At 36.9% G+C, this 57671-nt stretch carries 58 protein-coding genes (1 of these 58 running past the window's edge); 27 read left to right on the top strand and 31 right to left on the bottom strand.

Features of this window, described 5'->3' with window-relative positions:
- Positions 1-509: 2-oxoglutarate dehydrogenase E1 subunit family protein (locus ACJAT0_RS01220; RefSeq protein ID WP_415180186.1), on the bottom strand; the 509-nt coding region annotated here is incomplete at its 3' end.
- A 115-nt stretch (positions 510-624) separates the two neighbouring features.
- Here ACJAT0_RS01220 and ACJAT0_RS01225 point away from each other — a divergent pair.
- A complete protein-coding gene (locus tag ACJAT0_RS01225) occupies positions 625-1152 on the top strand; it encodes an alpha-ketoglutarate decarboxylase (RefSeq protein WP_374003321.1) in 528 nt (175 codons plus the stop codon).
- A gap of 64 nt (positions 1153-1216) precedes the next feature.
- Here ACJAT0_RS01225 and ACJAT0_RS01230 read toward each other — a convergent pair whose 3' ends face one another.
- Entirely contained in the window at positions 1217-1522 is a 306-nt protein-coding gene (locus ACJAT0_RS01230) for a hypothetical protein (RefSeq protein ID WP_415180187.1), read from the bottom strand.
- A 352-nt stretch (positions 1523-1874) separates the two neighbouring features.
- On the opposite strand from ACJAT0_RS01230, the gene ACJAT0_RS01235 reads away from it, so the two are divergent.
- The 3 genes from ACJAT0_RS01235 to ACJAT0_RS01245 are packed head-to-tail and all read left to right on the top strand — an operon-like array spanning position 1875 to position 6689.
- The gene (locus ACJAT0_RS01235) at positions 1875-2630 is read left to right on the top strand and encodes a class I SAM-dependent methyltransferase (RefSeq protein WP_415180188.1); all 756 of its coding nucleotides are present in this window, start codon (positions 1875-1877) and stop codon (positions 2628-2630) included.
- 10 nt (positions 2631-2640) lie between these two features.
- Positions 2641-5097: a ligase-associated DNA damage response DEXH box helicase gene (locus ACJAT0_RS01240; RefSeq protein WP_415180189.1), complete on the top strand. Its 2457-nt coding sequence runs from the start codon at positions 2641-2643 to the stop codon at positions 5095-5097.
- A 50-nt stretch (positions 5098-5147) separates the two neighbouring features.
- The gene (locus ACJAT0_RS01245; protein WP_415180190.1) at positions 5148-6689 is read left to right on the top strand and encodes a T9SS type A sorting domain-containing protein; all 1542 of its coding nucleotides are present in this window, start codon (positions 5148-5150) and stop codon (positions 6687-6689) included.
- A gap of 378 nt (positions 6690-7067) precedes the next feature.
- Here ACJAT0_RS01245 and hflX read toward each other — a convergent pair whose 3' ends face one another.
- Together hflX and ACJAT0_RS01255 are read right to left on the bottom strand one after the other, a co-directional pair.
- On the bottom strand, positions 7068-8282 hold the full coding sequence (hflX, locus tag ACJAT0_RS01250; RefSeq protein ID WP_415180191.1) for a GTPase HflX: 1215 nt from the start codon (positions 8280-8282) through the stop codon (positions 7068-7070).
- Positions 8283-8572: 290 nt separating this feature from the next.
- A complete protein-coding gene (locus ACJAT0_RS01255) occupies positions 8573-9034 on the bottom strand; it encodes a hypothetical protein (protein ID WP_415180192.1) in 462 nt (153 codons plus the stop codon).
- 150 nt (positions 9035-9184) lie between these two features.
- On the opposite strand from ACJAT0_RS01255, the gene ACJAT0_RS01260 reads away from it, so the two are divergent.
- Positions 9185-10108 (top strand): histone deacetylase, encoded by a 924-nt coding sequence (locus ACJAT0_RS01260; protein WP_415180193.1) that lies wholly within the window; start codon positions 9185-9187, stop codon positions 10106-10108.
- Between the two features lie 49 nt (positions 10109-10157).
- Here the strand turns inward: ACJAT0_RS01260 and ACJAT0_RS01265 are convergent, their stop codons facing one another.
- Positions 10158-10589: a hypothetical protein gene (locus ACJAT0_RS01265; protein WP_415180194.1), complete on the bottom strand. Its 432-nt coding sequence runs from the start codon at positions 10587-10589 to the stop codon at positions 10158-10160.
- Between the two features lie 195 nt (positions 10590-10784).
- On the opposite strand from ACJAT0_RS01265, the gene ACJAT0_RS01270 reads away from it, so the two are divergent.
- From ACJAT0_RS01270 to ACJAT0_RS01285, 4 genes are all read left to right on the top strand, one after another.
- Positions 10785-12056: a cystathionine gamma-synthase family protein gene (locus tag ACJAT0_RS01270; RefSeq protein ID WP_415180195.1), complete on the top strand. Its 1272-nt coding sequence runs from the start codon at positions 10785-10787 to the stop codon at positions 12054-12056.
- A 291-nt stretch (positions 12057-12347) separates the two neighbouring features.
- Positions 12348-12899 (top strand): hypothetical protein, encoded by a 552-nt coding sequence (locus ACJAT0_RS01275; RefSeq protein WP_415180196.1) that lies wholly within the window; start codon positions 12348-12350, stop codon positions 12897-12899.
- 159 nt (positions 12900-13058) lie between these two features.
- Positions 13059-13280: a hypothetical protein gene (locus ACJAT0_RS01280; RefSeq protein ID WP_415180197.1), complete on the top strand. Its 222-nt coding sequence runs from the start codon at positions 13059-13061 to the stop codon at positions 13278-13280.
- Entirely contained in the window at positions 13273-13935 is a 663-nt protein-coding gene (locus tag ACJAT0_RS01285) for an ATP-binding cassette domain-containing protein (RefSeq protein WP_374003333.1), read from the top strand. The genes ACJAT0_RS01280 and ACJAT0_RS01285 overlap by 8 nt, the downstream gene beginning before the upstream one ends.
- A 270-nt stretch (positions 13936-14205) precedes the next feature.
- On the opposite strand, the gene ACJAT0_RS01290 is transcribed toward ACJAT0_RS01285, so the two are convergent.
- The 3 genes from ACJAT0_RS01290 to ACJAT0_RS01300 all read right to left on the bottom strand — a co-directional run bounded on the left by ACJAT0_RS01290 (position 14206) and on the right by ACJAT0_RS01300 (position 17673).
- A complete protein-coding gene (locus tag ACJAT0_RS01290) occupies positions 14206-14946 on the bottom strand; it encodes a hypothetical protein (protein ID WP_415180198.1) in 741 nt (246 codons plus the stop codon).
- A 29-nt stretch (positions 14947-14975) separates the two neighbouring features.
- Complete coding sequence (locus ACJAT0_RS01295) at positions 14976-16046, bottom strand: CNNM domain-containing protein (RefSeq protein WP_415180199.1); 1071 nt, start codon at positions 16044-16046, stop codon at positions 14976-14978.
- Positions 16047-16722: 676 nt separating this feature from the next.
- Complete coding sequence (locus ACJAT0_RS01300; protein WP_374003336.1) at positions 16723-17673, bottom strand: SPOR domain-containing protein; 951 nt, start codon at positions 17671-17673, stop codon at positions 16723-16725.
- Positions 17674-17978: 305 nt separating this feature from the next.
- Between ACJAT0_RS01300 and pheS the strand changes: the two genes are divergently transcribed.
- The 4 genes from pheS (at position 17979) to ACJAT0_RS01320 (ending at position 20588) form a co-directional block, all read left to right on the top strand.
- A complete protein-coding gene (gene pheS / locus ACJAT0_RS01305; RefSeq protein ID WP_374003337.1) occupies positions 17979-18998 on the top strand; it encodes a phenylalanine--tRNA ligase subunit alpha in 1020 nt (339 codons plus the stop codon).
- Positions 18999-19001: 3 nt separating this feature from the next.
- Positions 19002-19421, top strand: a complete 420-nt coding sequence (locus tag ACJAT0_RS01310; RefSeq protein ID WP_374003338.1) for a GTPase — start codon at positions 19002-19004, stop codon at positions 19419-19421.
- The gene (locus ACJAT0_RS01315; RefSeq protein WP_374003339.1) at positions 19418-19816 is read left to right on the top strand and encodes a hypothetical protein; all 399 of its coding nucleotides are present in this window, start codon (positions 19418-19420) and stop codon (positions 19814-19816) included. Before ACJAT0_RS01310 ends, ACJAT0_RS01315 begins: the two co-directional genes overlap by 4 nt.
- 247 nt (positions 19817-20063) lie before the next feature.
- Positions 20064-20588 carry a fasciclin domain-containing protein gene (locus ACJAT0_RS01320; RefSeq protein WP_374003340.1) on the top strand — a complete coding sequence of 175 codons (525 nt, stop codon included), beginning with the start codon at positions 20064-20066 and terminating at the stop codon, positions 20586-20588.
- A 67-nt stretch (positions 20589-20655) separates the two neighbouring features.
- Here ACJAT0_RS01320 and ACJAT0_RS01325 read toward each other — a convergent pair whose 3' ends face one another.
- The 3 genes from ACJAT0_RS01325 to hemA form a co-directional block, all read right to left on the bottom strand.
- Positions 20656-21189 carry a 3-hydroxyanthranilate 3,4-dioxygenase gene (locus ACJAT0_RS01325; RefSeq protein WP_415180200.1) on the bottom strand — a complete coding sequence of 178 codons (534 nt, stop codon included), beginning with the start codon at positions 21187-21189 and terminating at the stop codon, positions 20656-20658.
- Between the two features lie 85 nt (positions 21190-21274).
- On the bottom strand, positions 21275-22228 hold the full coding sequence (hemC, locus tag ACJAT0_RS01330) for a hydroxymethylbilane synthase (RefSeq protein WP_415180201.1): 954 nt from the start codon (positions 22226-22228) through the stop codon (positions 21275-21277).
- A 61-nt stretch (positions 22229-22289) separates the two neighbouring features.
- The gene (gene hemA, locus ACJAT0_RS01335) at positions 22290-23543 is read right to left on the bottom strand and encodes a glutamyl-tRNA reductase (RefSeq protein WP_415180202.1); all 1254 of its coding nucleotides are present in this window, start codon (positions 23541-23543) and stop codon (positions 22290-22292) included.
- A gap of 191 nt (positions 23544-23734) precedes the next feature.
- Between hemA and ACJAT0_RS01340 the strand changes: the two genes are divergently transcribed.
- A complete protein-coding gene (locus tag ACJAT0_RS01340) occupies positions 23735-24610 on the top strand; it encodes a helix-turn-helix transcriptional regulator (RefSeq protein ID WP_415180203.1) in 876 nt (291 codons plus the stop codon).
- 980 nt (positions 24611-25590) lie between these two features.
- On the opposite strand, the gene ACJAT0_RS01345 is transcribed toward ACJAT0_RS01340, so the two are convergent.
- On the bottom strand, positions 25591-26172 hold the full coding sequence (locus tag ACJAT0_RS01345) for a CvpA family protein (protein WP_415180204.1): 582 nt from the start codon (positions 26170-26172) through the stop codon (positions 25591-25593).
- 181 nt (positions 26173-26353) lie between these two features.
- On the opposite strand from ACJAT0_RS01345, the gene ACJAT0_RS01350 reads away from it, so the two are divergent.
- A complete protein-coding gene (locus tag ACJAT0_RS01350) occupies positions 26354-26794 on the top strand; it encodes a hypothetical protein (RefSeq protein ID WP_415180205.1) in 441 nt (146 codons plus the stop codon).
- A gap of 412 nt (positions 26795-27206) precedes the next feature.
- On the opposite strand, the gene ACJAT0_RS01355 is transcribed toward ACJAT0_RS01350, so the two are convergent.
- The 4 genes from ACJAT0_RS01355 to ACJAT0_RS01370 form a co-directional block, all read right to left on the bottom strand.
- The gene (locus tag ACJAT0_RS01355; protein WP_374003347.1) at positions 27207-28754 is read right to left on the bottom strand and encodes a glycine--tRNA ligase; all 1548 of its coding nucleotides are present in this window, start codon (positions 28752-28754) and stop codon (positions 27207-27209) included.
- Between the two features lie 193 nt (positions 28755-28947).
- Positions 28948-30375 carry a hypothetical protein gene (locus ACJAT0_RS01360; RefSeq protein ID WP_415180206.1) on the bottom strand — a complete coding sequence of 476 codons (1428 nt, stop codon included), beginning with the start codon at positions 30373-30375 and terminating at the stop codon, positions 28948-28950.
- 9 nt (positions 30376-30384) lie between these two features.
- Positions 30385-31125: a glycosyltransferase family 2 protein gene (locus ACJAT0_RS01365; RefSeq protein ID WP_415180207.1), complete on the bottom strand. Its 741-nt coding sequence runs from the start codon at positions 31123-31125 to the stop codon at positions 30385-30387.
- A gap of 227 nt (positions 31126-31352) precedes the next feature.
- Positions 31353-32234, bottom strand: a complete 882-nt coding sequence (locus tag ACJAT0_RS01370; protein WP_415180208.1) for a hypothetical protein — start codon at positions 32232-32234, stop codon at positions 31353-31355.
- 165 nt (positions 32235-32399) lie between these two features.
- Between ACJAT0_RS01370 and ACJAT0_RS01375 the strand changes: the two genes are divergently transcribed.
- Positions 32400-32966 (top strand): ComF family protein, encoded by a 567-nt coding sequence (locus ACJAT0_RS01375; RefSeq protein WP_415180209.1) that lies wholly within the window; start codon positions 32400-32402, stop codon positions 32964-32966.
- A 276-nt stretch (positions 32967-33242) separates the two neighbouring features.
- Positions 33243-34010, top strand: coding sequence for an enoyl-CoA hydratase/isomerase family protein (locus ACJAT0_RS01380; RefSeq protein WP_415180210.1), 768 nt, complete (start codon positions 33243-33245; stop codon positions 34008-34010).
- 85 nt (positions 34011-34095) lie between these two features.
- Here the strand turns inward: ACJAT0_RS01380 and ACJAT0_RS01385 are convergent, their stop codons facing one another.
- The 11 genes from ACJAT0_RS01385 to ACJAT0_RS01435 form a co-directional block, all read right to left on the bottom strand.
- Positions 34096-35253, bottom strand: coding sequence for a metal ABC transporter permease (locus ACJAT0_RS01385; protein ID WP_415180211.1), 1158 nt, complete (start codon positions 35251-35253; stop codon positions 34096-34098).
- Complete coding sequence (locus ACJAT0_RS01390; protein ID WP_415180212.1) at positions 35250-36362, bottom strand: metal ABC transporter permease; 1113 nt, start codon at positions 36360-36362, stop codon at positions 35250-35252. The genes ACJAT0_RS01385 and ACJAT0_RS01390 overlap by 4 nt, the downstream gene beginning before the upstream one ends.
- 139 nt (positions 36363-36501) lie before the next feature.
- Positions 36502-37239: a metal ABC transporter ATP-binding protein gene (locus ACJAT0_RS01395; protein ID WP_374004263.1), complete on the bottom strand. Its 738-nt coding sequence runs from the start codon at positions 37237-37239 to the stop codon at positions 36502-36504.
- Complete coding sequence (locus tag ACJAT0_RS01400; protein WP_415180213.1) at positions 37239-38147, bottom strand: metal ABC transporter solute-binding protein, Zn/Mn family; 909 nt, start codon at positions 38145-38147, stop codon at positions 37239-37241. The genes ACJAT0_RS01395 and ACJAT0_RS01400 overlap by 1 nt, the downstream gene beginning before the upstream one ends.
- Before the next feature lie 97 nt (positions 38148-38244).
- Positions 38245-38718, bottom strand: coding sequence for a thioredoxin family protein (locus ACJAT0_RS01405; RefSeq protein ID WP_415180214.1), 474 nt, complete (start codon positions 38716-38718; stop codon positions 38245-38247).
- 10 nt (positions 38719-38728) lie between these two features.
- Positions 38729-41041 carry a TonB-dependent receptor gene (locus ACJAT0_RS01410; RefSeq protein WP_415180215.1) on the bottom strand — a complete coding sequence of 771 codons (2313 nt, stop codon included), beginning with the start codon at positions 41039-41041 and terminating at the stop codon, positions 38729-38731.
- A complete protein-coding gene (locus ACJAT0_RS01415) occupies positions 41041-41694 on the bottom strand; it encodes a metal-dependent transcriptional regulator (RefSeq protein ID WP_415180216.1) in 654 nt (217 codons plus the stop codon). Before ACJAT0_RS01415 ends, ACJAT0_RS01410 begins: the two co-directional genes overlap by 1 nt.
- Before the next feature lie 97 nt (positions 41695-41791).
- Positions 41792-42382 carry a nicotinate (nicotinamide) nucleotide adenylyltransferase gene (gene nadD / locus ACJAT0_RS01420; protein WP_374004258.1) on the bottom strand — a complete coding sequence of 197 codons (591 nt, stop codon included), beginning with the start codon at positions 42380-42382 and terminating at the stop codon, positions 41792-41794.
- Positions 42366-42965 (bottom strand): guanylate kinase, encoded by a 600-nt coding sequence (gene gmk, locus ACJAT0_RS01425; protein WP_415180217.1) that lies wholly within the window; start codon positions 42963-42965, stop codon positions 42366-42368. Before gmk ends, nadD begins: the two co-directional genes overlap by 17 nt.
- Complete coding sequence (locus tag ACJAT0_RS01430) at positions 42965-43840, bottom strand: YicC family protein (RefSeq protein WP_374004255.1); 876 nt, start codon at positions 43838-43840, stop codon at positions 42965-42967. Before ACJAT0_RS01430 ends, gmk begins: the two co-directional genes overlap by 1 nt.
- Positions 43841-43891: 51 nt before the next feature.
- A complete protein-coding gene (locus tag ACJAT0_RS01435) occupies positions 43892-44482 on the bottom strand; it encodes a Crp/Fnr family transcriptional regulator (RefSeq protein WP_415180218.1) in 591 nt (196 codons plus the stop codon).
- 347 nt (positions 44483-44829) lie between these two features.
- Between ACJAT0_RS01435 and ACJAT0_RS01440 the strand changes: the two genes are divergently transcribed.
- The 4 genes from ACJAT0_RS01440 to hemF all read left to right on the top strand — a co-directional run bounded on the left by ACJAT0_RS01440 (position 44830) and on the right by hemF (position 48470).
- Positions 44830-45516 carry a uroporphyrinogen-III synthase gene (locus ACJAT0_RS01440; protein ID WP_415180219.1) on the top strand — a complete coding sequence of 229 codons (687 nt, stop codon included), beginning with the start codon at positions 44830-44832 and terminating at the stop codon, positions 45514-45516.
- The gene (hemE, locus tag ACJAT0_RS01445; RefSeq protein ID WP_374004252.1) at positions 45509-46534 is read left to right on the top strand and encodes a uroporphyrinogen decarboxylase; all 1026 of its coding nucleotides are present in this window, start codon (positions 45509-45511) and stop codon (positions 46532-46534) included. Before ACJAT0_RS01440 ends, hemE begins: the two co-directional genes overlap by 8 nt.
- Before the next feature lie 227 nt (positions 46535-46761).
- A complete protein-coding gene (locus tag ACJAT0_RS01450) occupies positions 46762-47535 on the top strand; it encodes an EI24 domain-containing protein (RefSeq protein WP_415180220.1) in 774 nt (257 codons plus the stop codon).
- A gap of 29 nt (positions 47536-47564) precedes the next feature.
- The gene (gene hemF, locus ACJAT0_RS01455; protein ID WP_415180242.1) at positions 47565-48470 is read left to right on the top strand and encodes an oxygen-dependent coproporphyrinogen oxidase; all 906 of its coding nucleotides are present in this window, start codon (positions 47565-47567) and stop codon (positions 48468-48470) included.
- Between the two features lie 280 nt (positions 48471-48750).
- On the opposite strand, the gene ACJAT0_RS01460 is transcribed toward hemF, so the two are convergent.
- On the bottom strand, positions 48751-48990 hold the full coding sequence (locus ACJAT0_RS01460; protein ID WP_415180221.1) for a hypothetical protein: 240 nt from the start codon (positions 48988-48990) through the stop codon (positions 48751-48753).
- A gap of 750 nt (positions 48991-49740) precedes the next feature.
- On the opposite strand from ACJAT0_RS01460, the gene ACJAT0_RS01465 reads away from it, so the two are divergent.
- Complete coding sequence (locus ACJAT0_RS01465) at positions 49741-50241, top strand: hypothetical protein (RefSeq protein WP_415180222.1); 501 nt, start codon at positions 49741-49743, stop codon at positions 50239-50241.
- A 306-nt stretch (positions 50242-50547) separates the two neighbouring features.
- Here ACJAT0_RS01465 and ACJAT0_RS01470 read toward each other — a convergent pair whose 3' ends face one another.
- Positions 50548-51291, bottom strand: a complete 744-nt coding sequence (locus ACJAT0_RS01470) for a metallophosphoesterase (RefSeq protein WP_415180223.1) — start codon at positions 51289-51291, stop codon at positions 50548-50550.
- 3 nt (positions 51292-51294) lie between these two features.
- A complete protein-coding gene (locus tag ACJAT0_RS01475) occupies positions 51295-52431 on the bottom strand; it encodes an ATP-binding protein (protein ID WP_415180224.1) in 1137 nt (378 codons plus the stop codon).
- Positions 52432-53022: 591 nt separating this feature from the next.
- Between ACJAT0_RS01475 and ACJAT0_RS01480 the strand changes: the two genes are divergently transcribed.
- Both ACJAT0_RS01480 and ACJAT0_RS01485 read left to right on the top strand, forming a co-directional pair.
- The gene (locus tag ACJAT0_RS01480; protein WP_415180225.1) at positions 53023-53775 is read left to right on the top strand and encodes a UDP-2,3-diacylglucosamine diphosphatase; all 753 of its coding nucleotides are present in this window, start codon (positions 53023-53025) and stop codon (positions 53773-53775) included.
- A 464-nt stretch (positions 53776-54239) separates the two neighbouring features.
- Positions 54240-54599, top strand: coding sequence for a hypothetical protein (locus ACJAT0_RS01485; protein ID WP_415180226.1), 360 nt, complete (start codon positions 54240-54242; stop codon positions 54597-54599).
- Here ACJAT0_RS01485 and recJ read toward each other — a convergent pair.
- Positions 54596-56293: a single-stranded-DNA-specific exonuclease RecJ gene (gene recJ / locus ACJAT0_RS01490; RefSeq protein WP_415180227.1), complete on the bottom strand. Its 1698-nt coding sequence runs from the start codon at positions 56291-56293 to the stop codon at positions 54596-54598. The genes ACJAT0_RS01485 and recJ overlap by 4 nt on opposite strands.
- Positions 56294-56441: 148 nt before the next feature.
- Here recJ and ACJAT0_RS01495 point away from each other — a divergent pair, with 148 nt between their 5' ends.
- The 3 genes from ACJAT0_RS01495 to ACJAT0_RS01505 form a co-directional block, all read left to right on the top strand.
- A complete protein-coding gene (locus ACJAT0_RS01495; protein WP_415180228.1) occupies positions 56442-57032 on the top strand; it encodes a carboxymuconolactone decarboxylase family protein in 591 nt (196 codons plus the stop codon).
- Positions 57033-57190: 158 nt separating this feature from the next.
- Positions 57191-57343: a hypothetical protein gene (locus tag ACJAT0_RS01500; RefSeq protein ID WP_415180229.1), complete on the top strand. Its 153-nt coding sequence runs from the start codon at positions 57191-57193 to the stop codon at positions 57341-57343.
- Positions 57330-57671 carry the 5' portion of a hypothetical protein gene (locus ACJAT0_RS01505; RefSeq protein ID WP_415180230.1) on the top strand. Its footprint extends 279 nt past the window's final position, so only the first 342 of its 621 coding nucleotides appear in the window; it begins with the start codon at positions 57330-57332; its stop codon lies beyond the right edge, outside the window. Before ACJAT0_RS01500 ends, ACJAT0_RS01505 begins: the two co-directional genes overlap by 14 nt.

A 57671-nucleotide genomic window follows, 5' to 3' on the forward strand; every position in this document is an offset into this window, starting at 1 on the left:
TTGGTATGCAACCAGTTTTGAATCCATTTGATCTCATTTGGCTTGCGTATGTACATGTACTCCACACCTATACTCTCACAATAAACCTTATTAAGGTGAGCTACAATTTTCCTAAGACTAGTTTTCCCTAAACTTATAAGTCCTCCAGAATCAAAGGAAGTATCTAAATCTGAGTCAGAAAGACCAAAATTAACTAAGTCCAACTTAGGCTCATAATTACGACGTTCCCTTACTGGATTTGTTTTAGTGAACAAATGACCTCTTGATCTATAGGCGTCAATTAATTTTACAACTTGAAATTCTTTTTGTAAATTTTCTGAAACAACAACAGGAGCTCCTGCATGCTCCACAACGAGATCACCCTCGTGAGCGCTCTCCATTCCAAAGTCAAATCCCTGAAAAAAGGCACGCCAGGAAGGCTCTACCTGATCTGGATTAATTAAATATTCATCGTAAAGTTGTGCGAAGTGGGCAGTGTGTGCTGCATTTAGAAATGAAAACTTGTCCATATACGGAAGGAAATTTATCCTTTTTAACAATTGTAATAGCAAAAATAAAGAAATGCGCGGTCATGACACAAGGTTTTGTATATTTATATCGGTATAAATTGTTATCCCATCCATTATGAAAACTTATTCTTTAAACCATATAGTTCTTTTATTTTTATGCGTTTTCTTCTGTTTTCTATCTTATGGTCAGCAAAAAGAGTCTGGTTTTTGGGATCGGATGAGATACGGTGGCAACTTAGGAGGTAACTTTAGCACTAATTTCTCTTCCGTTCTTGTTGCCCCACAAGCTATTTATCAAGTGAATGATTTGGTAGGTATAGGAGCTGGATTAAATTACAGCTACTCAGAAAGAGACCTCAATAGATCTGATGACTTTAAATCCACGATTGCTGGCAGCAGTTTGATCGCTATTGCACAACCTTTAGACTTCCTTCAAATAAGTGCTGATTTTGAGTACCTCCATGTAAACAGAAACTTTGCCGACTCTAGTTTAGACAATACCTATTGGGTACCGGCTTTGTTCCTAGGGGCAGGTTATGGACAAGGAAATTTTGTAATAGGCGCCAGATATGATGTGCTCTTTAGTGAAAGACGCAGTGTTTATCAAAACGGGATACAACCGTTTATCAGGGTGTTGTTTTAGATGCTTGTTCTATGTCGCTTTCGCGAAAGCGACATACAGCACAGCATAGAAATCACATGGTAGATTACTGCCGCAACCTAAATTGAATTTTTGCCCATTCTCTCATGACAAAAGCGAGTATGATTCCTTGCTCTAATTTTTTTTCTGACACATCTGCCAGATAATAAAGTTGCTGTAATCTAGGATCGCTATGTTCTATCGCCTCGTTTAATATAGAAAACAGTGCTGCTATAAACTCTTGCGGATTGTTCTCATCAACAGACTCAAAACCTGATCGCAACAAATCTTTGTTGACTTGGCTTTTGTACACCATAAAAACATGATGCTTTGCTTCTAGCTTGTCTTGTAATACCGTAAGTTTTTCTGACATTTGTGCAATTAAGTTTTCAAATTTAAAAGTTTGCTAACATAAGTCTATGGTTTTATTTACTAATCTTGATTTTAAATAGGCTTCCACTTTCGCGAAAGCGTGATTAATTGACACATCATTTAATACTAAAAGTATTTGCACATCAACATATCTCGATAACTGAGTAGTAAAACACATCACTTTTGCAATTGAAGATTTTTATAAACAAATATTCGGATTTAAAGGGAACTAAAAAAGAAAACTACAATTCTTTTCTAGAATTTTACACCCGCTTGAAAGAGAACCCTTGATGCCGAGGATAAAATAATTAGAAGATAACTAAGTGGTTCCTTTTAAACAAATAAGAAAGAATATGAAAACATTTAAAAATACAATTTACTTACTGTTAATTTCCTTAATACTATCCATTACTGCCGGTTGCAAAGGACATCAACAATCATCTCCAACTATTCAAAAAAATGGAAATAGTGACCGCCTTTATACATTTAAATCAGGGAGTTATAATGGCATAGGAAAATGGTATTTAGGTCGAGAGATTGCACATGTAATGGGTTTTCAAGGAATGGAATGGCTGGAACGTCCCGAGCGTGAAAAAGAAGAAAACACAGCGGCACTTCTTAAAAATATGAATATTAAACCAGACGATGTTATCGCTGATATCGGTGCTGGGTCTGGATATCACGTATTTAAAATAGCCGCACAAATTCAAGAAGGAAAAGTCTATGCTGTTGACATACAACCTGAAATGCTTGACGCTATAAAAATTAAAAAAGAAAAACTAGGGATTGAAAACATGGAACTTATTAAAGGGCAAGAGCAGTCTGCTAATTTACCTGAAAATATCATTGATAAAATTCTAATGGTAGACGTGTATCACGAATTTAAATATCCAGTATCAATGATAAGATCCATGTCTATGGCTTTGAAAAAAAATGGGGAAATATATCTTCTCGAGTACCGACTAGAAGACCCCAAAATCCCTATAAAGACCATCCATAAAATGAACGAATCGCAAGCGGTTAAGGAGTTTGAAGCAAACGGTTTTAAACTCAAACAAAATATCGATAATTTACCGTGGCAGCATTGTATGGTATTTGTAAAACAGTAATAATTTATAATTGAATAAAAATCAACTATTCCATATCGCCGAAGATTATTTTCACCAACAGGGTTGGACGGCTTTTCCATTCCAGAAACAGACTTGGGATGCTTTTATTTCAGGTAAAAATGGTTTGCTTAACGCGCCTACAGGAAGTGGGAAAACTTACGCACTTTGGGTGGCGATAGTTCTTATGTACATCAAGTCAAATCCCGATTATAAAACCAAAAATAAAAAAGGCCTAAAAGCCATCTGGATCACACCTTTGCGATCACTTTCTCAAGAAATCGCACAGACTTCGCAAAAGTTTGTAGACGGAATAGGGTTGCCATTTACCGTAGGAATACGCTCTGGAGACACCACCACAAAAGAAAGAGCCGCGCAAAAAAAATCCATGCCCGATCTTTTGATCACCACTCCAGAGAGTTTGCATTTGTTGCTCGCCACAAAAGATCATGTAAAATTATTTCAAGATTGCAACGCCATTATAATTGATGAATGGCACGAGCTTTTAGGTACAAAACGAGGCGTTCAAATGGAACTGGGACTTTCCCGACTGGCTGGAATTAATAAGAACTTGCGCATTTGGGGAATCAGCGCGACTATAGGGAATCTCGAGCAAGCCAGACAAGTATTATTAGGGGTAGATTCTCCTCGCTTTTGCGAAAGCGTGCTCATCAAAGCAAATCTAAAAAAGGAAATAGAAGTGCGATCTATCATACCAGAAAGCATGGATAAATTTCCATGGCGGGGACATTTGGGATTGCACCTGTTAGACGATGTTGTGAAAATCATAAATGACAGCAGGTCCACATTGATTTTTACCAATACAAGAGCACAATGTGAATTGTGGTTTCAAGCGCTGATGCACAAACATCCAGAATTTGCTGGTGAAGTCGCGATGCATCATGGTTCCATTAATAAAGAAACACGTATTTGGGTAGAGAATGCGATTAGAAGCGAGTCGTTAAGAGCTTGCGTTTGCACCTCGTCACTTGATCTAGGAGTAGATTTTGCTCCTGTAGAAACCATTATTCAAATAGGCAGTCCCAAAGGTGTTGCCAGATTTTTACAGCGTGCAGGAAGGTCTGGTCACCAACCTGGGGAGACTTCTGTTATTTACTTTTTGCCTACTCACGCACTAGAATTAATTGAAGCCAGCGCTTTACAAAAAGCAGTGGCTACTCAAGCGGTAGAAGATCGTTTGCCGTATTTAAATTGTTATGACGTACTTATTCAGTACTTGTGTACGCTAGCGGTTTCTGGCGGTTTTTATCCCAAAGAAATTTATCCCGAGGTAAAAGCTACTTTTTGCTATCAAGAATTAACCTATGAAGAATTTGAATGGTGCTTGAAATTCATCGTTTATGGCAGTTCTTCCTTAACTTCTTATGACGAGTATAAAAAGGTTTCTATAGATGAAAATGGCCGGTATTTTATAGAGGACCGCGGTATTGCGATGCGACACCGTTTGCAAATGGGAACCATAGTTACGGGTACTGATATCACTGTAAAATATGTCACTGGCGGTTACATAGGTTCTATTGAAGAGTATTTCATCAGCCAGCTGTCGCGGGGCGATGTGTTTGTTTTTGCAGGAAGGACTTTAGAATTTGTACGTCTTAAAGGAATGATTGCGCAGGTGCGCAACTCTTCCAGAAAAAAAGGCAAGGTAACCAGCTGGATGGGAAGCCGCATGCCGCTTACCTCTCAATTAGGTGAGTTGCTGCGTGAAGAAATGCAAAACTTCCAGTCTGGCAAAAAACGAACGCCTGAAGTAAAAGCTTTAAAAGACATTATCGCGAGACAACAGCAAGAAAGTATCGTGCCTCAAAATCATGAGTTTTTAATAGAGACGTTCAAAACCAGAGAAGGCTACCATGCGGTATTTTATCCGTTTGAAGGAAGGTTGGTGCACATGGCTATGGCTGGACTGATCGCTTACCGCATTAGTTTATTGCAGCCTATAAGTTTCTCACTGGCCTATAACGATTATGGTTTTGAGATTTTAAGCGATCAAGAATTTGACATGCAAAATGTGCTGGACAACAACCTCATCACTGCAGACATGATTCTGGAAGATCTAGAAGCTAGTGTCAATGCCACAGAGCTCGCCAAAAGAAAATTTAGAGATATTGCCGTCATCGCAGGACTTGTTTTTACTGGTTATCCTAATAAAGCTATAAAAGTGAAACACCTTCAAAGCAGCAGTCAGTTATTATTTGAGGTCTTTAGAGATAATGAACCGGACAACCTGCTTTTTAGACAGGCCTATACAGAAACCTACGAACAAGAAATAGAAGAATACCGATTGCGAGAGGCTTTTGAACGTATTGAAAATCAAACTATCGTCTGGAAGTCTTGTAAACAACCTACACCTTTCTCATTTCCTATCATCACCGACCGCTTGCGTGAAAAATTAAGCAGTGAAAAGCTTGCCGATCGCATCAAAAGGATGCAATTGATGTGGGAATAATAGATACTGCCATAATTTAGATTCCGTAGATTTGTAAAAAAAAATACGTCATGCTTATACATTATAATATCATGAAGTTGCTATTTACCTTATTATTTGCGGCGGTTGCAACTGCTCAGAATTATGATACAGTAAACTTCCAAAACACCACAGGACGACAAAATATTGATTATAATAATGAGATGCAAAAAGGAATGCGTGTTTTAAAAAGAACTGACGGATCCCTTATTGTAGCCGGTCGTACCGGATCCAGCTCAAATATTATGAATGACTTTTTGCTTATTTGTGTCCATCAAGATGGTACGAGATGTTCTGATTTTGGAATGAACGGTGTTCAAGATGATTCCGGTTTTTTCACTTCTGCTATATATGACTATGCGATCCAAAATGACGACAAAATTATTATATCGTCTAATTTTAATAGTGATTTAAATGTGATACGTTTGAATAGTGATGGCAGCAGGGATGTTACCTACGGCAACAATGGAATAGTAACGATACCAGCTCCTTCAGACGCGATGGGTTCTGCTGGAAATGGAAAAATTTTTACTTTAAATAATGATAAAGTTATCGCAGTGTGGAACTACAGCTTTTCAACTTCTCCCTATCGATACAAAACTGCCGTCTATAAAATAGACACGGCAGGTGTTCTAGATAACTCCTTTGGTACATCTGGCATGCTCAGTTTAAATTACGGTGGCTTCTCCAGCTTTTGCAATGATCTATTTCAATCAGGAACATCTCTACATTTACTTTCGGGAGGTATTCCTAGCGCTGGAACAGGTAGAGTAACACATTTACAAAAAATAGACTTAAACGGAATACCTGATAGCACTTTTGGTGGGAATAGTATTCTTGAAATCTCAAATGTTAATTTGAGTGCTGCAATCGATATCAAAGGCTCGACCATCGCTCTTTGTGGTTTAGGTTTAACTGTGGGACTGTTCGATAGTACAGGCAGCCCTATTTCATCATTTGGTACCACAGGAATCCAATTTTTTGATATCACAAACGCGCAAGATTCTGGGCGAGATATAATCATACAGCCTGATGGTAAATTATTAGTTTTATTTAAAGGAAGAATAGGAACCGTAGGAGAAGATGGGTTATTAATGCGTTTACTTGCTGATGGCACTTTAGACACTAATTTTAATGATGCTACTAGTAGCACTCCACCCGGAGTTTTCTCAATGAGAATAGGAGGGAATAACACACAAGATGACATGTTATTAACAGCCGACGGAACGTTATTTGTTACAGGATATGCTAACTTTTTTAACCCTACTGGGTTTGATATAATGATTAGTAAATTACTAGTTCTAGATGCTGCTTTGAGCACAACGGACGTATTAAGAAATAAAATTAGGATCTATCCCAATCCCGTAAATGACCTATTACATTATGAAAGTATGGAGGACATTAGTAAAATCAACGTGTTCGACTTGACCGGTAGAAAATTACTTACTTCTATTCCTAATCAACAACAATTTATAGATCTAACTTCCTTAGACCTTAAAAATGGTTTATTTATAGTCCAATTCGAAACCTTAAATGGCCTTACTGCTATGAGGTTTTTAAAATCTAATTTATAAGTTTGCTATCTCTGTATGGAGGTAGACAGCCATTTTGGTAACGTCTCCTTTATCTTCTGATGCCTCATATTGATCAAATGCTAAAATAACAACGGGCGAATGGAGAGGTTATCGATAATGCCATGCCTCTAACGGCATCCAATAGCCTTTTTTTAAGCATTATGGTTCATGATACGATAATAAATTTATCGAAATACTTATTGCCGCGTTGCCACTCGAACAGACATAAAAGGCACCGACATTCTGTACTGATAAATAAGTATCTTTACCTTAATAGCCAAATTTCCTGGTCTTCTAGAACGACAAAATCGTTTCCCTTAGGGCAGACGCAAGTCTTGCCTTGAGGGAAACGATAGGAATCGTGTATTAAACTGAAATTTACTCTTCTTCCTCCACATACTCTGGATACAGAAACGAATTATAAGGAAAACGCTTTACATGAATATCGCGTACTTTATCATACACTTTCTTACGGAAGTCCTCCATATTTTCTTTCTCTGTAGCAGAGATAAAAATAACGTTTTCTCCCATTTTGGACATCCAAGTCTCTCGCCATTCTTCTAAGGAATAGTGAGCAGAAGTACGCTCTTCAATTAAGTCAGTTTCATCATAATCTTGCGCTTGATACGCATCTATTTTATTAAAAACCATGATCATGGGCTTATCTGTCGCATCGATCTCTCCTAAAATCCTATTGACAGAAGCAATATGATCTTCAAAAGACTCATGAGATATATCTACCACGTGAAGCAACAAGTCAGACTCGCGTACTTCATCCAGTGTAGATTTAAAGGACTCAATGAGTTGAGTAGGTAACTTTCTAATGAATCCTACCGTATCGGTCAGTAAGAAAGGCATATTGCGTATCACCACTTTGCGCACGGTAGTATCTAGTGTTGCAAATAATTTATTCTCTGCAAATACCTCACTTTTTGCAACTACATTCATCAAAGTACTTTTACCAACATTCGTATAGCCAACTAATGCTACACGAACTAATGCACCACGATTGCCGCGTTGTGTAGACATTTGTTTATCGATAGTAAGCAACTTTTTCCTTAGCAAATTAATGCGATCACGCACGATACGCCTGTCCGTCTCGATTTCTGTTTCTCCAGGACCACGCATTCCTATACCCCCTTTTTGTCGTTCCAAGTGTGTCCATAATCCTACTAATCGAGGTAATAAATACTCATATTGAGCAAGTTCTACTTGAGTTCGTGCATAACTAGTTTGTGCCCGTTGTGCAAAAATATCAAGAATCAGATAAGTTCTATCTATGATTTTTGCCTCGAGTATCTTTTCAATATTTTTTTGCTGTGAAGGAGAAAGTTCATCATCAAAAATGATGGTTCCTATATCATGTGATTGAACATATGCAGCAATTTCTTCCATCTTTCCTTTTCCTACAAATGTCTTAGGATTGGGTTTCTGCATTTTTTGATGGAACCTTTTACTAATGGTGGCGCCTGCGGTATAAGCTAGAAACTCCAACTCATCCATATATTCATTAAGCTTCTCTTCGTTTTGTTGTTGGGTGATAACACCGACGAGAATTGCCTTTTCGTATTCGTGATTTTCTATTTCTAACATAAAAGTTTTTAGAGACTGTCTATAGTAACAAAGATACTTTTTTCCCTTTAAGCACCGTATTAATTAGTAAGAGCTTGTGAAAAGGCAAAATTAGTTGCCAGTCACAAATTCAGCGTTTATTTTTAGTCCGTGTATAAGCTCAAGGAATTAAAATCGCGAGACGAATTGTAATTCCCCGAAGGCGATCATGTGGATTGCTTTGCGCTCCACATTGCTGACAAAAAACCCTAAACGAAAAATCAACTCGCAAAAAAAATACGACGCGATTTTTATACGACACTACTAACTATTTATTTTCTCAAAAGCTCCTGTGCCATCTCAATAGCCTTTAATGTTTGTTCTTTAAGATCCTTAATTTCTTTTACTTCTTGTTCTAAAAGAGGTAGTTTCTTATCCATAGCTTCTTTAGTTTCTGGAGTAGGGTCGCCATAAGGAAATTTCTCAGAATAGTCTTGCATCCAAGACATCATAGCGTCGTGTGATGCCTTAAGGTATTCGGCGGCTGTACTTATTTCTTTTATATACGCTTCTTTAGATATGAATTCTGGTTCATTAGCGGTTAATTCACCTCTCAATTCCATCAATTCACCCATTTTAGGCATGATCTCATCGTGCACTTGCATAGCTTCAGTTTTTAAAGTGGTGTACGTTTCTATTTGAAAAGTTAATGCTACTTCTGCTGCTGTAGGCTGGTTTTTACAAGCGGCTAAAGCGATGAGCGCTATTGCTGCGATGCACAAATTCTTTTTCATGATTCCAATTTACATACAAAGATAAACGACAGAAAGAAATGCCGATTCATTAATCAGAGATAAGTTTCTTTATATTGTAATTAGAAGAGTCCTTCTAAGACTTATTTTTGGATGTCTATTGTCATCTGTATTTTTAAAATCTAAATTATAGTGCTCCCCATTGCCTTCCATCCTATTTATCAGCATCCATTGCCTGAAGGACATCGTTTCCCGATGCTCAAATATGAATTGCTACCACAACAATTACTGCATGAAGGGACCGCAGTCCATTCTGACTTTTTTGAACCCAGCAAACTATGTGATGATCGGGATATTTTAAGAGTCCATACTTATCAATATTTTCAAGAATTAAAAGATCTTTCTCTAGATAAAAGAGCAGCAAGAAAACTTGGCTTTCCGCTTAGTGAACAGTTGGTAAAGAGAGAATTACGCATCGCTCAAGGAACCATTGAAGCTTGTTTAAAAGCCTTTGATCACAGGATTGCCATGAACATTGCTGGCGGCACACATCATGCTTACACCGATCATGGAGAAGCATTTTGTTTGCTCAATGATCAGGCTATAGCAGCGAGATATCTACAACATCATGGTCTTGCTGAAAAGATTTTGATTGTTGATCTAGATGTACATCAGGGAAATGGAACAGCTGAAATTTTCCAAAATAACGACAGTGTTTTCACCTTTTCTATGCACGGGGCTGGAAATTATCCATTTAAAAAGGAGCAGTCTGATCTGGACATCGCAGTTCCTGACGGCTCTGGAGATGAGTACTACTTGAGCACACTCAGAAATACCTTGCCTGATTTAATAGCTCAGGAAAAGCCTGATTTTATTTTCTATTTGTGTGGAGTAGACGTTCTGGAGAGTGACAAACTAGGGAAACTCAGTATGACTCTTAATGGCTGTAGAGAACGAGATCGTTATGCCTTGTCCGCTTTTGCGAAAGCGAAATCAAAAAACAACTCTTTCTTACCTATCCAATGCAGCATGGGTGGCGGGTATTCTCCAGAAATTAAAACAATTATAGAGGCGCATGCCAATACGTTTAGAATGGCGCGATCTATTTTTGACTAAAAAACTATACTGCTAAAAGATACAGCTAGTGTTTATTATCTATTCCATTTTACCTCAACCAACGCTTTTGTTGCACACTGCGTGCAAATAACCACAAAAGAACGGAGCAAATAGGAACCGCAATCATAAAGAAATGATCTAAGCCACCGGTCATGCTCCAAGCATCCACAGTTACTTCATAAACACGGCATACAATAACTGCGATTAGCGAGAGTAAAGCCAGCAAAACAGCTTGTCTTTTTTTTAATAGTAAAGCGATACAGGAAAAAAGACCTGCAAACACAGCTACACCAGACGCCCAAGAATACCAGCTGGGAAAACTACTATAGAATGCAACCTGTGCTGCGGTGTACCCTTCTAAAAGCGCTTCACTGCTTGCTATCATTTCTGTAGACCAAAATCCTACTCCGATGAGATTCCAAAAGATAAAAAATAGTGCAACGATCCAAAACCAAACTTTAGGTTGAGTAGAATAAGGCATATTGTTTTTTGTTTAACTGTTCGGCTCGGAAGTTACTAAAAAGTTAATTAATACTAGTAAAGGTCAGGCAAAAGCAAAACTGCCACCCGTCTAATGGTGGAAAAGCGACCGATTGCAGTGTTGATAAGATTAGCTTTCGAAATCGATTGAATCCTCAAAAAAAATTAAATTGCAACATACTAAACAGCTGTAATTATGAGCAACCGATCTATGAAACCAGAAAGCCTGATGATGTCTTATGGGTATCAACCAGAATTGTCTGAAGGATCTATCAAATGTCCTATATTTTTAACTTCGACCTTCGTTTTTAAAAATGCCGAAGAAGGGAAAGCCTTTTTTGAGCTGGCCTATGGAAAAAGAGAGCCACTTCCCGAAGAAGAAATGGGACTGATCTACAGTCGCATCAACAATCCAAATCTGGAGATTCTTGAAAAGAGGTTGCGACTTTGGGATCATGCAGATGATTGTGCCGTATTTGAAAGCGGTATGAGTGCGATTTCTACCGTGCTTTTAGAGTTTTTAAAACCCGGAGATTTATTGTTATATAGTTCCCCTACCTATGGTGGAACAGATCACTTTATCAACCATTTTCTTCCTAAAATAGGAGTTCATACGGTAGGTTTTACCTCAGAAATGGCAGAAGAAGAAGTTTACAATGTCGTACAGAATTCTGGACATGCCGGCAGACTTACACATGCACATATTGAAACACCAGCAAACCCTACCAATGCACTTATCGATATACAAATGGTGCGGCGTGTAGTAGATCGTTTTCAAACAGAAGAGAAAGTAACGGTTGCAGTAGATAATACCTACATGGGACCTTTATGGCAGCATCCTTTAAAACATGGTGCTGATTTAGTCCTGTACAGTGCTACAAAATATATAGGTGGACACAGTGATCTAATAGCTGGAGCTGTTCTTGGAAATACAGAATTGATGGTGCGTGTAAAAACCTTGCGTACCTTTTTAGGTAACATGGCTTCTCCCCATACGGGCTGGATGCTGCTGCGTAGTCTTGAAACCTTGAAAATAAGAATGGAAGCCATGCAAGCCAACGCCATGCAAGTTGCTAATTTCTTAAAAGATCACGATAAAGTAGCTCAAATAAAATACCTAGGACTTATTCAAGAAGGAACCCGCAATTATGAGATTTATAAACAACAATGTTCTGGTCCTGGAGCAATGGTTAGTTTTTGTATTAAAGGTGGCGAAAAAGAAGCTTTTAAGTTTTTGAATTCGCTTCAATTAATAAAACTCGCTGTAAGCTTAGGTGGCACTGAAAGTCTTGCAGAGCACCCTAAGAGCATGACGCATGCTGGTGTAGACGAACACCACCTAGAAAACATAGGTGTGACTGACGCTTTAGTGCGTCTTTCTATAGGAGTAGAAAATTATGAAGATTTGATATGGGACGTTTCACAAGCGCTAGATCAAGTTGCTGTTATTCAGAAAGAATTAGTTTAGTTCCTTTAAACTTTTAGAATAAAGAAAGTTAGAAGATCAAATTATCTTCTAGCTTTCTTTATCGTCGGTCTTTGTTCCTTTCCTTGCCACCTATTTAATCAATTTCAAAATGATTGATCATAAACATGAATTATATTTTCTTTAGATCAAATAGAAAATTTAAGCATAGCGAGATCTATAGTTCTATTTTACATTAAAATAAAAAGGGAATAGCATCTAATTTATTTAGTTGTTTTGAGATTCATTAAGTATAATTTATGCGAACTTTGCAAAAGCATTGTTACACCCATTATGAACACAAGATTCCCTTTTATTTTATTATTTCTATGTGTTGCTTTTTTAAGTAATGCACAAGAACAACTCGTTACCGCAGAACTTGCTTTAACTGATCCTTGTAAGCTTCTAATAAGTAAAAAATTGGATTTTTTAATCGACGGAAGTTTTCAAGATGAGGCTTCTTTAAGAAAAGAAATCGCTAGATTGAAAGAGTGTGGTCTAGATGATTTTGATGTGCAATTTTTTGGCCGCATGGAGTCCATGTCTGCTATATTGCGTAAGATGACCAAAGAAAAGCAACTAGAGCAAATGACTTTTGAACATCTATTTGTAGAAATAAAGAAAATGAAAGCAACCAGTAGTTTTACAGAAGTTAAAAAGATCACATTGCTATCAGAAACGCTTGCTACTCGCAAAGGGAATTTAAAAAAATGGAATCGAGATGTTACTATTTTTCAAGAATTAGGCGCTTCCAGAAATGTCATCGCACAAGTATTTGAATATTTAGAATCCCATCCAGAAAACACTAAAACATATCAAGAGATTCTAGAGTCTTTGAAGAAATAGAACTGTTGAAAATAATAGATCATTGGTTTTTGCGTTAGTTACTGGAACTAACTTTAAAAGAACCGATAACTGCACATGTGGTACTATAAGATAAATCTCTGGTTGACATCGCGTATCTTTTTCTATAATTGCTGTTTTTCATTTTTAAGTCTTGCCAGAGTGTCAGAAACGAGCGATCTATATTCTACCGTGGCTATATTTCTAACAGCTGGCTTTATAATTGGAACAATAGCGCAAAGACTTCTCCACAAACCAGAAGAATATGCTTTTCAAAACTTAGGAATTTCTAAGCTACAACAGTATTCGTTTGCTTATGTACTACATATTGCGATGGCGCTTATAGCCTCTTTCTTCATCTGGATCATAGTAAAGTATGTCTAGACTTCATATCCATATCCATACGTATCAAGTAGGTCACTTCAAAAAAATGACTTTACTGGATAACATTGACCTAAGTATTGAGGAAGGGGAAATCATCGGTATAATGGGTAGAAATGGATGCGGAAAATCTTCCTTGATGAATGTGATCTTCGGAAAGTTCAAAGCAAATGCTATCGCTCACTTTGACGGAAAAGCTATACAATTGCGAGATCATTTAAAACACCAGCTTGTTACTTATTTACCTCAAGATCCTTTTATGATCGATTCGGGAACCGTGGTAGATGCGGTGCAAATGTGGTATCCAGATCCTGAAGATCAAGATAAAATTTTATACGAACCGCTTATCCACAAAGTGCATGACGTAAAGGTAAGAGCTCTATCTATGGGTGAACGCAGGTTTTTAGAATTCCTGCTCGTTATTCATTCCGCCAGACCATTTATTTTACTAGATGAGCCTTTTTCTATGCTGGCACCTTTACAAATAGAACGTGTAAAAGAAATTATTACTACTGTAAAACCATACAAAGGAATTATAATGAGTGATCATTACTATGAAAACGTACTCCACATGGCCGATTCTTGTTTTGTTTTAAAAGATTCTATTTTGATTGCTATAAACGATTATGAAGATTTAAGAGCAAATCTTTATATGTGATATGAATTGAAACAATTTGTTCATCACCTTTTAGTTCTAACAAAGAACTTAATAATTATAAGCACCTCGATGCTAGATGATCATCCATGTAATACAGGCCTACACTTTTACCTGAGAAGAGACAAGTTAAAAAAATGATTGCCAAAATGCCAACAAGCGTTTGAACTTATTCCCGTGTTTGATCAAGACATATACAACGATCATTATTAGTAAGACTGCTGATATATTAACTGTCAAACTGATTCCTTCTTAAAACGTAAAATTTCATCTCTAGCTGTTATTCAAGGTAATAGTATCACTCAGTTTTTTCACTTCTGTAAAAGTAGTTCTATGAAGTTTTATGTTAGGCTTACTCATATAATTGAACTCTGAGAGAAGTTCACTCACGAGCTCTTTTGCTTCTTCTCGTTTTTCACGTTCTAAAAGAAATTGAGCTAGAACCAACCGTTCTTGGTAATTAGAATATCTTACATCTAAAGCTCGTAGGTTTTTCTCCGCATTATTAAGTTTACCTAATGCTTTGTAAGACAAGCCAAGGTAAAACACAACTTTTGAAGCCCTTAACTCTGAATTTGCTTTCAGGGCGTTTGCCACCTCAACAACTTTTTCATAGTTTTTCATTTGGTAATAAGTAATTACCATCTGTTCTTGAACATACGCATCATTCTTATGTGCGCCATCTAAAACAGTTTGATAGTTATCTAATGCATTTTGATACTCCTCTTTATTAAAATACGCGTCTGCTAGTGCTACGCGATTTGAAAAAGTATCAGCAAATTTTACTTTTTCATTTAAGTCATTTATTCTTTTAGAGGGATTCATTGCTGTAGTGATTTCTTCACCTATAACTAAGGCCTCTTTATTATTAAAGACTTTCATAAATAGATAGATCAAAGAACCTAATACTGGAAGAAGAAATATAATGGCGTACCAATAGATTTCACTTCTATTCTTGTAGGCATGATAGCAGCAAAAAACTTGCAATACGACAGTAAGGTAATAATAGAGCATAGGTAATTCTAATATTTATTGGTCATTAATTACTTAAAGCGCTGGCTGCGTTTTTCCCAGTTCTTTCGAGCAAGCAGTTGCATATCTTCCACCTTATCGCTCTCATCCATAATTTCTAGGCCTAACATGGTTTCAATAACATCCTCCATGGTAGCGACTCCTTGCACACTTCCATAATCATCAACAACCAGCGCCATGTGTTCTTTAGTAGCGATCATCGTTTGAAACAATTGAGGTATGGGTAAAGTTACGGGAACCATCGTTATTTCCCTTCTTAAATCTTCAAGTGTGTCTGCTGGTTTATCATAAATAATATCAGCAAGTATATGATCCTTTAAGACATACCCTTTTACATCATCCCGGTTTTCTCCAAAAACGGGGATGCGAGAGAACCTTAGATCTTGATTCTGTTCAAAAAAATCTTTTATCTTCATGGTTTGTGGTGCCATGAACATCACTGACCTAGGTGTCATGATGTCCTTTACCTCAATACTATTGAAATTCATTAGACTTTTTATGTAGTTACCTTCGGCAGGTTCAAAAATCCCTTCTTCCTCTGCTGTTTCTGTTATTGCTACAAAGTCTTCTCTTGTCATGGTATTCATGTGAGCACTTTTACCTATTGCTTTGGTTGTAAGTTGTAACAGCCATAAAATACCTGTCCATTTTAAAGGAAAAATCATCATATTTAAGGCATGTGTCGTAAAGCCCGCAAGTGCTTTCCAATAAGTCGCACCTATAGTTTTGGGAATGATCTCAGAAACCACTAAAATAAGCGTAGTCATTATTCCAGAAACTATTCCCACAAACGGAATTCCAAGATAACTACTGTTATAACCGCTGCCACTCACCATGTTTTCAGCCTGCACACCTACAAGAATTGCCCCTACGGTGTGCGCTAGTGTGTTTAAAGTTAATATGGCAATCAATGGTTTGTCTACATCGGCTTTTAAAGCCTTAAGAGATACTGCATAGGATTTACCTTCCTGCTCACTGACTTTTATAAAAGTACTCGTCACACTAAGAAGAACTGCTTCTAGAATCGAACATACGAAAGAAAAGAATATCGAAACGACTGCATAGATAATAAGTAATCCCATAGTAGGTTTATTTGTCGTCGTAAAAATAGACAATTCTTTTTCCTAGATTACTAATTTGATGCTAATCCCAAATAAAGCTTCTTTCTCAACTCCTATCCTACAGGACGGTGCAGCTCTTAAAATAGAATACACTAGAAATGGCTTTAGATTTGGATCGTCTTGACACTTTACTTTCGGTGTTATGCGATAGTGTTGCGCCACATTTATAAAGTCTATATATTCTTTATGAATGACAGAATCCAGACTGTTTCCAAAAGGCTTATCATGTTCTCTTTCAAAAGAACTATCTTCAGTCTTACCTCAGCTTCTTTTACATTTCCTTACTTACAGAATTCTAGTACTATAAAGCAGCCACCTTTAGTTTTTTGGACCATTTATCTCATTAATAAGCAATCTTGACTTACCCACAAAGTTTTGAGATGTTACCCGAATCACAAACCTCATACCACTGTCACAGTTCTAAAACCTCCAAAAAGCTCTTCCAACCGTTTGTAGTACTTTTGCTCTATTCTCCATCCAACTTCTATCTCTAGAAAACTAGCGGTGTCTTTTTCTCGAAAAACAACAGGCTACGTGATGAATTCTTCTTTATCTAGAAGTCTAAATGTTGTTAGTAAGGTAGGTTCTTCTAAAAGAAGGTGGTTCACAAAAGTAACTTTACAAAGGAATGATTTTCTTATTTTGGGAGGCTTCCTGCAAATAACCAGGCTTGCTCAAATCCAATAGATCTCAACTTATTAAGCTCATTGATGGCATCATTGCGCTCTATAAAGCTAGAAAAGGCCACATTATGCAATCCGTATTTATTAACACCTATACGTTTTGCATCATATCCTTTGAGCTGTAATTGAGCAACACGCTTATCAGCATTTGCTGGTTCCCGGAAAGCACCGGCAACTATGTGAAAGTTTTTCTCTAAAGGGGCTACGTCTATTGTAATACTGGGTAAAGGTTCCCTAATAAGAAAACTAGCACTTTCTATTTTTGCGTTGACAATTTCTCGTGACATTTGCTCTACGGCAAGAGCATCATCATTTATTTGATTTTCATAGCCTTTTAAACCAACAAAAATTGACCCAAAAATAACAGCACCCATTGCAGCATAACGTACCCAAGAGCTAGAATTAGTTTTTATAGTTTCTAAAGCTATTACAGGGGTTTCATCTTCAAATTCTTTACCTATTTCTACTTTTGGAGCAACTGAAACGCGATCAACAGCGTAGGTTTCATGAGAAGAAAGACCAAATGCTTCTGGCAAATAATTCACCAAATACATAGGAGTAAACTGCAGCGCTTTTTCTTTATTACGAGAAAAACGCCCTACTTTATGGATAGTTATAGAACCACTATCCTCTATTTCTTGATCCAGAAAACGCACATAATCTCGGATTTTTTGAACGGACTCTTCGTAAGATACATTTGCCGCGCTAGAGATGTAATTTGCTAACAAACCATCGTTCTGTTTGATTTGAGCGTTAAAACTCAGACCCTTTTTTGGAGGATAAATGGTATGACTACTTGCAAAATGCTGCGCAGGAACACGACGCGAAATAAACGCGCCAAAGTCTGGCACGACCACACACTCATGGCGGTACAATAAATCTGATATGTAAATTGCTATTTGCATTTAACAAAAATAAAAATTTAAACTAAACGATCAAGCACTTTACCCAAGTAGTTATTAAGAATTTGGAATGCCTGTATGTAATAGATTGGTTTTTACAGAGATTCTATTTTCTGTTTTCTGGATAAAATAGAAGTTTTACTACATTCTGTTCTATTGGGTAATGTACAATCTTCTTCTTCCTTGATTCCTTAACCTATCCACTCAAATTTCTGAAGTTCCTTTATAATAGACCACCACAATTCTGAGCGCCGTATAACTAGAAAACATCTTAAAATGATTAAATTTGCAAGTTATAAAGGGAGCAAATGCTGGATAAAGTAAAAGAACACATTGAGAAAGTACAAGTCTTCAAAGCCGACTCGAAAGAGGCGATTGAAGCTTTTAGAATAGAATACTTAGGCAGTAAAGGACTGCTCAAGGACTTGTTTGCAAAATTTAAGGAAGTTCCTAATGAGCAAAAGAAAGCTTTCGGTCAAGCGATCAATGAACTGAAGCAAAAAGCAACTGATAAAGTAGCTTTACTTAAGGATAATGTAGAGTCCAAACAAGAAGAGGCAGGAATCTATGGCGATCTGACTCGTACTGGATATCCCATGGAAATAGGTGCCAGACATCCGATTTCTATTGTGAAAAACCAAATCATTGATGTATTCTCCCGCATAGGTTTCAACGTAAGTGAAGGTCCAGAAATCGAAGACGACTGGCACAATTTTACTGCCTTAAACCTGCCGGCGCATCATCCAGCAAGAGACATGCAAGACACGTTTTTTATTCAGACAGATCCAGATGTACTGTTACGAACCCATACTTCTAGCGTACAAGTGCGTTATATGGAAGATAATAAGCCGCCTATAAGAACTATTTCTCCAGGTCGTGTTTTTCGTAATGAAGCTATAAGTGCTCGTGCACACTGTATTTTTCATCAAGTAGAAGGATTGTATATCGATAAAGATGTAAGCTTTGCAGACATGAAACAGACTTTATTGCATTTCACACAAGAGATGTTTGGTAAGTCTCAAATACGTTTGCGACCTTCCTATTTTCCTTTTACAGAACCTAGTGCAGAAATTGATATTTATTGGGGTCTAGAAACAGAAACTGATTATCGAATCACCAAAGGAACCGGCTGGCTAGAAATAGGAGGTTGTGGTATGGTAGATCCTGCCGTATTGACTAACTGCGGTATCGATCCTGAGGAATACAGCGGTTTTGCATTCGGTATGGGCGTAGAACGTATCGCGATGTTGTTATATCAAATAAGTGACATACGTATGTTTTTTGAAAACGATGTGCGTTTTTTAAAACAATTTTCTAACGCCTTGTAACAGATGGTTTCTAAACTCATTTTTGTCTATAACGCCACCTCTGGAAAGCTGAATTCGCTTTTGGATAGTGCGCATAAAATCGCAAGTCCCGGCACATATGAGTGTAGGCTTTGCCATCTTACCTTTGGTGTTTTTAAAGAAAATGAATTGTGGGCTCGCTTTCGCGAAAGCCTAACAAACACCAACTCTTCTCTACAATTAGAATTTCTTCATAAAGATGAATTTGAAAAGCAATATTGGTCCAAGTGGTTGCCTAAATACAGCTATCCTATTATTTTGAGTTTAACCGATGACGTGCAAGACTACAATGACGGTTTTGGCACTAATTCTGGAATGGATATATTTTTAAATACCAAAGAACTGAATCAGATCACAGAGACAGAAATCCTCATGGAAACAATTCACAAAAAAATAAAAGCGTGAAAAAAGATATTGCAATACCTGTGGTGAAAAACGTTTATATCGCTGTTGTTAAGGAATGGAATGAAGATTTCACTTCTCATGACTGGATGGTTTATATCATTAATGATAGTGACCAACTATTAGAATCTGTAATGATTAGGAGCCGAGGGGTGCATACGGACGGTCGTAAAACTTCTACCTTTAGACATGCCTTCAAACAGGTAGAAGCAAAAAAAGCTCTAAAAGTAGAACTGATTATGGAAGAGGTTTTTGCTTTTGAAAATGAATTTGTGCTCACCTACTTTATAGGTCCGCTTTTATATGATAAGGTCTATACGGCAGCTCCATTTTCGATCTCTGAAGAATTCATTAAAAAATTACCCATAATAGATCAAGAAGGTGTTTTGCTGATCTAGTATATTCCCAGAAAACACCTGTTTCTTTTTCTATTATACTGTCAGCTATTATATTTTATTCATTTTTACTGATGCTGTACAATCGCCTTTTCAACTTAAAAATGATTGAATCGAAATAATATTCACAATTTTTCACAAAATGTGGTTATTCTAGTTAATACTAGGTTAATTGCGGTTAGTTCCATGCACGTTTGTACACTAAGAAAAAACGAATAAAAACTAACATTAAAACATTAAACCCTTTATTATGAAAAAGTCAAACTTTATGAGCTTTGCTCTTGTTGCCATTGTTTTCTTTACAGGATCTTTTGCCAACGCACAAACCACCAACATCGTAGAAGCTGCTATAGCTTCTGAAGATCACACCACACTAGTTGCTGCCGTAAAAGCTGCAGATTTAGTAGGAGTTTTAACTGGAGAAGGACCTTTTACCGTTTTTGCACCAACAAATGAAGCCTTTGATAATTTACCAGAAGGAACTGTGGCTTCCTTGTTACAACCAGAAAATATAAAAGCTTTACAAGGAGTTCTTACTTACCACGTAGTAGCAGGAAAATTTAGTGCATCAGATGTTATCGGTCTTATCAAAAAGAACGACGGCAAAGCAACTGTAAAAACAGTATCTGGTGGAGATATCGTGCTGTCATTAGCTTATGGAAAAGTAATCATTACAGATGCAAATGGAGGAACTGCGACTGTCACCGCAGCAGACTTAAATCAAACTAATGGAATTATTCATGTAGTTGATGAAGTACTACTTCCTAAAATGTAATTACCTAAGTATATTTAAGAACAAACCCTAAGCGAAAGCTTGGGGTTTGTTGTTTTATGGAGTTATCTTATTCCGTAAACCTGTCATCAGTTTCCATAGTTGTACCGCAATTATCACAGGTTCTTAATTCCTCACTTGCATAAAACTCCTTAAACCTTGGCAAGAAATCTTTTTCAATATCCTCGAGTTTAAAATAGGCTTCGTGTAGTTTATTATTGCAATTATCGCAATACCAAAGCAATCCATCTACCATATCTTTACTGCTGCGCTTGCGTTCTATCACTAAACCTATAGAGTTTTCATGTCGTACTGGTGAATGAGGTACTTTTCCAGGTTGCAAATACATATCTCCAGGACCTAACTTCATGGTACGCTTTTTACCATCTTCTTGAATATGAACTTCTATCTCACCTTCTAACTGGTAAAAAAGCTCTTCTGTTTCATTGTAGTGATAATCTTTACGTGCATTAGGACCGGCAACGATCATAACGATATAATCGCCGGCATCTTTGTATAGGTTTTTATTACCAACTGGTGGTTTTAAAAGGTCTCGATTCTCCTCGATCCATTTATTAAGGTTAAAAGGTGATTGAATAGGCATTGTGCAACTTTTTAGAATTTTAAAGATAAGCAATAGTTCCAGTTACTTTTCAAAGGGTGGCATTAATTATGCGTTTTAGAAGTCTTTATGCCAGTGACTGCTTAATCTCAGTCATTAGTTCTCTTCCTCCTTGAGAAATAACTTTTTCTGATTGTTTTCTTGCAAAGTCCAGACACTCTTCCATCTCTATATTGTCAAACCAAGGCATAGAATCTGTGACATCAATGCGCTGTTTTCCATCTAAGCTCATCAATGTTCCTTTAAAAGTGAGTTGGTCATTTTTTACGGATACAATGGCTCCGATGGGAGCTGTACAGCCGCCTTCTAAATCACGTAAAAAACGCCGTTCCATATCCACACAAATCGCTGTTTGTCGATGGTTCAATTTTGAAACAGCTCGCAGCACTTTTTTATTAGCACTCATAACAGCAATCATCATAGCGCCTTGAGCTGGTGCTGGAATAAAGCTATCCAGATCTGTATACTCAAAACCGAAATTTGATTTTAATCTTGCTAATAAACCTATTCTGTCGAGCCCTGCTTTTGCAAAAATAGCAGCGTTCCATTCTTTATTACTTTGCAACTTAGCTAGGCGTGTATTTACATTACCGCGCAAATCCACTATGTTGTGATGTGGGTACATATTTAACCATTGAGATTTGCGGCGCAAACTACCTGTGGCAATAGTGGTTTGTTCATCAGGATTAAAGCCTTTTTTATACACCAAAATATCTTTAAAGGAAGCGCGTTCCATAACTGCAGCTTGAACCATTCCTTTAGGCAATTGTGTAGGAACATCTTTAAGACTGTGTACGGCGATATCTATTTCTCCTTTTATCAGAGCCACATCAAGGGTTTTGGTAAAAATACCTGTAATACCCATCTCGTATAATGGCTCTGTAAGATTGAGATCCCCTTGAGATTTTACTGGAGATAAGTCTGTTCTATGTCCCAATGCATCTAATTGTGCTTGCACTGTTTTTGCTTGCCACATGGCAAGTTCACTATCTCTGGTTCCTATTTTTATGATGTGCGACATTTAATCAGTTATCCGTTATTGATTATCAGTAGTTGTAAAGAATTTTCTGAAAAAAGAAGGGTTAAAAAACTACCTGTTCTAGCTTAAAAACTTTATTCAGCAGCTCAATAGCTTCTTCCATATTTTCTTCTTCATCCCGCAGGTGGTTTGCAAAGTGACCTGCTATTTTTTGTATAATCTTGTCTGCAATCAGGTCTGCTTGCTCTTGATTGAAATCCGTGATTTTTGTTCTATTTCCCTTTATTTCAGCTTCCTTTAATAAAGCCAGCTTATTTTTTAAAGCGCTCATAGTAGGTGCAAAACGACGCGACTCCTGCCATAACTTGAATTCGTTATGAATGTCATTAATAATAACCTCAGCCTGTGGTATAAAATGTACTCTATTCTCCAGCGTGCGATTGGTAATTCTCGAAAGCTCATCCAGATGTATGAGTTTTACATTCTCCAATTCTCTTACGTTTTCATTTACATTCTTAGGAATCGAAAGATCAAGAATTAATAAAGGCCTGTTGGTAAAGATCAAATCCTTAGAAACGGTAGGATTTTGAGCTCCTGTCGCTACTATCAATATATCACTTTGTGCAATCTGCTCCTCCAATTGAGCATAATCCTTTACTACTAGGTCAAATTTACCTGCAATAAGCTCTGCTTTATTCTTAGTGCGATTAATAAGTGTAATTTCCTTATTCTCTGTATGTTTGATCAAGTTCTCACAAGTGTTGCGACCTATTTTACCTGTACCAAATAAGGTGATGCGCTGACTAGAGTTCTTTTCAAAATTTTGCAAAATGTACTGCACACTGGCAAAACTTACTGATGTTGCGCCGCTACTTAAATCAGTTTCTGTCTTGATACGTTTACTTGCTTGAATCACGGCATTGATCAATCGTTCCATATATGGATTGATCAATTGGTAGCTTTTTGATTTCTTAAAAGCTAACTTTAACTGACCTATAATTTCAAAGTCACCTAAAATCTGACTGTCCAGTCCGGTACCTACACTAAAAAGGTGATTGTTTGCTTTTTCATTTTTATGAACATACGCAATCTTTTCAAATTGCTCTACGGTTCCATTAGAGTGCTCGCATAACAATTTAATCAGCTGAAATGGGTGCTGAGCAAAACCATACAACTCGGTACGATTGCAGGTAGAAATCACAGCAAGCGACGGAATCCCTTCTGCTTTAGCCTGGACTAACAAAGTGTCAATAGCATCTGGGCTTAACGAAAACGCACCACGCATCTCTGCATCTGCTTTTCGATAGCTGATTCCTATGGCGTAAAATGTATGATGTTTTGCTGCTGCCGCGGCCATATATTACTTTAAATAGTAGTCGGCAAAATTAACGGAGCTTTTAGTTAAAAAATAACGCTATAGGTTCCTTTTTCGTCGCTATGAGTTACCTTTGCACTCTCAAACAGTAAAAACCACTATTGGTGGTAGATGTCTCGCTTTCGCGAAAGCAAAACACCCACTATTTAGAGTCGTTTTAAATAACAATACTTATGGAAAATATCGCTAAAGGTGCTGCCGAAATAACCATTATCGAAGATGGCTTTCACCTCATAAGGCTAAAAAATGATACTGCTCAAAAAGCTTCCTTTTCACATCACGTGGATAGTAATTTTCTTCAATTTCATTACTGCCTCAAGGGTACTATTCAACTGGCCTTTAACGAAGGCGGTTACAAACTTGATTTAAAGGAACAGAACTCTTATCTATTGTACAATCCCTCGAGAGACTTGCCCATAAACCTGACTATTGAGCCGCAAACATGGTTTATTTCCGTACTTATATCTATAAAGAAATTTCACTCTCTTTTTTCTCCAGATGCACAACATGTAAGTTTTTTAAGTCCAGAGAATAAGGATAAAAAATACTATGTAGATGGAAAGATATCACCATCTATGGCCGTCGCATTGCATCAACTCATTAATTACAACCTCAATGATACGATCAAACAATTGTACTTTAAAGGGAAATCTTATGAACTGCTATCCTTGTATTTTAATACAGAGGAAGAAGCAAATATAGAAGCTTGCCCCTTTCTAGCTGATGAAGAAAACATGCGCAAAATCAAACGTGCAAAAGAAATCATTATTGAACGCATGACAGACCCACCTTCACTTAATGATCTCTCTCGAGAAATAGGTTTATCGCTTAAAAAACTTAAAGAAGGTTTCAAAGAAGTATATGGAGATACCGTTTATGGTTTTGCTCTGGATCATAAAATGGATTATGCGCGCCAGCTGCTCGATAGCGGCCAGCACAATGTAAATGAGGTGGGTTTAAGAGTGGGATACAGCACAGGCAGCCATTTTATAAGCGCTTTCAAAAAGAAGTATGGAACAACACCTAAAAAGTATATTTCTGGGAAATAATTGAAGGTTACCGAAGCCCATGTATTTATATCGAGATGGAAATAGAAAAAGCAGCAATCGTTCCGCTATATAAAAGAGGGCGCAAGCGACCAAAAAATCATAGGGATAGTATTCATTCCGATGGTTGTGATATCCTACCGAGATGGAAGTTACAAACACAAAAAACTCCCGTCTATACGACCTTCATACACAACGCTTGTCGAAGTGGTTGCCAATTGGAATCTGAATAAAAAAAAACCGCCTGCAAGCTAAGACGCTCCACAGACGGTTTCCAACCAACCAAATCTTACATCGGTAAATACCGACCTTATTTTCTATTTTTATTTACTCTATTAAAAAAGAGCATTCTATTCTTTGCCCTGGTAACGTTTTCAGTAATCTTTAATGGTATAAAATGAAGTCTTCAAAATTTGTGTCTGATGCTTTTATATAAATAATACATAACAGCTATCTTTTAACTACGTTGTAAAGATCGAAATAATCATTCCCTATAAAATCCCAATCCAACGTTAATTGCTTGTTAATAATTCTGTGTATCTGATATTATATCTTTTAAGATTATTAAACATCAGAACATAAACGTATATTATGGGTCTGTTTATATCTAAATAACTTACAACATAACTTCATTATTTACTAGAAGAATCTCAAATAGTTCTATTGATCAAAATCGTTAAGTGGCCTTAAGTTCCTCGCGTATACTGATGCATCCCGGGCTTTTTGCTCCTATAAGACTATTGCTTGGCATTATAAAGCAACTGACCGCAATCAAAAGTGTTTTTATCATATCCTCTTAAAACCTATGTGGTATCGCTTTCATCATGCCCGTATTTGGAACTTGCTACTTACTTTTAGAAAATTGCGATTTGTCCATAATCGGTAATTTTAAAAGTGGTTGTATTTAAGATTTCGCGAAAGCGGAGCTGTTATAAAATATTTTGGATCAAATAAATTTAAGAGAGAAAGAGAGAGTAGTTCCTTTAGAAAATATTCCAAGCAGAAGAATCCTTCGGCTTCTCCCGATCTTCTTGATCTAATTTTTCAAGATCATCGCCGCGCAATTTTCTATCCACACGGTCTGCTTCTTCCAGAATTTTAGGCAATAAGAATGGAGCAAGAGGCTCTACATGTTCATAAACAATACTGTCTTCTTTAACATCCTTTCCTATCATATGAAACTCCCCACTAGCTGTATTGATAAACATCAAGATAACACTAGCTAGAAAACCCATTTTCACCAATCCAAAAGCGGCACCAACAATTTTATTGATAAAACTAAGGTTGACGGTTTTCACGACTTTTGTGATGAGTTTACCCACGTAGGTAATCACAAAAATGATCACTAAAAAAGTAACTATAAAACTAGCAATGGTAATATACATATCATCCCATTCCACTTTTCCCCGCAACCAGTCTCCAGCATAGTTAGAGAAATAAATAGAACCGTAAATAGCGGCAATTAAGGCTATCAAGGAAGTTAGCTCTACAAAAAAACCATTTAAATACCCTTTATAAAGACCTATTAATAATACAATACAGATAATTATGTCTAACCAATTCATCAAGCAAAGTTAGGGAAAATTGCCGGTTGAGAAAATTGTATAATTAAATCTCAACATGTTCCATTAATGAACCCCTAATTTCATAGAGTGAAAGCGACCGTACGTCCATTGATCTTAGTTTAGATTTGAAATTATAATTAAATTCACTCTAAATCGGCAATTAAATTTAATGACCATTCTTATGAAATATCTATTTAAATTATCCATCTTACTATTTATGAGCCTCTTTTTATATAGCTGTGATAATGACGATGGAATGGCTGACAATCAAAACCAATGCAATTACGAAGGTCTGACCTTTTTTGATGGAAGCACTCAAACTCTTTTGCCAGAAGCACAATTACAGACCGAACTTTTCCCCAATAATAATGGTCCTGGTATTGCTGCTGTAGAAGTTTATGAAACAACAAATCCAGGAAATATATTTTTAACTACGGCAGCAGTCACCTTAAATGCAACTGGCCCAGGAACTTTAGGGGTAAACGGTACGAACTATGCCGTAACAGTAACTTGCCAAAGAGCTGGAACTACTGTAGGTGACGAATTCAGATTTGATGTAGTTACCGTGTCCGGAGGTTTTGAAGGGGAATTGTGTGTGCTAATTGATGCGGTTATACCTTAAACTAGTTTTAAAAGGAGTTGATACCAAATTGAAATTAGCACAAAATTACAATACCGCATCCACCTTTCCAACCAAAACTCGTTGCACTCGTCTTGCCCATCCCAGAAATTTGTTTTAACAAATTATCAGGGACTGAGGAAAGGAGCTTTTAATGAATTGGTTTTTTTAAGATTTAACCTGCCATCTATAAATGTTGGCACTGTATGCATCTGTTCTCGATGTTATTCCTGAGAATAGTATCCTGCTGGTTCGACGGTAACAAAACATGCCAAGACAAATACTCAGCAGGTTGATTCCCATAAATTTTAAAACAAAAAAGGCCCAGAATTAATTCCGAGCCTTTTATTTATATCATTTTTAGTCTGTCGAGGATTGTCAATCCGTCTGTCATCGATCAGTTGGTCTTCAAAATTTATATCTTCCTCAGCCACGTACTCATGGCTACACGAGTTTCTAGGTAGTTTTTCAAATCCTTGATTGCTATACGTTCTTGCGTCATGGTATCGCGATCTCTTACGGTTACCGCATGATCTTCTTTAGTATCGTGATCTATTGTTACGCAATAAGGCGTACCATTGAGATCCTGACGTGCGTATCGCTTACCAATAGAATCTTTTTCTTCGTAAGCTACTTTCATAAACCATTTTAAATCGTCTGCGATTTCGTTTGCTATTTCTGGAAGTCCATCCTTTTTTAATAAAGGTAAAATCGCTGCTTTTACAGGAGCAAGAACTGCTGGTAATTTTAAAACTGTACGTTCACCGCCGCCCTCTAATTTCTCATCAACTAAAGAGTTAGAAAAAACTGCTAAAAACATTCTATCTAGACCTATAGACGTTTCTAATACATAAGGAACATAATTTTTATTCTCTTCATGATCAAAGAACTGTAGTTTTTTACCGCTGTGTTCTTCATGAGCTTTTAAATCAAAATCCGTACGCGAGTGAATTCCTTCAAGTTCTTTAAAACCAAATGGGAAGTCAAATTCAATGTCGGTCGCTGCGTTTGCATAATGTGCCATTTTTTCATGATCGTGAAAACGATAGTTCTCATCGCCCATTCCTAAAGACCTATGCCATGCCATGCGCTTTTCTTTCCATATTTCAAACCATTCTAATTCTGTTCCTGGCTTAACAAAATATTGCATTTCCATTTGTTCAAACTCGCGCTGTCTAAAAATAAACTGACGCGCTACAATCTCGTTTCTAAAAGCTTTACCAGTCTGAGCGATTCCAAAAGGAATCTTCATACGACCCGATTTTTGAACGTTTGCAAAGTTGACAAAAATTCCCTGGGCCGTTTCTGGTCTCAAAAATAAATCGGTTGCTGTATCTGCACTAGCTCCTATTTTAGTACCGAACATTAAGTTGAACTGACGCACGTCGGTCCAGTTTTTAGAGCCTGTATCAGGATCAGCTATTTCCAGTTCTTCTATTAAGGCTTTTACACCAGCAAGATCTTCTACTTGTAACAATGCAGCAAGTCGTGCCGTAGGTTCTGTAGCCTTCTTCATATAGCCCATTACACGCGGGTTGGTCTCTGCATACATAGCTGCATCAAAGTCTTCACCAAAGCGTTTTGCTGCTTTATCAATTTCCTTATTTGCTTTTTGCAATTGCTTCTCACAATAATCTTCTACCAGAACGTCAGCACGATAGCGTTTTTTAGAGTCTTTATTATCAATCAATGGATCGTTAAAGGCATCAACATGACCAGAAGCTTTCCATACCGTAGGATGCATAAAAATTGCCGTATCTATTCCTACTATATCTTGATTGAGCTGCGTCATGGCCTGCCACCAGTATTCTCTGATGTTTTTCTTTAACTCGACTCCATTCTGACCGTAATCATAAACGGCACTTAAACCGTCGTAGATTTCACTAGATTGAAACACATATCCGTACTCTTTTGCATGAGAGAGTACTTTCTTAAACTGATCTTGGTCGTTGTTCTTTGCCATAGGTGCAAATGTAAAAAATTGTGAAGTAGAAAAGAGATGATTTTATTTATTTTGCTTTCTGTTTTCTTTTTAGAAAAATAAGTTGTTAAAAGGTAGCTTAGGGCAAAAGCGAGAACTACATCATGCTATTAAAAATAGATGCTTATGCTAAATTCGATTAGTGCGCGAGAGAGCACTAGATCCAACAAATAAACTACTCCAAAACCTTCTTAAAAATCTTGACAAAAACACGATTGCTTTCCAATGTTTCTATAAGCGTATAAGCACTAGAATGAATATAGTCATATTCTTCATCAGACAGATTGTTGATATTTGAGTAGATGACATATTTCCTCTTCCCTTCATATCCATCAATAATACGTTGATCACCATTGAGAAAGAAAAAATCTATAGCACCTTGACTAGGAAAAAAGGTTTCCACTTGTTCTAGTTCAATCTGATGATTATCAAAATACTGAATCGCTTTTTTCTGTAATTCATAATAAGGTAAATGCGCTAAGGAACTGTCCCATCCTTGAGCAATTTTATCCGGGTATATCCAAAAATGTCCTGACACAGTAACTGTTATCCATACCACAATAATCCCTCTCTTTAAGACAAGTGATAAAGATGAGTTCATTAGAAAAAATGCCGCACTCAAGGAAAAAAGCATGGTTACTGGCAGTAAATAACGATGTGCTAGCAAGCCAGCTGCCCACATCATGTTAATAGGAAATAACAAAACAAATATCAAAAGTGCTATTACTAGAATCCTGCCTTTTAAAATGCTCCAATATTTTTTTAAATAAATCGACCCTAAAATAACTGCAATTAAGACTGGAACTATCTTTCCAAAATCAAGTAATCGCCAAATATATACCCCTATATTTTTAGCAAAGCCGTTAAAACCTACTGTTTTGAAGGAAGCTGCCCAAGGTGAGTCATTGTGATAACCTATCCATCCTTTTGTAGTATAATGCCACAGACTAAAACCTATAAACACAAACAATGCTGGTAGATAAATAAAACTGCGCTTTACTAAATTTAGGAAGCTTTGTTTATATTTTTTAGTTAGTTCTACGTTGAACCATATATCTATGAATAAGAGACAAAGGCTTATCATCATACCTCTCATACTGGTTAAGAACAGAAAGATTATGGTTAGAGAAAGTAATTTTTTCTTATCAGTTAATATGAAATTAAAGGCCATAAAGAAGAACATTAATAGAGGAACATCAGGACTTACTAAGGTTATCTGACCTAATAAAACTGTATCTATCAAGAGTAATAAGAACACTATTCCTTTATGGTTATCATTAAAAAAATAAGATACCAATTTATGAATTTGCCAAAACAACCCAAGAATGAATGGAAGCATGACTAAATGACTTACAAATAAAGTTCTTCCAAAAACCTTCCATGCAAACGCGATATAAATTCCGAAAGCTGGAATATGACCGCTATCTATCCTTTTAGGTAACAGAAACTCGCTAAAATTATTCTCATAGTAAAAGTTAGCGTGTAAGGAACCCAATTGAACCGTATCCCAGAAAAAAGCATTTTCCAAAGTAGCAATAAATAAAAACAGAATGAGAATAATCGCCATTGCGTAAAACAAGAAGGTGAACTGATTAGGTTTCATTTTTATATTTTATTTGAATATTTTGAACTTGATTCCTAAATTACGGTGTGAGAAATATTGAATAGAAGTTCCTAATACTCCAAAGCCATATTTGGTGCTTCGTGCAAAATTTATGGAAGATGCTTCTTCAAAATACTTTGTAGGACAGGTTATCTCAGCAATCTCAAAGTTTGCCATACATATTTGAGCCAGCATTTGATTGTCAAAAACAAAATCATCTGAATTTTTATGGATATCTATCTTCTGGAAGATCTCACTAGAAAAAGCACGATAACCTGTGTGGTATTCGGCTAGTTTTTGATTCATTAATATATTTTGAAACAAAGTTAAAAATCTATTGGCAATATATTTATAGACTGGCATCCCACCATTTAAGGCTCCTTTTCCTAAAATACGCGAACCTAAAACTACTTTATACACATCGTTTGCTATTAAATAAGCCATGGAATGTATAAGCTTAGGTGTGTATTGATAATCTGGATGCAGCATGATAATAATATCTGCTCCTAGTTCTAATGCTTTGCGATAACAAGACTTTTGATTAGCTCCATAGCCTTTATTTATATCATGTCTTATGACATTTTTGATTCCTAGCTGCGCAGCAATTTCACTGGTATTATCTGTACTAGAATCATCCACAAGAATAACAGCATCAACAATGTCAAAAGGAATTTCGTTATACGTTTTTTCTAATGTTCTAGCAGCGTTGTATGCTGGTAGAACCACTATAATTTCAAGATTATTTATCAAATCCTTATCTGGTTAGTTCCTATTCAAAATTAGTGAATAGTATGTTATTAAAACTCATTCGCGAAAGCAAAAAAAACATCGAGCTTCCTGATAATCAATAAATAAGGTGAACATTCTTAGATAGTTGCCTTAAATAAAGGGAAACAAAACATCACACAGCATCATTTATAATGTTTAAATAAAAAAGCACGCTAAAAAGCGTGCTTTGCAAAAATTATAATGGATAGCTACCTCAACGTAATCTCGTTGCTACTCAAACGTATAGGTCCATTATACAAATTGATTCTATAACGACCTTTGATAATCAAGTCTTCATTTGCGTTGACGAGTTCACACAGGTCCAATTCTTTTCCCTTGTAATTGAATGGCAGTTTCTTAGAATAGGTGAGTTTCTGCCCATCAAATTCTTCTGTTTTATTTAATCCAAGAACATTATTATCTGGATTGATGACTTGAAGGTAGAATGAAGTAACACCTAAAGCTGCCAGTGAATTCTCTGGAAGTGTAAAACACACTTTGATATCGTCCACACGACTAGCGCGATCGTTTTCTATTTGCTTCCCAGAGTTTCTTATGATAACCCCTACAGAAGCAAAATTAGTTGGTATTAACGCTGCTGCACGAGACATGTTAGAATTCAGGTTTTCAATGGTAGCGTTTTGATCTTGAGTTTTAGTTATCTGACTATTCAGTGCCGCTAGCGTGCTGTCATTTACTACAGAAAGGTTTTTATTGATAACCTCTAAGGTATTGATGCGGTCTTGAAGCAAATTGCGTTGCTTTTTTATGTTTCCTAATTCTTTGCGTAATATAGAAATCACTTTTACGTCTGTTTCTAAATTACTAACACTGTCCACTAACCTTGTAATGCGATCTCTTGCGTTTATAAGTTCTGAGCTAAGAGCGTTTCCTTTATCTATCTCTAGCGTGTAATCTGCCTCTATATTTTCCAATTCATTTTGGATCTGGGATTTCTCGTCGTTCCATTCTATTTTAATACCTTCATTTTCTTGATAGGTTTTATACGACCACACTCCTAGTCCTATAAGGCTAATAAGTAAAATTGCTAATAAAACAATTAGAATTCGGTTGTCTTTTTGCTGTGCCATGTTGGGTTGTTTATCTTTATAACGCGCTAATTTAAAAAATAATTTGTTCTGAGCTGGTATTCTGATTTTATTAACTTGTTCTTCCCTGTGGTTTGCATGGGTTGCGATCGCAGCTTAACCATGGGCGAGCAGGTTATTTGCACGGCCTGCAGGTCTGAAATACCAATGGCTCTCAATCATTTAGATAAGGATGATAAAGTGAAGGAACTTTTTTTTGCACGAGTAAATGTGCAAACGGCAACAAGTTTATTTTATTATGAAAAAATAGGGGTTGTCCAGCAATTGATCCACCAGTTAAAATACCGTGGTCAGGAAGAAGTTAGTTATTTTTTAGGAAAATGGATGGCTGCAGCGCTTCAAGATGATCCTGCTTTTAAAGATATCAATCTGGTAATTCCAGTACCTGTACATCCTAAACGACTTGCAAAAAGAGGCTATAATCAAGTAGATGGTTTTGGAAAAGAACTGGCAGTAGTTTTGGGAGCACGCTTTCGCGAAAGCGTGCTCATTAAAAGCCGCAACACCATCAATCAAGCTCAATTGGGACAAATAAAACGCAGTGATGAAACCCAATCGCCCTATGAACTGATGGAACATATTCCTCCAGGAACGCACATTCTTCTAGTGGACGATGTCATTACTACTGGAACAACGCTCGCGCTTTGCGCAAAAGAATTGCACAAAAACCCAGGTGTTCAACTTTCTATTGCCACCATGGCGTTATCTGTTTAAAACAAGAATATGGCATTAGTAAACAGTCCATTTGATTAGCTAAGTGTAATTTTTAATTTTTCGTTCGATAAAATTTGACTTTAAAGGGTCTTTAGGAAGGAAAATGAAAGCGCTAAGTTTATCTGGAATCCGATAAGCAGTATCTGTAGATTATATAATTTGAAATTTATGATTTTCTCTCCTCCTGGTCTTAGTTTTAATTTTGTTTCTCCTTTTCTTTGATAAAGCCTGTTAATTTTCCACTATTTTTGTTTTATCAATCTTAAAAACAGAGCTATGAACAATATCCTTGTTGCTACCGCAAATAATATTACGACCATTACCATCAACCGACCTACTAAACTCAACGCGCTCAACAAGGAGACGATTGAAGAATTAAGTCAGGCGATATCTACTGCCGAAGAAGATGCAGATACACGAGTAATCATACTGACCGGAAGTGGAGAAAAAGCATTTGTAGCCGGAGCAGACATCTCAGAGTTTGCTGATTACTCTCCCGAGGAAGGAAAAAGACTGGCTGGACAAGGACAAGAATTACTTTTTGATGCGATAGAAAATTGTTCTACTCCAGTGATTGCAGCTGTTAACGGTTTTGCATTAGGTGGCGGACTTGAGCTTGCTATGGCAGCACATTTTAGAGTGGCAAGCGACAATGCAAAACTCGGACTTCCTGAAGTTTCTCTAGGTGTAATCCCAGGTTATGGCGGTACGCAACGTTTACCACAACTGGTAGGAAAAGGCCGCGCTATGGAGATGATCATGACTGCAGGAATGATAGATACTGCAACGGCACATTCTTACGGATTAGTCAACCATGTAGTGCCCCTTGAGGAATTGATACCAACTTGTGAAAAACTGGCTTCTAAGATCATGAGGAATAGCCCGATGGCTATAAGTGCCGCAATTGATGCTGTAAATGCGGGCTATATAGATGGAACTGATGGTTATCAAGCAGAAATAGACAACTTTGGTTCTTGTTTTGGTACCGATCAATTTGTAGAAGGAACAAGAGCCTTTTTGGAAAAACGAAAGGCAGAATTTTAGAAGTTTCACAATACAAAGAAAACTACATATCCTAAGGGGTGGAATTAATTCCGCCCCTTAGGATAGAGCCTGTGTATCGATCAATCTACCCTCTAAACAAAAAGAAATCGTTTTTCATATCCTCAATCTTTTCATCTTTGTTAGTAATAATATAGTCGAGTGCTCTTTCTGTGAAATCTAGACCTTTTGCAGTAAGAGACACGACTTGGTCCTGAAGGGTGATCATGTTGTTCTTTTGGGCCAGTTCCAGCACCGTTTTAGAACGCACTTTTCCCCAATTAATATGTTCTTGTAAATGACTTACTCGTCTTTCTTCCACACTATCGTGGTTGTTCAAATGGAGTAAAAAAGTGAGCAAAGAAACTTCAATACGCTGTCTTTTCTGACGAAAAATAACGGCAATCAAACCATTAGATGGTGCAAAAAGATAAACCAATAAAAATATCAGTCCTAGAACTGTTGTTATAGATCCACTGATAGAGGCATCTAACCAAACTGCAAAATAATAGCCGCCTATCGCGCTCATTATTCCAAATAATACAGATAGGAGAATCATTTTCTTTAAATGAGTAGTAATCAGGTAAGCCGCTGCTGCCGGTGCAATCATTAAAGCAACTACGAGAATAGCGCCTACGGCATCAAAAGACACCACGGTAGTTACCGAAGCAATACTCATCAACCCATAGTGCATGAATACGGGAGAAAACCCTAAAGCCGATGATAATCCAATATCAAAGGTGCTCAATTTCAACTCTTTATAAAACGCAAAAAGCAATACTAGCGTTATTAATAACGTAATCGAAATAGTCCACATACTCTTAGGTCCATAACTTACGTGATCAATCATTAATTTATCGAAAGGAGCATATTCAAGTCTTCCTACAAGAACAGCGTCTGCATCTAGATGTATATCATTTGCATAAATAGAGATCAGTAATACGCCAATACTAAATAGAGCTGGAAACACCAGACCTATAGCGGTATCTTCTTTTACCAATCCTGTTTTCTGAATCGCCTCTACAAGAACTACGGTAATAAGACCGCTGAAAGCCGCTAACAATATCAACCAAGGAGAAGCGAGGTCTTCCGTAATAAAAAAACCAATGACTATTCCGGGCAAAATAGAATGACTGATAGCGTCACTAATTAGTGCCATTTTACGCAATACCAGAAATACTCCAGGTATCGCACAAGCAACCGATGTAAGACAAGCAATTAGTATTATAGCTAGCTCTGAATTCATGATTCTGGAATATTAGTATTGTACAAATTTTGAGCCGTTTCAAAACCTTCTTCTGTAAGGGACCAATCCTGACCTTGGATAGTGATCCAATGTTTATCTGCTAAAGCACTTAAAGTTCCTTTGGTATACCCTTGAAAACCGTTTAGTATTCTAATCGAGTGAGGTCTGGAAGTATCTTCATGCTTTTCCACAATTCCATACATAAAATACAATGTTTTCTTTAATTCTAGGTCCCTGCGATTTCTAATCAATCGGATCTGTTTGAATAAAATTCCACGACCAGGAGAAAAAATAAATGAAACACCCACAAATACTGCTGCGACGAGAACAATGACTGGACCGGTGGACAGGTTGTTATAGGAGGCACTTATTGCCGTCCCAAAAACACCAGAAAACGCACCAAATATAGCTGCTAAAATAACCATTGTTCCAAGGCTATTGGTCCATTGTCTTGCCGCGGCAGCAGGAGCGAGTAACATGGCACTCATCAATACAACACCTACCGTTTGTAAACCAATGACTATGGCTAGAACAATAAAAAAACTAATCAATCCATCTATAAAACGGGTGTTGAATCCTAAGGTCATCGCATAATCTTTATCAAACAACAACAACTTAAATTCTTTCCAAAACAACAGCATTACGGCGAGACTTATTCCAGTTACAATAACCATTAAAATGACGTCACTTTCTACTAAGGTTGCTGCCTGGCCAAAAAGATATTTGTCTAGTCCTGCTTGATTTGCATCAGGCTGCTTTTTCAAATAACTCAACACCAACTCACCAAATCCAAAGAACAGACTCAAAATCAAACCCAATGCTGTATCGGTTTTTAAATGTGTCTTAGTAACTATCCCACGTATCCATACCGTTCCTATAAAACCGCTGATTAATGCTCCAAGAAGCAACACATTAGAGTCTTTAAGGCCCGTAAACAAAAATGCGAGCGCTATTCCAGGTAATGCCGCATGAGAAATTGCATCTCCTAAAAGGCTTTGCTTTCTCAATACCGCAAAACTTCCTAACATACCACAAATGGCTCCCAAAACTGCTGTTCCCAGTGTAATGGTGCGTAGGGTATAATCGGTAAAGAAATCTATTAGTTCCATTTTAAAATCAAAATCAAAAAGAAAACTAAAATCAAGTTTAGCCTTCCATTTATCTATATTATTTATAGCCGTTCCGCTTTCGCGAAAGCGAGATTAGTATACTTATTTTACCTTATCAAAAGAAATTCTGAACACGTAATTATTTTTGAACCGCAACCTTATAATTGATCCCATAGGTTTTAGTCAAGTTATCATCATTAAAAATATCCTTTACTGGACCAGTTGCGATGTGTTTGACGTTTAAAAAAGTTACCCAATCAAAATATTCTGGTACAGTTTGTAAGTCGTGATGCACAACCACTACAGTTTTTCCAGCTTTTCTCAGTTCTTTTAGGATATTAATAATCGCAATTTCTGTAGTGGCGTCGACTCCTTGAAAAGGCTCATCCATAAAATAAATAGCTGCATTTTGCACTAATGCTCGCGCCAGAAAGATGCGTTGCTGCTGCCCACCTGAAAGTTGTGAAATTTGTCTGCCTTTGAAGGAAAGCATTCCAACTTTTTCTAATGCTTCTAACGCTTGTTTTTTTTGTTTAGCTCCAGGTCTTTTAATCCAGCCCAATGCTCCATAAGTTCCCATCATCACCACATCCAGTGCTGTAGTAGGAAAATCCCAGTCTACGCTTCCTTTTTGTGGTACATAAGCCACTTTATCCCGTTGTTTTTTATAAGGCTTGCCATAAATGGAAACAGACCCAGCTATAGGATTGATAATTCCTAGAATAGATTTGATTAAAGTTGATTTTCCAGCACCGTTAGGTCCTACAATTGCCATCAATACACCTTCTGGAATAGAGAGGTCTATATCCCAAAGCACCGGCTTATAATTATAAGCTACTGTAAGGTCATCTACCGCAACGGCTATTTTCTGTTCCATTATTTAAGTGCATTTACAATCGTATTCACATTGTGTTTATACATTCCTATATAGGTCCCTTCTCTAGTTCCCGCACTTCCTAATGCATCACTAAATAATTCACCTCCAATTTTTACATCATGATCTTGCGCATTTACCGCAGCTTGTAAAGCTTCTACCGTACGTCGCGGCACACTACTTTCTATAAAAACTGCTTTGATATTATTATCGATGATGAATTGAGTAATTCTTTGAACATCTTTCACACCTGCCTCTGTTGCCGTAGAAATCCCCTGTAAACCAACGACCTCAAAATCAAATGTTCTGCCGTAATAATTAAAAGCATCGTGGGCTGTTACGAGAATTCTTTTCTCTTTAGGCAATTCTTCTACCTTTTTATCAAGATAGGTTTGGAGCTGTTTTAACTTCTTTAAATATACATCTCGATTTGCTTCAAAGGCCTTTGTATTTTCTGGATCTAATTCTGAAAGTCTTTTAGTCACATAAACCGTGATCTCATTCCAATATCCCAAATCAAACCATATATGCGGATCGTAATTACTAGCAAAGTAAGCGCTCCCTATTAGGGTCTTCTCTTCTACTCCATCACTAATCGCAATGGTCGTTTTTGCTTGTTCGTTCATCTTTTCAAAAACCTCAACCAGCTTGCCTTCTAGATGCAAACCATTGTAAAAAATCACGTCAGCACGATCTAACTTTCTAAAGTCGCCCTGACTGGCTTTGTACAAATGCGGATCTATACCGCTGCCCATAAGCCCATTTACTTCGATCAAATCGCCACCTATATTCTCTACGAGATCTGTAATCATAGTCGTGGTAGTGACAACTTTGAGCTTGCCATTTTCTTCTTTTTTATCTCCACAGCTTATCAGTAATGAGACTGTTAAGAGGAATAATATTTTTTTCATGAGATTTTATTTTATTGTTAGGCTTTCGCGAAAGCGAGATTGTATAGACATCAAATGATTCCTAAGGATTCTGTTTTTATATATTCCTGATTTAGCATTAAATAAATTGGGTTAATATTTTAGTGACTTCCTGTTCATCTAAAAACCCTGAATACTGGTAAAGTATCTCAAGGTCTTTATTTATAAGTACAAGTACTGGGTATGATTTGTCTTCGTTTTGACTCAACAACTCTTGAGCTATTTCGTGGATTCCAGTTCTATGGCCAGTAGGTTTGTAACTAAATTTTACATTTTTAAAAATTACATCTTCTTTACTTTCTGCATCAAAAGGAACGTAATAGAAATTCTGATTCATTATTGCTGTTACTTTTTTATCTGTAAAGGTGTCTTCTATCATTGCTTTACAGTATGTACACCATTGTGTGTGTAAAAAAATAACAGCTGGTTTATCTTCTTGCTCAAATACTAAATCCAGTTCTTCAAAACTATAGTTTTTTACAGTGCTGCTTTTTTGGGCAACCGTTACTAACGGAAGCAAACAACCTAATATGATAAGTAAAACAGTTTTCATAAACTTCATATTAATTAATACGGAATCTAAAACCTAAAAAACCTCTTATTCCTTGATTACTGGCATATACATAACTTGGGTCAAAGGTAAGTGCGTTAGGGTTGTTAGGTGTGGCAACAGCCTGTCCACTTTGATCAAATTGTACACCTTCATCAAATGGGTCAAATGCTCTTGCAATACTATTAGATGCCGGCGTAAAGTTCAAAAGGTTTTTAACACCGCCATAAACTTCCCATTGGGTCCCAAAAGTTTTAGAAAGCTGGATATTTTGAACGCTAAATACTGGTGAAAATTCATCTCTAGGATCGGTATCGCTTATAAGAGGTAATCTCATAGGCCCATAAATATTTCCTGTATAATCAATGTTTAAATCCCAAGGTTTAATCTTGTAACTTATACTCCATACACCACTATATCCTTCGGTTAATCTTTGTCTTGTACGCACTCCATCTTCCGTGATGGACACGTCTTGTAACGTGGCACCGGCTAAAACTTTTAATCCGTTTCTAAAGACAACATCTGCATTTAAAGAGATTCCTTGAGAAACTGAAAATCCATCTAGATTGCTATAAATAATCCTGTTAAAATCAGTCTCATAATCTGGCAGTATTCTATTGGTAAAATAGGTGTAGAATGCTGTTGCGTCCAAGTTAAAAAAGGTCTTGTTTTTAGTTCTAAAGGTTTTCACATAATTCACATTTCCATTCCAGGACGTTTCTGGCTCTAATTCTCCTTCAAAAACAACTTCTCTAGCACCAGTTAGTGCCGCGTGATCTTCTGTAAATACATTTGCAACTCTAAAACCGTTACCAGCACTTAGCCTTAGGACGTTAGATTTATCTCGAGAAGACCACTTGTAGTTTACACGTGGTGAAAACACATTTCCATGAATACTATTGTAATCATATCGCACACCTAACAATAACTTTTTGCGATCTGTAATAGCTATTTCATCTTGTACAAATACTCCTGGTAAATGAATTACAGATGGTTGGTCTCCCAAACCGTCAGCGGTTGCGGTCGCAAAGGTATTGTCGTTATAATAGGTATATCGATAAGCTGCACCTGCGAGTAAATCATGTGAAGAACCTAACTTCTTACTCCAAGTAAACTGACCAAATCCTATGTATTGATCTGCATCATACGAAGTGGTTCCATAAAATGAATCTTGTGAATGTCCATTCCCACTAAATTGAAAGCTCAAATCCTCATCAGTAGGCAAATCATATCTTCCAAAGGTTTCCCATCTGCTGGTATAAATACTTTCTCCATAAACCTCATCTCCACCCAGGTCTGCGCTAGTCCAGTCCATCTCGCCGCCCCATCTATCTTCATAAACATACCTTCCTGCCATGGAGAATAACTTGCCGTCCTCTCTATCAAAGTTTATTTTATTAAAAATAGAAATTCTATTCTGCAAAGTCATGTCAGTAAATCCGTCACCGTTATTATCAATTGGATTCTGATAATTAAAATAACTAACCCCTAAAATACCAGAGATCTCATCTGACAATTGATAACCTGTTCCAATATCTGTACTTACTTCACCCCATGATGTAGTGAAATTATCAAAGCTTAGCTTATTTGCTCCTGTTGGTTTTTTAGTTATTACATTGATCACTCCACCTACTGCTTCAGAACCATATAAGGTAGATGCCGGACCTTTAACAATCTCCACTCTCTCTATAAGTGCTTGGGGAATACCAGTAAGACCATATACCGTAGATAGACCACTTACTATAGGTAATCCATCAATCAACACCATGGTATAAGGACCTTCTAGACCATTTATGTGTATATCTCCCGTATTACAAACACTACAATTAAGTTGTGGCCGTACACCGTTTACATTTTGTAGAGATTCAAAAATGGAAGGGGTTGGGTTTTTCTTAAAAAAGCTTTGAGTATACACCTCAACGGGCACAGGACTCTCTAACTTACTAACTGGCTTGAGAGTACCCGTAATGACTATTTGATCTAAAGAACCTAGGTCTTCTTTTAAATTTATTTGGAGTAGATATGGTTTTTTATCGCCACTTAAATTCACCTCGGCAACAAAACTTTGATAGCCTATTGCACTTACACTAATTTTGACGAGTCCTTGTGGTAAATTTTCTAATTTAAAAACTCCATTTTTATCAGAAGAAGTTCCTTTTTTCAGTTTTGGCAAGAATATGTTTGCAAAGGGAACTACTTCATTTGCACTAGTAATTACACCTTCTATGGTAGAAGTGCTTTTAATTTCCTTTTGTACAAATTCTTGTGCGGCACTTAAATTTGAAATAAAAGCTAAAGCAATAAAATTCCATTTTAATTTCTCCATCATTTAATTTTGACAAATAAACTTTCTACTGTTTGCTTTGATATATATAATTCTCGACCATCAGACTTAACGCGGCAAGAACCGTCAAATTCTTCTACTTCTAATAATTGAATTTGAGCACCTAGATTGATCTCGTGTTTATCTAAGTATCGTAAAAAGTCTCTTGAGGTATTTACAACCCCTGTTAAAACAGCTTGCTGCCCTATTTGTAAATCCCCTAAAGCTACTTGAGTATATTTCTCATAATTACCTTTAGAATCTGGGATGGGATCTCCATGTGGGTCATGTTTAGGGTAATTCAAAAACTTATCTAGCTCATTAGTTAATTTAGGAGACTGAATGTGCTCTAATTGCTCAGCGATTTCATGAACCTCATCCCAAGAAAAATTTAACTTTTCAACAAGAAAAACTTCCCATAGCCGGTGTTTTCTTATGATCTGATTTGCACATTGGACTCCACTTTCTGTAAGCTTTACTCCTTTGTAAGGAATATATTCTGCTAAATTTTTATCAGAAAGCTTTTTAAGCATATCTGTAACTGACGATGCTTTGGTCTTCATACGTCCAGCAATATCATTTGTAGAAACGAGGGCTTGACCTTCTTGAAGGTGGTAAATAGCTTTGATATAATTCTCTTCAGAAATAGAATGCATATGGCAAAGGTAAAATATTATTTTTGTAAAGGTAAACTAATTTTTAGTCTTGCCTAAAAATAGGTATATAAAAAATCTATACTCCTTTCTAACTTGTCTATTTATAGAAATTCATTTCTTCCACATAGTTTTGCACTTGATAGTGCATAAAATATCTGAGATCTTTTCCGGTAGCTATGCCTTGACGTATCATTGTAGAAGAGATTTCTATGATAGGCGCTGGTACAGAAGTTATTTTAGGATGATTGATAAATTGTTCCGGTATCTTTCCAGAAGAAACTCGAGGATACACAATAATACTATAATCTTCCAAAAGCACTTTATAATTCTTCCATTTGTGAAGACTTTTTAAATTATCTTCTCCCATAATCAAAGTGAAGTTTATATCAGGATATTTTTCTGATAGATGTGCCAGTGTATGCACCGTATAGCTAGGTTGAGGAAGACCAAATTCAATATTACTTACCTTAATCTTATCATAATCATCGGTTGCTAGATGCACCATATGCAACCTTTGATAGTCGTCCAGCAACGTGTTTTTCTTCTTGTGAGGATTATGTGGTGTAACTACCATCCAAATTTGATCGAGGTCACTATTTTCCACCACATAATTTGCAATAGCCAAGTGGCCTATGTGCACTGGATTAAAGGTGCCAAAATATAAACCTATGTTATTCTTTTTCGTCATTACTGACTTTTTTATTTATAAACCCGTAAACTATTTCATAAGCACTGCTCTTTGCCGCAGCTAGATCATCATTTCTTATAATAACATCAAATTGTGGAGCCGTTGCCATTTCTGTACTTGCTTTTGCAACACGCATAGCGATCTTCTCTGCCGATTCTGTTTTGCGTTTCTTTAGACGTATCTGTAATTCGTTTATAGATGGTGGCTTGACAAATATGGCCAGCGTTCGATTTGGAAACTTTTTCTTCAATCTTAGGCCGCCCACAACATCTATATCGAAAATGACATTTTTTCCTTCAGACCAAAGACGCTCTACTTCATTCTTTAATGTGCCATAAAACTGATCTTTATACACCTCTTCAAATTCCAGAAAGTCGTTTGCCCGTATGCGGCTCTTAAATTCCTGAATACCCAGAAAATAATAATCCTTCCCGTTTTGCTCTCCATCTCTAGCGCCCCTAGATGCAGCGCTTACGGAAAAAGCTAAATTCAACTCTTCTTTACTTAATAAATGTCTTACTAAAGTGGTTTTTCCAGCACCTGATGGCGCACTAAACACGATCAGTTTAGGTAATATTTCCATTACAGTACGTTGAGTAGTTGTTCCTTAATTTTCTCCAATTCGTCCTTCATTTGAACTACCATTTGTTGCATCGCAGCATGGTTTGCCTTGCTCCCTATAGTGTTTACTTCTCTGCCGATCTCTTGAGCTATAAAAGCTAATTTTTTTCCCTGGGATTCTGGAACGGTCATGGTTTCCGTGAAGTAATTCAGATGGTTTTCTAAGCGTACTTTTTCTTCTGTGATGTCGTACTTTTCCAGGTAGTAAATAAGTTCTTGTTCAAATCTATTTTGATCTACTTTTTCTTTGATTTCTGACACTGCTTTTTCAAGCCTTGTTCTCACATCTGCAAGCCTATCTATATCCTCTTCAACAACCTGTTCTAAGAGTAATTTGATATTTCTAATGCGTTTATTAAACTCCAATTCCAAAACATCTCCTTCATCCTTTCTAAATTCTTGAACAGCAAGAATAGCATTCTTTGTGGTTTCTTGAATGGCTGTAATATCTTCTTTTGCTGCTTCTTTACTTTCTTGAGAAAATACATCTGGGAATTTAGTGGCTATTTCTAAAAGTTGAATTTTATGCGAGTGGTTATCAAACATGACTCCGTCTAATTGACCCATTTGCCTCATATAGCTTTCCACCAATTCTAAATTTAATTTAGAATTAACTACCACACCTGTTTGTTCTACATAGACTGAAAAATCTACTTTTCCGCGAGAGAGTGATTTTGCTACAAGCTGTCGCAAAGGCAACTCCTGCTGTCTGTAAATAGAAGAAAGTCTAATATTAAGATCGAGATTTTTACTGTTAAGTGTTCTGATTTCAACAGTAATTTTTTTATCAGATAATTGATGAACAGCCTTACCATAACCTGTCATTGAAGTAACCATTGTTGTGCTTTTGATTGCAAAGGTAATGATTAAGAACAGGTATCGTTTTGTTTAACTTTTTGGCTTGTTCATTTTACCACGTAATCTACTTAAAGACTGCTGTCTTATCCCTAAAAATGAAGCGACTTCCTTTAGTGGCAACCTATCCACCATAAAAGCGTAACGCTCCATAAATTTAAGGTACCTTGTAGTGGCATCGTCACTGATCATTCTAGACTTTTCGTCAACCATATCGTGGTACCTCTTGAGCATGAGTTTATAAAACGCAGGAGATAACCCAGCATATAACTTACTCATATATTCAAAATCTTGATGCTTAAAGCAAAGTATTTCACCAGCCTCAACACATTCTATTTGCAGCTCTGAAGGTTTTTGATCAATAAAACTGTACATAGAAGTCATTATACCACCCTCTGCCACAAATCTAACCGTATGCATTTTTCCAAATTCATCTATGATACTTCCTTTAAGGACTCCGGACTTGACAATATAAATACTGTCAGTAACTTCACCTAAGTGCAACATTACCTGCTTCTTACGCATCTTTACAACCTCTAGCATACTAAATATTTCATTAGCATACTCCAATGACGGTCTGTCTCCTTCTCCAGTTAAATCGTGTAAAAACGATGGTAATTCCATACTAATTATTATGTTATTTTAATATTATCAGTTAGTAAAGATCGTATAAAACTATTGTTAAACAAAACTTTAGGCAAAATTACAATAAAACAAACTGACTCTATTAGTTTATAAATTTACAAATCTTTTATTGAAATTATCTTAAGGTATGTATAAATAATTTTATTTTACTTAAAATCGTTTATCAGTAATTATTAATCGATTAAAAGCAATTATTAACAGCTGCTACCGTCCAGCTATATCAAACAAATCCCCACATAAATTTCGGTGATTTTTACTCATACAACCGATTTTTTCCTGCCATACAGAAATCGGAGTGATTATTTAGCGCTTTAAACAACTGCTTAATGATCACAATAGGATATATTGCTATCCTTATGAAGGTCGATATCCTTTCCACCAAAACATTAACCGAGTCTCAGGTAGAATTAGTTCTAAATACCGGAATGAGCATTACGCATTACAATGTTCTAATTACGGAGCATAACTCCATTACTCCTAATGGGAATTGGGGTCATGTCATCATTACCAGTCAGAATGCGATACCTGCGGTCCTAGAAAATAGAGATCACATTAAACAAATCTCTTGTGTAGGTAATGTGACTTCTGATATTTTGATTTCCAATGGCATTACTCCTTTAGAAACGGCTGATCATTCAAGTGATCTTGCTTTAAAGTTAACCGACACCTATCCTGATCATTATTTTACTTATTTGTGCAGCAAGCAGCGTCGTGAAGAACTTCCAGCGTTATTTCTAGAGAAAAAAATACCTTTAAAGGAACTTATTGTCTATCGTTCTATTGCTGTCATGAAAAGCTTTGATCGTATTTTTGCAGCAGTAACTTTCTATAGTCCTAAAGGGGTACACGCTTTCGCAAAAGCGAATCAAAACAACAAGCCTTTAATCGCAATTTGCATAGGGGATACTACTGCCAGAACTGCTATGCATTACTATAAAAACGTAAAAATAGCAACAAAGCAAACCGTAGAAAACACACTGATAACAGCAATAAAAGCGTTACACAATGATTAAAAACGATCTTTTTTTAAAGGCTCTAAGGGGAGAAGAAGTAGCACGTCCACCCGTATGGATGATGAGACAGGCAGGAAGGTATTTACCAGATTTCATGAAGTTAAAAGCAAAATATGATTTCTTTACCAGGTGCCAGACTCCAGAACTAGCTACTGAAATAACAGTGATGCCCATTGACCAAATAGGCCCAGACGCTGCCATTCTTTTTTCGGACATTCTTGTGATTCCTCAAGCGATGAATATTGAGGTAGAAATGAAAAATGGCATAGGCCCGTGGTTGCCCCATCCTATTAGAACGGTAAAAGATCTCGATAGAGTGACCGTCCCAGACGTAAAAGACTCTTTGAGCTATGTCTTTGAAGCGATAGACATGACTAAAAAAGTACTAGACAACAGGGTGCCTTTAATAGGTTTTGCGGGTTCTCCGTGGACCATACTTTGTTATTGTGTGCAAGGACAAGGAAGCAAAAACTTTGATAAAGCAAAGGAATTTTGTTTTACCCAGCCAGAAGCGGCACATGTTTTATTACAGAGAATTACCGATACGACGATTGCTTATTTAAAAGAGAAAGTAACTCATGGTGTAGATGCAGTGCAAGTCTTTGACTCTTGGGGTGGGATGCTTTCTCCCACAGATTATCAAGAATTCTCATGGAATTATATTCAGCAAATTGTCGATGCTTTAAAACCACATACAGAGGTAATCGTTTTCGGTAAAGGATGCTGGTTTGCTTTAGGCGATATGGCAAAAAGTGGTGCCAGCGCTCTAGGGGTCGACTGGACATGTAGCGCCAGAAATGCACGTTATTTAAGTGGTGGAAATATAACTCTGCAAGGTAATTTTGATCCATCACGACTGTTCTCCCCGCCATCAGAAATAAAGAAAATGACCACTCAGATGATCAACGAATTTGGTAAGGACCGTTTTATAGCTAACTTAGGACATGGCATTTTACCTAATATACCTGTTGAAAACGCGCAGGCATTTGTGGATGCCGTAAAAGAATACGGTCAGTAGAATAAATTATTTATTTCTGCTTTTGTTTTTGTTATGTCTTATTGTTTTAATTGACGTAGCATGATACAAAGACTGTAAAACAGGTCCTAAAGAATTTAAATTCTCTATATGAGCTGCTGAAAAGGAATAAGATCTTATTTCTTTGTTCCGGTAGGCTGAAGTTTCATGCATTTGATTATCAAAGCAATTTTAAGATTGTGGTTTGGTACATAAAATTTAAAACAATTATGTTTAAAAACATTCTGAAAGGACTTACTTCTTACCAGGACAGCTTAAAACTGATCAATGAATTAAAGCTATGGAAGTTTTTTCTTGTCCCTATGGCCATCAGTTTTCTTTTTGGGATGGCAATTTTTTTTGCCGCTTATGGCCTCTCGGAGTATCTAGGAAGGTTTTTTGCTAAGGCTTGGATTTGGGAATGGGGAAAGGAGACCTTTACAAATATCGCGACTGGACTAGGCGGTTTAGTGATTTTGTTTTTAGGGTTTATTCTTTACAAACACGTGGTAATGGCATTGAGCGCTCCTTTTATGTCTCCTGTGTCTGAACGTATCGAAGAACATTTATATCCACAAGCAAGAAACCAAGTGCCATATAGAGACACTACCAACATGGAACAGTTGTGGCGTGGTTTGCGTATCACCTTACGTAACATAACCTATGAGTTAACGCTAACTATTCCGCTACTATTGTTGAGCTTTATACCTGTAGCAGGAATCTTTTTTACGATTCTAGCATTTGTCATTCAGGCCTATTATGCCGGTTTTGGAAACATAGATTACACCTTAGAGAGACACTTAAAATATAAAGATAGCATTCATTTTGTAAAGCGCCATCGTGGCATTGCTATAGGAATAGGGATTGTATTTATGGGAATGCTATTTATTCCCGTTATAGGGGTCATTCTCGTACTACCGTTCTCTGTAACCGCAGCTTCACGTGTGACACTAGAAGAAATGATTAAGGAAGAAAATTTAAACCTTCCTCATCCAGATCGCTAATCGGAAAACCCACAAATCAACGCTTCATGATTAAGGACCAGTTTTATAATTTCATTAAAGAACTTCAAAATACTATTACTTCAAAGTTAGAAGAAATAGATGGCAAAGCTACTTTCCATGAAGATGAGTGGCATCGCAAAGAAGGCGGCGGCGGTTTTTCTCGAATTCTTCAAGAAGGAAACGTATTTGAAAAAGGCGGCGTAAGCATTAGTGCTGTTCATGGAGATTTACCAGCGGCAATGCAAGCCTACTTTAAAGTAGAAGATTGTAATTTTTATGCCACAGGACTAAGTCTAGTATTGCATCCAGAAAACCCCATGGTTCCTACCGTACACGCAAATTTTAGGTATTTTGAAATGTACGATTCAACTGGTCAGGTAGTAGATTCCTGGTTTGGTGGCGGACTAGATTTAACTCCGTATTATTTATTTGAGGAAGATGCCCGTCATTTTCATCAAGTGTGTAAAGGCGTTTGTGATCGACATGAAATAGCAAATTACACACTTTTCAAGAAAAAATGCGATGCCTATTTTTACAACCCACATCGGGAGGAAGCGCGAGGTATAGGCGGTTTATTTTATGATTATTGTAAGGCTTCTGAGCAATTTTCTATGAAAGACTGGCTGGCATTTCAAATGGACCTGGCGCGTCATTTCCTCGACGCTTATGTTCCAATCGTAGAAAAAAGAAAAGACATATCCTATACCGCTGAGCAACGCAAATGGCAAGAAATACGTCGTGGCCGTTATGTAGAATTTAATCTCGTTCATGATAAAGGAACCCTTTTTGGGCTCAAAACAAATGGACGTATAGAGAGTATTTTGATGAGTCTTCCTCCTCACGTGCAATGGATTTATGACCACCATCCAGCACCTGGAAGTGAAGAAGAGAAGTTACTTAAAGTACTGCAAGAACCTGTTGATTGGGTTTTTTAACAAGAGAGTCTGGATGCTGAAATATGAAAAGTATACTTAGCCTTTGAAATTGCTTCGTCAGCTTTTAAGCAACTACAAAATTTACTTGAAATATTTTCCCTTTCCCGAAAGCAACCTGCTATTGTAAATTCGCAAAATAAACAATTGCCGCTAACACTATTAACGCAGCGCTAATGGATAAGAAAATCTTCCAAAAAGAATACGGTCGTATACCGTGAATTTTTTCCGGATTGAGACTAGCGCGTTGTAAATTATTAGGCACCCACCACAACCCAGCGACCTATTTCTTGAAAATTTGACAGGCTTGATCTTGTTTAAAATCAAGAGGAGCTAACGCTCCTAGCACCATCCGGTCGTCTTGATAGACCTCCTCAATCATCAATGGCAACGTACAGTATACGCAATGCAGAGATTTATAACTTTCTTCTACCAGCTGGTTTGCCCCACAATTACTAAAATACAACATAGAGATCTCCATGGAAGCTGCCGAATCGAGATTCCAGAAATTTGCAGCGTTCATAGCTTTGAATTGGCGCCGAAAGTGTGCAGGTTTATAGCATCATTGAGCTTCTAAACATCCATAAAGGCGTTAAAATTAGCTGATGCCATCACGTATTTAAGGTTATGATCACTCGAGTCAAACACGTATAATTAACGATCAATTGTTCCACTCTTTATTTCAAAGAAAAAAGATCATGGATGGAACAAATGAGGAGAATTCTTATCACCTATTTTAAAACCATCCCGTTGCGCATGTTCTCTTTAGGATCTGTACGTCTGCCCTATTCCTATTTTCCTTAGGATGCTACCCCTTTGAGGCCAGACAACTGCCTTGTTTTAGGATGGAATTTTTGAGCATTTGATGAAGATATAGAACTCAAAAAGTCTGGATTTATAGTTTTTTTACGAAAATCAAGGGGCAATCCCACTGTTTGTATCGTATGAATATCCAAAATAGCACACTTATATTTATGTTTATAAACGACTATAAAGTGTCAACAAAAAATAAAGGATTTCATTAAACCTGCCAAATTAGTTTAAAAGACTATTAATCAAGGGATAGGTCGTATTTAAAAAGTAATACACTACTAAAAACAAACACGACATTCATGAATCTAGACTGATAGTTTTTGCAGGATACTTCTATTATCCTGTACATTTATAGAATAACAGAGTATTCCATAGCATCCATTTGCTCTCTATGGAAACATCTTTTGGCATGCCAATTTTAAGAAGCAAAAATAAATTCTAACGATAAACACCCTTATTAATGAACTCTATCAAATTTTACATCGCTTTATACACTCTTCTGTTGGCGTCTTTTACGAGTTCCTCTCAATCAGAGTTTTCTGGGAGTTTAATACTCAACCAGCAGTTTGTTGGAGAAGATATCGGGATCAATTACGAAGGGCAAATCAACTACCAGATTCATCCTGACATTTCCATCGGTCTATCAGCTGCTCAGGCAAATATGAGTCCTGAAGATTCCGACAGGAACTATGATTTGGGTAAGTTTGGAATTCATATAAGTTATGCTTTTGGAAATTATGAGAACTTTAAATTTGAATCTATTGTAGGATTCTCTTATTTGCATTTTAGTGAAGATATCGTTCTAAAAGAGAATCAAGGTGCCGGATTGGACTTAGGAATTCAATTAGTTTTTGGAGCCATGAAAAAGCTCCACTACGGATTTAAAATAGTTACTAGTTACAGCAATATCTCACCAGGAAGTATAGTAAATACTGGAGTGTTTGTAACATATAATATATAAGGGCGTACCTACTTACCCTTCAAATATAGCCTATAATCGGTTGATTATTTACTCTCATTTCTCATAAAATAGAACCGTAGCTAAGCTGTGGTTCGGTTCTTTTGATCGGAATAACAAAAATAATTCAGGTTTTTTAATGACATTTAATAAGCCCATTTGCATAATATATATTCAGAGTCAATAGTTCGTTTTCAGGCCCACTGAACTAGAATATTTTACAGAAATTCAAAAAGTCATTCGTCTATTAAAAGAAGGTTTCTCTGGTGCTGCTGGTATTATAATCACGTTTAATGACAAAGGCGGCGATCAATTCCTACCATTCTCCTCTGTATAAAAAGTATATACGGGATCGCTTTGCCATATTTCTTTTGTCTCTACACACATGGCCGTTAAAGATCCTTTGTAGGCGGCTGCGGTATCGAGGTTCCATACATTTGCTGCATTCATAGGTTTGAATTGATCCCAACGATGCGTAGGGGTATGGCCTATAAAAATCTCTTTGTATAATTTTAATCGGTTGGGATACCTATCGTTATCTTCTTCTAGATGGGGATCTAAAGCCAGTGCCATTTCCCAAAGCGTGCGGTCCCAGTAGGTAATGTTTTCAAAATATTCATAATGAGGTCCGTTCAAGTTATGAAATCCTGCATGAAAGAATCCGTTGCCTTTCCATTCATAAAAATTGAGAAGGTCCTTTTTGAGAAACTCAAAATGCGCTTCAATTTCTTCTACCGTTCGGTTCTTATAACTTTCTAAGGTGCTTTGACCACCGTGTTTCAACCACATGGGATGGGGCTTTTCAGCTTTTAAATTTTCTACGACCAGATCATCATGGTTTCCTCGTAAATAAATAGGGACGGTTTGATGGCGTTGTTTCCGCTTTCGCGAAAACGAGATTAAAAAATCTACCACCTCATAACTTTGTGACCAGCCGTCTACATAATCTCCTAAGAAAATGAGCAGGTCGTCATCTTTTAAATCTATTTTATCAATCAATTGAACAAGCGCTTTATAACCGCCGTGAATATCTCCTATCGTAATGGTTCTCATGAATTATGAATTGTATTTTACTTTGCGCAAAACGCGCAGTGCTTCTTTATATGATTTATCAGTATCTGGATATGTTTTGAGCATTTCTTTATGCGCTTTCATCTTTTCTATGGGCTCCCCTACGTTATTGAACTGGCATATCAACATAGTTTCTGGCAGCTGTCTTAAGTCTATCAAATCTTGTTCTTTCAAATGGACACCGTTTGTAATTTTATATAACACAGACAAATTTGTGTTATAAATATGGTGCAATGTCTTGCGATCATAGTAAGGCGGATTAAACAAAATTTTATTTTCTAATTTATAAGTGCCGTTATGAAAAAAGTTCAACGTCTGACGTTCTAATGGGTGGTACTTTTTTTGATTTCCTATTCCCAATTCCACAAATTCTAATATGCTAAAACTGTCGTCGTCATAAGAAATTTGCACTTCATCCAGTGTGCTGTAGAATAGTCGCACTTGCTCGTTTACCATTTCAATATCTACTCTTGAATAATACTTCTGACCATTTTTAATCTTTACTTTTCCTGACCAACAAATCACAAATTGTTCTTTAAACACTTTATAGTATGTTTCTAACACATCGTTTTTTCGAGACAGAAATTCTATAACACTGTCTAACGTGTGTTCTATATTGTTACTGGCTTGCTTTTCAATTTTTTCCACCAGCTCTGAGTTCACATCTTTGATCTCTACATCGTAGGCTTTGGGCATAGAAATGCTTCCATCTCTAAAAAAAACAGCCCCACCATAATACTTCCAGATATTTTTGCGCAATGCCGTAAGCCCGTTTTGAGCTCTAATAGTTACCAAGCCGACTACTTTACCTGTTTCTAAATGAGGAAAAGCAATATTCTCATACTGAATAAGAGGAGCGTTTGTTAAATAAGCGTTGATTAAATTTTGCAATTTAGAATCATCAAAGAAATCCACACCTACAATGCCATTAACCTCGTCATCTATACCTATGACTATATAACTGTTGTTTTTAGGATTGGTATTAGAAAGGGCACAGATGTGTTTGAGAAACTTAGCCTTTCCTTCTTTGCTGCTTAGATCAATACGCAATTTCTTATCATAAAAACTATTCTCGTCGTTATGCGCCAATAAATTTTTTACCAAAAGCCTTTTGTTGATCATGCGGTCTAAGGTAATGCTAAAGGCAAAATTTAAACTTAAATTTAACTATTTAATCCAACTGCAAAACCCATTTGGTCGCTCTCTCGACTGTGCCGAGATCCTCGCCAAACTGTTTTCCCTTTTAAAAAGGGAAATGCTTTTAAAATTTGGTGTGCGTTTAAAAATTGAAAAACAACGGAGATCTTTTGAGGTAATTTTAGCTTTCTTAAGTCCAGATAGGTTTCCAAGGCGCCTGTCCTGAACTTAATTCCGTCCTCAATGGAGTCTTTTACACGAGGCCAGTTGGAGCGACAGTCGCGCAGGTTTTAATAGCAATAAAATGTGCCCCTCGAGAATAAGTTTTAGCACTTTCCTGTTTTGATCCACTTAGCACCGACAAACTGAATAGCCGTAAAATGAGGCAAACAATAAAAAAGCTGGATGGAGCGGGAGCGCTTCACGGAGTCTGACAGAGTTATAAAACCTAGATGGCAATCATCTATTTAGCTGATTCACATTGTAAAATAGAGCGTTAAATGAATTACAGGGTCCTTTGTGATTTGAAATTTATGATTTGAAATTTTGTTAATTCATCTTCCTATCTTTGCGATTATGCAAATTCCCGAAGGAAAAAAAATATACTTCTCCAGCGATAATCACTTAGGCGCTCCTACTCAAGAATTGAGCAAACCTCGCGAAAAGAAATTCTTAGCTTGGCTAGACCTAGTAAAGGAAGATGCCGCTGCCATATTTCTTTTGGGAGATCTATTTGATTTCTGGTTTGAGTATAAACATGTGGTTCCAAAAAACCAAGTTAGAGTTTTAGGAAAACTTGCCGAAATTGCAGACAGCGGCATTCCTATTTATTTCTTTGTAGGCAATCACGACTTATGGATGTTCGGTTATTTTGAAGAAGAATTGGGAATTCCTGTATATCACAAGCCTCAGACTTTTGAATTTAACGATAAAAAGTTCCTCATAGGACATGGCGATGGCTTAGGTCCTGGCGACAAAGGCTATAAGCGCATGAAGAAAGTGTTTACAAATAAATTCTTTCAATGGTGCTTTCAATGGATACATCCAGACATAGGCATAGGAATTGCAAGACATCTTTCTGTAAAAAATAAATTGATCTCGGGTGAAGATGATGCTCAGTTTCTAGGAGAAGAAAATGAATGGCTGGCTCTATATGCAAAACGCAAACTAGAAACAGAACATTTTGATTATTTCATATTCGGTCACCGCCACTTCCCTATGGAAATTAAAGTAGGAGAAAATTCTACCTATATCAATCTGGGCGATTGGATCACTCAATACAACTATGGCGTTTTTGATGGAGATCAATTTCTACGTATACCATTCTAATTTTTCACCCTTACAACTAAGACTATACGTATCTTTTAACCTTATATCCTCCAATCATTTTGTAATAGTTGCGAATTGTATAGCCACAAACGCATAAAATGATAGTCGGAGTAAATGACCTCTCCAAAAGCTTCTGGATTTTCAATAGCATCAGTCCTGTAGCCTCTGACAGATAACGCAATCCCAAAAGACTGCCAAGCATTCTTACCAAAAATATACCTAAAAAAAGGAACGTCATACCTATCGCCTGACATGTATTAGATGGATAACAAATTAGAAGCGTATCGTCAATGTAAAACGACTTTTCAAAAAACCATGCGACTGGATACATTCCAATAAACAGAGGAAGAACTGACATAAAAGGGAATTATATACTATTTCATAAGAATTATAATTAAGGATGCCACCTTGGAATCGTCGTATCTTTGTTCGGTAATAAATAGTCCAACTTTAAAGTCCCGATAATGAGAAATTCTAATATAAAATCTTTAATTCTTAGCACAGCCATTATTCTAATAAGTTCATTTTCATTTGCTCAAGAAAATACTACTGTAAAAGAGATTTTACCTAATTCACTTGATGAAGTAAGATTAACCGTGAAGAAATCATCTCTTAAACGTACCACTGTCTTTAAAGAAAATAAAAAGCATCTGCGCAAAGCGGTACGGCTAAGTAAAGGCAATATTTATAATTTTAAAGAACAAATTTCTAGAACGGTTCCCTCTTTTATTAACCTGAGTGATACCCATTGGAAACAGCTTTTTGAGGAGTCAAAACTGCTTACGTTTCAAGGGAAAATAGAAGAATTACCTTCTGTTCTTTAAGAGGTTATATCTTTCAGTCGCAATTGAAGCGACACATTTCCTTGCCACTCATTTTCATCGATGGAATAAGCAATATGGAACTTTTTACCATCGGTAATTTGCTCGGCTTTATTTCCCAGATTAAAGCCTATGGCATTAAAGCCATTTTTATCCCCTTTTTTTGAAGCCACTTTAATTTTTAGATGGTCTTCCTTTTTACCTACACATTTGCCGTAACCAGAATCGACTACATTTTCTGTCATAAATACTGGAGTGCTGTTCCCAGGTCCGAATGGTGCCATTTGCTGAAGAATGCGATAAAACTTTGGAGTAATCTGTTCCAATGGAAGTACCGCATCTATCTGAATTTCAGGAGTCAAGTGTTTATTTTGTATCGTGGCACAGACCACTTCTTCAAAACGAGCTTTGAATTTTTCATAATTCTCTGGCAGCAGCGTTAACCCGGCTGCGTACCTATGTCCCCCAAATTGTTCTATATAATCAGCACACTGTTCTAAAGCATTATACACATCAAAGCCTCTAACACTTCGAGCACTAGCGGCGAGTTGATCCCCAGATTTACAAAAGACCAATGTAGGACGGTAATAATTTTCTATCAATCTAGAAGCGACGATTCCTATCACTCCCTTATGCCAGCTAGGGTCATAGACCACACTTGTAAATTTATCTTCTTCTTGATGTGCTATAATCTGTTCTAAGGCTTCTTGGGTTATCGAAGTATCGAGCTCTCTCCTATCGGAGTTATAATTCTCTATGGAAGCAGCAAATTCCTGTGCTTTTTCAAGATCCGTTTCTTTTAATAATTCAACCGCATGAAGTCCGTGTTTCATTCTTCCTGCCGCATTGATACGTGGTGCAATCGTAAAAACAACATCAGTAATCGTAAGCTTTGTTTTATTTAAGTTAGCAATAATAGCTTCAAATCCTGCTCGCGGACTCGTGTTGATCACGTTGAGACCGTGGTAAGCGAGGATTCTATTCTCACCAGTCATCGGTACAATATCTGCTCCTATAGCCGTAGCAACTAGGTCTAGATAAGGAATCAATACCTCAAAATCCCAGTCGTTTGCTATGCAAAGTGCCTGACATAATTTAAAACCTACACCGCAACCACATAATTCATCGTAAGGATAAGAACAATCGGGACGTTTAGGATCTAGAACCGCCACCGCATCGGGTAAATTTTTTCCAGGTCTGTGGTGATCACAAATAATAAAATCGATTCCTTTTTCCTTTGCATAGGCCACTTTATCCACGGCTTTCACACCACAATCCAAAGCTATAATGAGTGAAAAATCGTTATCAGCTGCAAAATCGATTCCTTTATAACTTATTCCATAGCCTTCCCCATAACGGTCAGGAATATAAGTAGAGACACGGTCATAAAAGCTTTCTAAAAAAGTAGACATCAATGCTACACTGGTAGTCCCGTCCACATCATAATCTCCATAGACTAAGATATTTTCATTATTCCCTACCGCTTTCTGAATTCGTTTTACCGCCAGGTCCATATCTTTCATAAGATAAGGATCGTGGAGCTCTTCAAGGTCGGGTCTAAAAAATGCTTTCGCTTCTGCAAACGCCTCCACGCCGCGTTGCACCAATAAACCTGATAGAAAAGGATCAATCCCTAGTTCTTGAGCAAGCTGTTGTTGTTTTTGAGAATCTGGTATGGGTTTGAGAGTCCAGCGCATTTGGTAAAGATAACACCATTTATGAGTTGGCTTTACTGGTATGGAGAGGTAAAAGAGTATCTCCGCATATTGTTTATAAAAACCGATTTAGAGGTGCTGATAAATCTGTTATCTTTAAAATATAAATTAACTTTTCAAAAAACAGACCATGCCATTAGTAACGCCACTAGACGCCAGCCACGATCCAGAAACAGCAGCGCTTGCTGCATTTTTCAATGAAACCTTAGGGTTTTGTCCTAATTCTGTACTGACCATGCAACGACGTCCTGCGATATCCAAAGCTTTTATAAACCTCAATAAAGCCGTAATGGCAAATGAAGGTCGCGTCACCAGCGCATTAAAAAGAATGATTGCCTGGGTTTCTAGCAACGCAACAGGCTGCAGGTACTGCCAGGCACACGCTATAAGAGCTGCAGAACGTTATGGAGCAGCACAAGAACAACTGGACAACATCTGGGAATACCGTACACATCCAGCTTTCAACGAAGCAGAACGCGCTGCCCTTGATTTTTCTCTAGCAGCCAGCCAAGTGCCTAATGGTGTAGATCAAGCCATAAAAGAACGTTTACACGAGCACTGGAATGAAGGAGAGGTAGTAGAAATGCTGGGTGTGATATCTCTTTTCGGATACCTCAACAGATGGAATGATTCTATGGGAACCACATTAGAAGAAGATGCGATTGATAGCGGTGATCAATATTTAGGAAAACATGGCTTTGAGGTTGGGAAGCATGTTTAATTATGTGTATCCATACAAACAATGGTGCTTTACGTTTAACTCTTTCCAGTTCCCAAGCAACAGATCAAAGAGTTATCGATCATTATGTTTATGCAAGCTAGCATTCCATTTCACAAGGGGCAAGTGGTTGGACTTCTACTGATTATTTTGAGTCAGCTTTGGCAAAAAAAGCAGATCAAGCTAAACGAACAAGATGGGCGGAAACTTCTATTCATACTGTAAGAGGTCAAGGAGCAGCAGTTTCTGATGCCTTATCTATAGTTAGGCTTAATTATAATTATATAAAAACTAATCAAAATGATAAAAAATAAACTGATCGTTTTTACAATCTTATTAAGTCTCACCAGTTGTAAAAAGAGTGTTTCACAGATTCAAGATTTTAATCAACAATATGTTAATTGTGTAAATGAAGGTGTAAATGAACTTTTATCTGATGAAAAGAGTAAGCAATATGATGTATTTGATAATATAAACCTATTGATCAATAAACTTAAATCCAATTCAAACAGAGCTATTCCAGATCTTGAAAAAGCTATTGTAAATAGTGACACTCTGATTTATAATAACTATAGAAAGTTAGTTAATGGGGATCATGTTTATATGCAAATGCTTGATTTTAGTGAACGTTATAATTTTATG

It is taken from the genome of Nonlabens sp., from assembly GCF_047636915.1.
Lineage (GTDB): Bacteria > Bacteroidota > Bacteroidia > Flavobacteriales > Flavobacteriaceae > Nonlabens.

Excerpts from the sequence above, each read along its gene's own strand:
- recJ (WP_415180227.1), bottom strand. The coding sequence starts at position 56,293 with ATGCGCTGGACTCTCAAACCCATACCAGATTCTCAAAAACAACAACAG.
- ACJAT0_RS01325 (WP_415180200.1), bottom strand. The coding sequence starts at position 21,189 with ATGCCTATTCAATCACCTTTTAACCTTAATAAATGGATCGAGGAGAAT.
- ACJAT0_RS01470 (WP_415180223.1), bottom strand. The coding sequence starts at position 51,291 with ATGAGAACCATTACGATAGGAGATATTCACGGCGGTTATAAAGCGCTT.
- ACJAT0_RS01450 (WP_415180220.1), top strand. The coding sequence starts at position 46,762 with ATGTTTAAAAACATTCTGAAAGGACTTACTTCTTACCAGGACAGCTTA.
- ACJAT0_RS01375 (WP_415180209.1), top strand. The coding sequence starts at position 32,400 with ATGGCTCTCAATCATTTAGATAAGGATGATAAAGTGAAGGAACTTTTT.
- ACJAT0_RS01430 (WP_374004255.1), bottom strand. The coding sequence starts at position 43,840 with ATGGTTACTTCAATGACAGGTTATGGTAAGGCTGTTCATCAATTATCT.
- ACJAT0_RS01480 (WP_415180225.1), top strand. The coding sequence starts at position 53,023 with ATGCAAATTCCCGAAGGAAAAAAAATATACTTCTCCAGCGATAATCAC.
- ACJAT0_RS01320 (WP_374003340.1), top strand. The coding sequence starts at position 20,064 with ATGAAAAAGTCAAACTTTATGAGCTTTGCTCTTGTTGCCATTGTTTTC.
- ACJAT0_RS01270 (WP_415180195.1), top strand. The coding sequence starts at position 10,785 with ATGAGCAACCGATCTATGAAACCAGAAAGCCTGATGATGTCTTATGGG.
- ACJAT0_RS01410 (WP_415180215.1), bottom strand. The coding sequence starts at position 41,041 with ATGGAGAAATTAAAATGGAATTTTATTGCTTTAGCTTTTATTTCAAAT.
- pheS (WP_374003337.1), top strand. The coding sequence starts at position 17,979 with ATGCTGGATAAAGTAAAAGAACACATTGAGAAAGTACAAGTCTTCAAA.
- gmk (WP_415180217.1), bottom strand. The coding sequence starts at position 42,965 with ATGGAAATATTACCTAAACTGATCGTGTTTAGTGCGCCATCAGGTGCT.
- ACJAT0_RS01345 (WP_415180204.1), bottom strand. The coding sequence starts at position 26,172 with ATGAATTGGTTAGACATAATTATCTGTATTGTATTATTAATAGGTCTT.
- ACJAT0_RS01460 (WP_415180221.1), bottom strand. The coding sequence starts at position 48,990 with ATGAACGCTGCAAATTTCTGGAATCTCGATTCGGCAGCTTCCATGGAG.
- ACJAT0_RS01465 (WP_415180222.1), top strand. The coding sequence starts at position 49,741 with ATGAACTCTATCAAATTTTACATCGCTTTATACACTCTTCTGTTGGCG.
- ACJAT0_RS01265 (WP_415180194.1), bottom strand. The coding sequence starts at position 10,589 with ATGCCTTATTCTACTCAACCTAAAGTTTGGTTTTGGATCGTTGCACTA.
- ACJAT0_RS01435 (WP_415180218.1), bottom strand. The coding sequence starts at position 44,482 with ATGGAATTACCATCGTTTTTACACGATTTAACTGGAGAAGGAGACAGA.
- ACJAT0_RS01440 (WP_415180219.1), top strand. The coding sequence starts at position 44,830 with ATGATCACAATAGGATATATTGCTATCCTTATGAAGGTCGATATCCTT.
- ACJAT0_RS01415 (WP_415180216.1), bottom strand. The coding sequence starts at position 41,694 with ATGCATTCTATTTCTGAAGAGAATTATATCAAAGCTATTTACCACCTT.
- nadD (WP_374004258.1), bottom strand. The coding sequence starts at position 42,382 with ATGACGAAAAAGAATAACATAGGTTTATATTTTGGCACCTTTAATCCA.
- ACJAT0_RS01245 (WP_415180190.1), top strand. The coding sequence starts at position 5,148 with ATGCTTATACATTATAATATCATGAAGTTGCTATTTACCTTATTATTT.
- ACJAT0_RS01485 (WP_415180226.1), top strand. The coding sequence starts at position 54,240 with ATGAGAAATTCTAATATAAAATCTTTAATTCTTAGCACAGCCATTATT.
- ACJAT0_RS01290 (WP_415180198.1), bottom strand. The coding sequence starts at position 14,946 with ATGCTCTATTATTACCTTACTGTCGTATTGCAAGTTTTTTGCTGCTAT.
- ACJAT0_RS01350 (WP_415180205.1), top strand. The coding sequence starts at position 26,354 with ATGAAATATCTATTTAAATTATCCATCTTACTATTTATGAGCCTCTTT.
- ACJAT0_RS01230 (WP_415180187.1), bottom strand. The coding sequence starts at position 1,522 with ATGTCAGAAAAACTTACGGTATTACAAGACAAGCTAGAAGCAAAGCAT.
- ACJAT0_RS01360 (WP_415180206.1), bottom strand. The coding sequence starts at position 30,375 with ATGAAACCTAATCAGTTCACCTTCTTGTTTTACGCAATGGCGATTATT.
- hflX (WP_415180191.1), bottom strand. The coding sequence starts at position 8,282 with ATGTTAGAAATAGAAAATCACGAATACGAAAAGGCAATTCTCGTCGGT.
- ACJAT0_RS01275 (WP_415180196.1), top strand. The coding sequence starts at position 12,348 with ATGAACACAAGATTCCCTTTTATTTTATTATTTCTATGTGTTGCTTTT.
- ACJAT0_RS01385 (WP_415180211.1), bottom strand. The coding sequence starts at position 35,253 with ATGAATTCAGAGCTAGCTATAATACTAATTGCTTGTCTTACATCGGTT.
- ACJAT0_RS01475 (WP_415180224.1), bottom strand. The coding sequence starts at position 52,431 with ATGATCAACAAAAGGCTTTTGGTAAAAAATTTATTGGCGCATAACGAC.
- ACJAT0_RS01285 (WP_374003333.1), top strand. The coding sequence starts at position 13,273 with ATGTCTAGACTTCATATCCATATCCATACGTATCAAGTAGGTCACTTC.
- ACJAT0_RS01380 (WP_415180210.1), top strand. The coding sequence starts at position 33,243 with ATGAACAATATCCTTGTTGCTACCGCAAATAATATTACGACCATTACC.
- ACJAT0_RS01355 (WP_374003347.1), bottom strand. The coding sequence starts at position 28,754 with ATGGCAAAGAACAACGACCAAGATCAGTTTAAGAAAGTACTCTCTCAT.
- ACJAT0_RS01295 (WP_415180199.1), bottom strand. The coding sequence starts at position 16,046 with ATGGGATTACTTATTATCTATGCAGTCGTTTCGATATTCTTTTCTTTC.
- ACJAT0_RS01300 (WP_374003336.1), bottom strand. The coding sequence starts at position 17,673 with ATGCAAATAGCAATTTACATATCAGATTTATTGTACCGCCATGAGTGT.
- ACJAT0_RS01370 (WP_415180208.1), bottom strand. The coding sequence starts at position 32,234 with ATGGCACAGCAAAAAGACAACCGAATTCTAATTGTTTTATTAGCAATT.
- hemA (WP_415180202.1), bottom strand. The coding sequence starts at position 23,543 with ATGGCCGCGGCAGCAGCAAAACATCATACATTTTACGCCATAGGAATC.
- ACJAT0_RS01235 (WP_415180188.1), top strand. The coding sequence starts at position 1,875 with ATGAAAACATTTAAAAATACAATTTACTTACTGTTAATTTCCTTAATA.
- ACJAT0_RS01395 (WP_374004263.1), bottom strand. The coding sequence starts at position 37,239 with ATGGAACAGAAAATAGCCGTTGCGGTAGATGACCTTACAGTAGCTTAT.
- ACJAT0_RS01340 (WP_415180203.1), top strand. The coding sequence starts at position 23,735 with ATGGAAAATATCGCTAAAGGTGCTGCCGAAATAACCATTATCGAAGAT.
- ACJAT0_RS01495 (WP_415180228.1), top strand. The coding sequence starts at position 56,442 with ATGCCATTAGTAACGCCACTAGACGCCAGCCACGATCCAGAAACAGCA.
- ACJAT0_RS01405 (WP_415180214.1), bottom strand. The coding sequence starts at position 38,718 with ATGAAAACTGTTTTACTTATCATATTAGGTTGTTTGCTTCCGTTAGTA.
- ACJAT0_RS01255 (WP_415180192.1), bottom strand. The coding sequence starts at position 9,034 with ATGAAAAAGAATTTGTGCATCGCAGCAATAGCGCTCATCGCTTTAGCC.
- hemC (WP_415180201.1), bottom strand. The coding sequence starts at position 22,228 with ATGTCGCACATCATAAAAATAGGAACCAGAGATAGTGAACTTGCCATG.
- ACJAT0_RS01225 (WP_374003321.1), top strand. The coding sequence starts at position 625 with ATGAAAACTTATTCTTTAAACCATATAGTTCTTTTATTTTTATGCGTT.
- ACJAT0_RS01390 (WP_415180212.1), bottom strand. The coding sequence starts at position 36,362 with ATGGAACTAATAGATTTCTTTACCGATTATACCCTACGCACCATTACA.
- ACJAT0_RS01310 (WP_374003338.1), top strand. The coding sequence starts at position 19,002 with ATGGTTTCTAAACTCATTTTTGTCTATAACGCCACCTCTGGAAAGCTG.
- hemE (WP_374004252.1), top strand. The coding sequence starts at position 45,509 with ATGATTAAAAACGATCTTTTTTTAAAGGCTCTAAGGGGAGAAGAAGTA.
- ACJAT0_RS01400 (WP_415180213.1), bottom strand. The coding sequence starts at position 38,147 with ATGAAAAAAATATTATTCCTCTTAACAGTCTCATTACTGATAAGCTGT.